This is a genomic window from Streptomyces sp. NPDC058086 (assembly GCF_042885015.1).
In the GTDB taxonomy this organism is placed as follows: Bacteria; Actinomycetota; Actinomycetes; order Streptomycetales; family Streptomycetaceae; genus Streptomyces.
Map to the genome: position 1 here is coordinate 1 of NZ_JBHVST010000052.1, position 54211 is coordinate 54211.

Sequence of the window (54211 nt, forward strand, 5' to 3'; positions counted from 1 at the left end):
GCTCCGGCACCAGCGGTGCCGGAGCTCCCGACAGCCGCGGCTGCGAGGCATTCTGGCGCGCGGTACGGCGCTGCTCGGCAGCCTTGATCGCTTTCCGGAAACGCTCCACTTCGCGCAGCTCGGCAGCGCGCCCGGCCCGACCGCCCGGACTCGCTGTCCTACGCCGGGCTTTCGCCTTCTTGTCCTTCGGGCCGCCGTGGTCTCCGCTTGTCAGCTGGACGCGCCTGGAAGAACCGTCCCGACGCTGCTGCCTATCGCCGCTGGTCACACACAGCACGGAAATCGACCACCGTCCCGCCTCGACATCCCCCTGACGACGTCGCCGAACACCTACTGCGTGGGCTGAACTTCGGTGGAGGCACAGGCATTGAGGTCCATGTGATCAACCAGTCAGAGATCGACCGGCCGTGCCAGGCGCTGCGACGGGCTCATGCCGGAGCGCGGAGCAAGAAAGCGGTGCGTCAGCGGAGCCTCTGGTGGCGCGACACACCGCGCGAAGAGGTCGGCAATCCGGGTCTTCCCGGCGCCCGGCGTTCAGTGATGCGCCGAGAGCCGCAACAGCACCGGGCATTCGACGAAGGAGCCGCCGATGCCACTCCCTTCAGTCCAAGGACGCCACTGGAGCCGGTGGGGCTGCGTGCTGCCCCGTTTCCTCGCCGTCGTCACCCTCGTCCTGGGCGCCGCACTGACCGGTCCCGCCCGCGCCGCTGTCACACTCGCACGCGTCGCCAACTTCGGCTCCAATCCCGGAGTGTTGAACATGTACGTGCGCCGGCCGGCGCCCCTTCCCGCGAGCCCGCACGTGGTCGTCGGGCTGCACGGGTGTACCCAGAGTGCCCAGGTCTACGCGGACAACTCCGGGCTGCCCCGACTCGCCGTACGGCGTCTCTGCCGAAGACCACCTCGGGCGACGAGTCTCGCCACGGACCTGCGGGTCGTTGTCACCTTGCTGTCGGCCGCTACTACGAGCGGTTCGCCGACCATGCCGTGTCGGTCGCCCGGCGAGTGGTCTACCTGGTCACCGGCGAGCTGACCACAGACGCGTCACTTATTCCGTGAACCCGGCCTACGGCGGCTCGGCCCCCTCCGCTCGGTGAACTGGCGCGACCTGGGGCATCCTGCCGACGGACTGGTCACCGGCCGTCAAAGGGGCTGGGTGAGGCGCCACAGGCGGCGGGGCAGGTCCCCTTCGTCGAAGGCGTGGACCTCGTCGAGTGTCCAGCCGTCGGCAAGCATGCCGACCAGGTCGCGGGGGGAGGGGGAGGGGGGAAGAAGCGCACCGCGAAGCCGCCATGCTCAAAGACGTCGTCGCCGTGGGCGGCGCCGGTGTCGTAGTGGGCGTCACCGGTGTGGCGGGCGGTGTCGAGGAAGGTCCCGCCAGGGGCGTACGGCAGGCCACTGTGACCGTCCGTGGAGGCTGGCCGGAGGGCGCGCCGGAGCGGAGAATGGTGCTGTTGCCCAGCTCGTCGGTTGGGTGGTGGTCGGATGGACAGGCTCGGCCGGGTCGCTCCGCGCGCTGGAAGCCGACCGACGCACCGTGTCTGGATTTGCTGCGGCGGGGCGACGTCGTAGCCTTCGCCCGCCAGTGCGTCCGCTGGGCCGAACCGCGCGAGTTCTGCGTGTGCGCGAGGCTGGCCGACGTCTGAGAGACGGGAATCAACTCGCGGAGGGCCCCGGACAGGACGTCTCGTGAGGGTCCATCTCTCGGCTCGGGCTTTCGGCCGTGAGGACTCGTGTGCGAGTGTCAGCAGGTCCTGGGCCTGGCCTCCGACGGTGTGCCGGTGCGGGAAGGCGGTGGCGCTCCATGTCGTACGTCGCAGTGAGCGCGCTGAGCCATCCCGGGCTGCTCCGCGGGCGGAACGAGGACAGCCTCGTCGTCGGACCGTGGACACTGTGCGCCACCGTGACCGAGAACCCGCAGACCCTGGTCTTCCCGCTGGGGACGCCCCTCGTAGTCGCCGTCGCCGACGGGCTCGGCGGACATCCCGGCGGCGACGTGGCCAGCGCCCTGGCTGCCCACCGGCTCGCGTCGATCGGTCCCACTCTGAGCAGCGAGGACGCCGTCCGCGACGCCTTGAACGCTTGCAACCGCGCCCTGTACCGGGCCGCCGGCGGCACCGGAAGTGAGCTGGCCACCATGGGGACGACCGTCGCCGGCGTCGTCGTACAGCCCGGCTCGCTGCTGACGTTCAACGTGGGGGACAGCCGGGTGTTCGCGGCCTCCCGCGACGGGCTGCGCCAGGTGAGCGTCGACGACAGCCCTCCGCTCGAACCCGGGGAGCGCACCACGTCCGTCGTCACCCAGTGCCTGGGTGGTACGCCCGGCTACCGCCCCATCAGTCCTCACGTGACGGCCGCATCGCTGTCGCCCGGCGACCGCTACCTCATCTGCACAGACGGCCTGACCGACCCGGTGACGACGGACGTGCTCGACGCGGTGATGCGGGAGCACGACGACAACCGGGCGGCCTTCGAACTGTGGAAGGCCGCCATCGCGGCGGGCGGGCCCGACAACATCACGCTGGCGGTCGTACGCATCGGAGACGAGTAGGGGAGGCCCCTGTCGCCCTTTCGACAAGGGGTCAGACAGGGAAGACGCCTAACGCGCCGGGACGGCGATACGCGGTGGGGCGGAAATCCGGTTTACGGTGACTATGGCGTGTTGTCCCAGTCGTACGGTCCGCCACCACGCCACTCGATCAGCTCCGGGTCGTCGATGACCCGGTCCTCGGCGGGCAGGCCCGCACGGTGCAGGAAGTCCAGCACGTCGAACAGGCTGTACGCGGTGCCCGTGGGCTTGCCGTGGATCATCACGCGCCGACCCCCGTCCGACTCCGGCGAAAGCACGACCACTGGGGGGCGTACGTCCATGTCACCAGCATGCGCCGGGACCGGCCGGCCCGCAGCTTCCGGTCGTCGTCGGACAGCGTGGTCGCAGCGATGCGTGTTGCGGACCGCGTTCACCGGAACACTCGACGCCACCACCTGGCACCCCCACCGGGCGCACACTGGACACAGAGAGCCCCTGCGTCATGAGTCGAACATGGAGGTGGGCCATGAGCACCCTCGAAGAACACGTCGACGTTGGAGTGCCGATCGACAAGGCTTGGGACGACCTCCACCGCGTGGAGAACTATCCGCGGTTCGTGGAAGGAGTGCGTGAGGTCCGTACGGAGGCGGGTGGTCGAGCGCGTCTGGACGTCGAGGCCGGCGGCCGGGCCCAGGTGTTCGAGGCCGAGATCTCCGATCGCAGGGGGGAACGCGTGATGGAGTGGCACACCACCAGCGCCCCCGAACTGGTGGGTTCCTTCTCGCTGCAGCCGATCAACGAGAACCGCACCCGGGTCCAGGCACGGCTTGAGTACGACCCTGACGCGATCAGGGAGACCTTCGGCGGGCTGAAGGGATTCGCCCAGGTGAACGCGATCGAACGGCTCGTTCGCAGCGATCTGGAGCATTTCAAGGAGTGCGTGGAACAAGGGGGTTGAGCGGTAGAGAAGGCGGGCGCTGGGGGCTGTCGAGGACGGCAGCCCCCGCTCGGAGTCGCCGCCGGCGGGCCGGGGCGCCGTAGCCGCTGCGCGCCGTTCCCTCGGAGCCCGCGGTGGGGCGGGGGATCTGACGGATATGGAATGAACCCGTTTGGAGTCGCATGCTCCGAACGCCGGTCAGGTCTCGATCACGGCATCGCAGTCGGAGCAGACCACGGATGTGTACTGCACGGGGTACCAGGGAGCGCCAGGGTGTTCGGAGGGCCTCCAGCAGGCCGTCTGCATGGCGAAGGTGTCCTTGCCGCAGAGGGTCCGCGGTCCCGTCGCGGAGGGCTCCCCCGGGGCGGAGGGCGCGGCGTGCAGCTTGCGGACGGGCCGTTCCTCACCAGCCGGTATCCCCAGGGAGGAGCGCTTGGCCCTTGGGTTGTCGAGCTCGTACACGACGACGATTTCGCCCATGCCTCCACAGTAGGCGGCCGGGCGGCCGACCTGCTCGCGGCCTCGAGTCGGGTGGCTATCCAGTCCCATCCACCGGTTCGAGCCTGGCCGCCTTGAACTCCACCATGATCTCGTCAGCCAGCCGCAACGCACCCAAGAACGCGGTGTAGGGCTTGATTCCCCAGGCGGATTGAGTGACGGTCGCCCAGCAGCGCAACAGCCTGTGCCATTCCCCTTCGCATCAGCTTCGGCGGCGTGATCGCCTTCATGTACGCCGACCTGTTGATCCTCCCGATCTCATTAGCCACCGGAAGTACTACGGCGCGCGCATGGCCGACTTTCTCCTGGTCACCTTCTTCGCCGCGATGGTTGTCGCCGGTTACGTCGTCGAGTTCGCCTTCGGCGGCCTGGGACTGATCCCCGACCAGGCCGACGCCAAGATCCCCGGGGAAGGGATCACCTGGAACTACACGACCTGGCTCGACACGTTCCTGCTGCCGGACCTGTGGGCGCAGGTGGCGCGCCTCGCGCCGCTGACCGGGCCGCCCCCGTCCCGGAGAGCGAGCAGCCCTTGTACCGATTCGAGCGCGACAAAGTTCGCTGCGGCCGGGCTCACGCCGACCGCCTCCGACGTCGTACGGCCGCCTCGGGTGGCCAAGCGCCCTCCAGATGGAGGCCAGGGCGATCGCGCTCACACCGGGCGGGGAGGGGCGGTTCTTCAGCGTCGAGACGGGTGATTTGTGTACACGCCGACGCGCTCATCGTCGTTCCCGGCGCGCATCACGTGGATCCGGCCGTATGGAGCCCGCTGATCTACAACTTCCGCCATGGCGGCAGCGCCCTGCCGTACGTGCAAAGCCCTGAGGTGTTCCAGCAGGAGCGGCTCCAGCGCGGCGAAGTCACTTTCCTCGACCTTCGGCCGCTTCGCGAGGGCCCGACATGCGCAGTGCCTCTCGGTCTCCCTCACACCAGGACCGGCGCCACCGTTCCCCCGACCGCTCACTGACCCGGAGCCGTTTGGCTATCACTGCGTTCCTCTCACCCCACGTAAAGCCATCGGCGGCGAGCAAGCGCACCCGCTCGCGCACGGCCTGACCCTGCGGAGTGAGGCCACCACCCTGCGCCGCTTCCCGAGCACACCGAGCTGGGTACAGACCTCACGGGCCCGTCACCACACCGCCGATCCACCGGCGCGGACCACCCCTGTGAGTGAACGCCTCTGCTGAGCTGGGGCGATAGGGTCATAACGGAAGGTCTGGGCAGTCTCGAGGGCCGGGTCTGGCGCAGTTGTCCTTGTCATCCAAGGGGCGCGGCTGCGCCCGGCACACGTCAGGGGGCCTCTTTGCCGTCAGAGACACAACGATGCGCTCTGACGCTCCCGGGCTCCGATCGCCGAGCGACACCCGGTGCGGCCACCAGCACCGACACGGCCAGGCTGACCTTCCTGAGCGACGCCGTGCGCGGTATCGGCACAACCCTGGATCTCAAGCGCCAGGCCGGCCAACTTGCCGGCCTGGCGGTGCCGGGGTTCGCCGACTTCGCTTCGGTTCATCTGTGCGATCAGGTCGTTGCGTCGGAAGATGACCTCGCGCCCCAGGGCCTGGAGGGTGCGGTGGTGATGCACCGCGTGGCGGCAGTCCACCATGAGGACCTGGACTGCCGGGAGGAACTCCGCCCGGGGAAGACCTTCGTCTACACGACCGGCACGGCCATGGCACGATTCCTTGCGGAGATCGAACCAGTCCTCATTCCCCATGTAGGAGATGAGGTCCTGCAGCAACTTCCGGCGGAGCTCGACAGCCCGGCCGCCCGGTTGGTGCTGAAGGGCTCCTCCGTCCTGCTGGTGCATCTGGTGGCGCACGGCGGGGCCCTCGGCTTCCTGGTGTTCGGGCGCAAACCCGACCGTCCCGCTTTCGTCGCCGCGGACCTGACAGCCTGTGAGGAGGTGGCCGAGCGGGCGGCCGTGGCCCTGCACAACGCCCGGATCCACAGCGACGAAGCGACGGCATCCGCGGTGCTGCAGCGCAGCCTGCTTCCCACGCCTCCTCCTCGCCTGCCAGGGGTGGAGATCGCCTACCGGTATCACCCCAGCAGTCGCACCACGCAGGTCGGAGGCGACTGGTTTGACGTGATCCCCCTGCCGGGCCACCGAGTCGGACTCGCCATCGGCGACGTGGCAGGTCACGGCCTGCACGCGGCGGTCGTCATGGGGCAACTGCGCACGGCGGTCAGAACTCTCGCCACTTTGGACCTGCCCCCCGGGCGGCTACTGGCCCAGCTCGACGCCTTCGCACAGCACCTGGGCCACACCCAGCTGGCCACCTGCCTGTACTGCGTCTACGACCCGACGACCGGCCGCTCCACCCTCGCCAGCGCCGGCCACCTTCCGCCAGTCCTCGTGGGGCCCGACGGCAGCAATGAACTGCTGAAGGTCCCCGTCGGCGCACCCATCGGAGTGGGCAGCGTCACCTTTGACACGCTGGAACTGCTCACGGACCCCGGCAGCCTCCTCCTGCTGTGCACCGACGGCCTGGTGGAGACCCGCGGGCAGGACATCGAGGAGGCACTCCACGCGCTCGGCCGCAGACTCACCGCCCAGCACTCGTCGCTGGAGGACACCTGTGAGGCACTGATGCGGCGCCAGCATCCCGAGGGCCACCACGACGACATCACGGTCCTCATGGCCCGCCTGAACGGGATTCCATGCGATTCTCTGCGGAAGTAGCTCTGGATGCCGGGGCGGGCCGCTCAATTTCGAGCCGTCCCAAGGCGCGTTTGTTCATCGTGGCTAACCTCGGGCTTTCACGCGTGCACCCGTCCGCCCCTTGATCAAATAAGCGGAGAGTGGTGCTGACCTGCGACGATGGGACTTTTCGGGGGCCCTGCCAGATGCACGGAAAGAAGCACCCTCCAGGTGAAGAGGCGTCCCGGGTCCTCTCCGTAGATCTTGTCGAGGGCGGCGGTTGCGCTTGCCCGGTGGGGGATTCGAGATGAGGTCGGGGTCTTCGGGGTCGCGCCATGCGGGGTCGAAGTCGACCCAGTCGGTGGCGTGCTGGCAGCGGTAGCCCTGGGCGGGCGGCTGCCAGGTGCTGGGGTCCTGGTCGGCCTTGCTGTGGTTGGAAGCGCGTGAGTTCGCAGGTTCACACCCTGACACACCGTCAGGAAACCACACACCCAACAACGTGACAGTCCCTCTGTGAGCGGTGCGCACCGCTGATGGCCCACACACGGAGCGTCAGCCGCCCGGCCCGCCCGCTTCGCCGTTCCGGGCAGGAGGAACCACACGGCACCCGCGTGCCTGCCGCCCGAGCGGGACGGCCGCAATGGGTCCCCCGGACGGAGGCCCCCTCGTCGTTACGGACGTCATTGAGCCGGTCGAGGGAGTCGAGGCGGTGGGCACGGCAAGGGTGTCATGAGCTGTCATCTGCTTTTGGGCTGATCGGAGCGTGGTTCACAGCGGGGACGGTCCTGCCGCCCGGGTCCCTCCTCGTATCGATGGCCTCCGCAAGGGAGAGTTACGGATATGTCCGTGTTTTGTAACGCGAATCATTTCGTCGACCTTGTGGCAGCGAGGGGGGACACGGTGTCGGGTCTCGGCACCGAACCGAGAATTCGGATGGCACGCCGGCCCCCACCAGGGTGGGTGTGCTCGAACGTGAGGGGACAGCTTCATGTCTGTTTCTCGTACCACGGTCCGCCTGATCGCCATCTGTATGGCGTCGGGCGCCCTCGTCGGGGCGACCGCCATGCCAGCCCTCGCCGACCAAGGCGGCCATGACCGCGACAGTGGGAGGAGTTACTCGCACCGCCACACTTCGGACGCCGTGAGGGGCGACCGCGGCCACGACCGTGACCGGGATCGCGGCTGGAACGGCGACCGCGGCCACGACCGTGACCGGGACCGTGGCTGGTACGGCGACCGCGGCCACGACCGTGACCGGGACCGTGGCTGGTACGGCGACCGCGACCGTGACCGCGATCGCTTCGGCGACCGGGACCGTGACCGGCGGCACGGCTGGTACGGCGACCAGCACCAGCATCACGACCGCTAGGGCGGCCGCCGCTAGCCCGCCATGGCGGGCGTGCTGGTGATGCGACGATTCGAGTGCACCCGGTGCCACCCGTCGTCAGGCCGGCCGCGGCCGTTACACCCCGCCGGGGGCCGAAGACCGTTCTTGCAGTCTTCGGCCCCCGGGTCACTCCCGGGCCACCAGCCGGGCGAGGGCATCCGAGCTGCGCAGACCGGTGCCCTCCATCGGCACGCACCCGGAAGAACCTCGCCGACAACCGCCGCAACCTCGCCGCCGCAGGGCTCACCGAGACCGGATGGCGCCTGGCGATGGGAGGCGGCTCGCTGGTTCCTGAGTGCGGACGGTGGGTGGTCGGACAAGCGGTTCGGGAACGAGCTCAACGGGAGCCGTTGGTCGTCGAGTCCGTCGCCCAGTTCCACCAGCGCGCTCCTTGGCGCGGATCAGAAGGCTGTGTGGGCGAACCAGCAGTCGAGTGCCGTGACCTCTCCTGAGATGTCGAAGGCGGTCTCCTGGTACGACCGCCGCCCGTAGAGCAGTAGGAGGAGGTCGGCCGACTGCCCCCGTACCGCCGTCTGCGCCTTGGATGGCGCGGCGCCGGCTCCGGCCCGCGTCAGCAGTCGGAAACCGTCCGGATCCAGCCGCACCCGCCACTCCTCGCCGGTTTCGCCGACGGAGTCCGCGCACTGGAAGGCGATGGTCTCGCCGTTGCCGCGCAGCTTCGCCACGGCTGGGGCGAAGAGGCCCGCGTAGGGCAGGTTGACGAGAAACTCGTCAACCCCGTCCGCCGCCAGCGCGGGGTCGATGTCCGACTTCCGGCCGACGGCACGCTCCGCGTCCACCCGGTGCACCAGCGTTTCGAACAGCATCCGGCGGGCCCAGAACCGCGCGTGTTGGTCCTCACCCCACGCCCACATCACCGCCTGGGGATCCGTGGCCCGCAGCACGGCGGCCACTTGGGGTACGCCCGCTGCCACCCAGTCGGCATACTCCTGCGCACGTTCCGGCAGCCCCAGCTCCACGTCGCGACTGTGTGGAGGCTCCTGCACCAGCCGGGTCAGCAGCGTGGAGAACCAGCGCTGCAGCGCTCCCACGTGCCGGGTGAGCTCGGCCAGCGTCCAGTTGGGGCAGGAGGGCACGGCGGTCGCGGGGTCTGCTCCTTTGACCACCTCGGCAAACTGCAGGGTCTCCCGCTCTATCGCCTGCCGGTAGGTGTCGTAGGGCAGAGGGTGCCCCGTCTGGCTCGTCGTCTCCATCTACTGCCGTCTTTCTGTCCCCAGCATGGATCTTGTCGTGATCAGTGTGGAGGCTGGAGTCCACTCGAAGGCAAATCCGAGGGGGCGCGTCCCACAGAGGACACTGACACGAAATATTGAGTCAGTGTGCTGGTCGGGTAGCTGGGATGGGCGCTGTCGCGTTGGCCATCCGGGTGGGAGGATCGTCTGGTTGATCATGGTGGAGGGGATCGTCCGTGGAGAGCGTGTCGCCTTCGTGTAGGGGGCACCGTTATGCGCCTCCCGGCTTCCTGGTCCGGATGCTTCGCCTGGGGATCCGCGGCGTTGGCCAGGTGTTGTTCAGGTCGGTGACCGCTGTTGCCAGACGGAGGTGAGCGCTGCGACGGGGTCGGTGTCGGCTGGTGCCGCGGGCCACCATTCGCCGTCGTCGTCCTGGAGGTAGGGGTACCAGCGGGCGTCGGGGCCCAGACGCAGCTGGATGCCCTGGCCGGGGAAGGTGAGGCGGTTGCGCCAGGCCCTGAGGGGGACAGGGGTGGTCGCCATCTCGGCGAGGGTCATGGTGAGGGCGGTGCGGGCGGCTGCCATCACCGCTGGGTCGGGGGTGTGGGGCTGTTCGGCGACGGTGAGGCCGGTGGGACCGCCGTGGCGCCAGGCGCGGACGAGGCGGGCGAACGCGGTCGGTTTGGCGCCGGCGTTCTGGATCAGGTTATGGAACCACTCGGGTCCGGGGCTGCTCGCGGCGATCCGTACGGCGTCCTGGTGCTGGGTCAGGTGCAGGCAAGTGGTGTCGCCGGACAACAGCTGCGTTGTGCGTGCCGCTGCGTCGGCCATGAGCCGTTCCAGGTCCGTGAGGGACAGGCCGCTGTCGGACGGTGGGGGGACCGGCAGTGCGGCGGCGTGGGGGGATGGTGCGGGGAGGCCGGGCAACTTGGGGGTGTGTTCGGCCCAGGCGGCGTAGGCGCTGGCGGCGGGGATGCCAGCCGGAGCTGTCGGGGTGTCCGTCGCCGGGCTCGCGGTGCGGCGTGCGCGCAGATGGGCGAGGACCTCCTCGCGGCTGCGACCGCGCAGCGCGAAGAGCACGAACGGGTCGGTGTCGATGGTCGCGGCGATGGCGTAGCACAGCGCGGCGGCGTGCTTGCAGGGGTATCCCCAGTCGGGGCAGGAACAGTCCGGGTCGAGTTCGGTGGGCTGCGGCAGCAGGGGGACGCCTGCCTGGTGGGCAGCGTCGACGAGTTGGGCGGGCATCTCGCCGTCGAGGAGCGCGGCGAGATGCCCGGCACGGGCCGCGACGGCATCCAGCAGTGTGTCCCACTGGGCGTCGGTGAGGACGGGCAGGTGGACCGAGGATCGGTAGGGGCGCGGCTGGCTGCCCTGGACAGAAGCCTTGATATGGCCGGGGGCGACGGTGGTCGGGCCGACCATGCCCTTGCGGGCGTAGGTGCGTCCGCGGGACAGACGCCCGGCGTCGAGGGTGGAGTCCTCCAGGGCGGTTACCCACGCCTGGCCCCACCAGGTTGCGGCGAGGGCATGCCTGCCACGGGCGGGCGCACGGCGCTGGCCGGGCAGCGAGGGGCTCATGACTGCCTCCCCAGGGCGACGAGTTCGGCGAGGTCGGCATCGGACAGTTCGGTCAGGGCGGCCTCGCCGGAGCCGACGACGGCGTCGGCGAGCGCGCGCTTGGATTCCAGCAGCTTGGCCACCTTGTCCTCCACGGTGCCCTCTGCGAGGAGCTTGTGGACCTGGACGGGTTTGTCCTGGCCGATGCGGTAGGCGCGGTCGGTGGCCTGGTCTTCGACGGCAGGGTTCCACCAGCGGTCGTAGTGCACGACGTGGGTGGCGCGGGTGAGGTTGAGGCCGGTGCCTGCCGCTTTCAGTGACAGCAGGAATACCGGTACTTCACCGTGCTGGAAGCGGTCCACCATGTCCTCGCGGTGCGCGACGGGGGTGCCGCCGTGCAGGAGGAGGGTGGGGATGCCGCGTTCGGCGAGGTGTTTCTCCAGGAGGGCCGCCATCTTCGTGTACTGGGTGAAGACCAGGACCGACTCGCCCTCGGCGGTGATCGTGTCGATCAGCTCGTCGAGCAGGTCCAGTTTGCCGCTGCGGCCACGCAGCGGCGTGGACTGGCGCAGGTACTGGGCCGGGTGGTTGCAGATCTGCTTGAGAGCGGTGAGCAGCTTCAGCACCAGGCCGCGCCGGGCGATGCCCTCGGACTCCTCGATCTTCGCCATGGTCTCGCGGACCACCGCCTTGTACAGGCTGGTCTGCTCGGCCGTCAGCGACACGACACGGTCGGTCTCGGTCTTGGCCGGCAGTTCGGGCGCGATCCCCGGGTCGGACTTCCTGCGGCGCAGCAGGAAGGGACGGACGAGACGGGACAGGCGCTCGGCGGCCTCGGGGTCCTCGCCCGTCTCGACCGGGCGGGCGTGCCGGTCGCGGAAGGTGGAGAGCGGGCCGAGGAGTCCGGGGGTGGTCCAGTCGAGCAGCGCCCACAGTTCGGAGAGGTTGTTCTCCACCGGGGTGCCGGTGAGGGCGACACGGGCGAGGGCGGGCAGGGCGCGCAGCTCGCGGGCGGTGACGGCGTAGGGGTTCTTGACGTGCTGGGCCTCGTCGGCGGCGAGAAGCGACCAAGCCGTCTCGGCGAGGGCTTCGCGGTCGCGGCGCAGCACCCCGTAGGTGACCAGGACGATTTCATCGCCGGCCAGGTCGTCGAGGTGGCGGCTGCCGCCGTGGTAGCGGCGCACGGGCGTGGACGGCGCGAACCTGGCCGCCTCGCGCTGCCAGTTGCCGAGCAGGGAGGCGGGGCACACGACAAGGGTGGGGCCCGCGGTGGCGGGGTCGGTCTGGCGGTGCAGATGCAGGGCGAGGAGGGTGATGGTCTTGCCCAGGCCCATGTCGTCGGCGAGGCAGCCGCCGAGGCCGAGTTCGCACATCTCGGCCAGCCAGCCAAGGCCCCGCTTCTGGTAGTCGCGCAACGTGGCCTTGAGCGCGGCCGGCTGCTCGGCGGAGGTACGGGATTCGGGATCGCGGATACGAGCGACGAGGTCGCCGAACTGGCCGACCGCCGCGCAGGGGACCGGCTCGCCCTCCCTTCCCACCTCGCCGGTCAGCGCGGCGCTCAGCGCCTCCATGGGGGTGAGCGGTTACATCCGGCGGCGCCTGGCGCGGGCCACCAGCTTCGGATCGGCGACCACCCACTGGTCACGCAGCCGGACGAGGGGGCGGCGGGCCTCGGCGAGGGCGTCCATCTCGGCGTCGGTGAGCGGCTCGCCGCCGAGCGAGATCTGCCAACGGAAGTCGAGGAGGGCGTCGGCGTCGAGAAGACCGCCGGCGCTGGAGCCGGGGGCGGTGCGCTGCCCGATCTCCCCGGTCGCGGTGAGTGCCTTGACCAGCTCGCGCGGCCAGTGCACGTCGATACCGGTCGCGCGCAGCGCGTCGGTCGCGTCGCCCAGCAGGTCGAAGGCCTCGTCGTCGGTCAGCCGGAGTTCGTCGGGGGCGGCGTCTTTCAGCAGCCGCTGCAGCGGGGGCCAGACACGGGCACCGCGGCGCAGCGCGAGCAGCGTCTCGGTCTCGGCACGCGGACCGAGCAGCCGCTCGACCTCGGCCGGCGCGCTCCACAGCCGTGCTGCTTGGACGAGGAGCGCCGGATCCGCCGCGGTGTGCAACTGCAGGACGGCCCTGAACTGCCGGCGCCGCCCCTCGGGCAGGTCGACGCGTAGCGAGACACCGACCTCGGCGGTGAGCGCAGCGGTGGTCTCTTCGGACCACTCGCGCAGGGCGGGCACGGCACGCACCTCACGCCAGGCGTACGGCAGTGCTCCCACGGCGAGTGGCGCGGCCGGGGTACGGACCAGGTCGTCGGCGACCGCGTCGCAGAACTGGCGTACCAGGGCCGCCGGTTCGGCGATCCGCAGCGGTGGCGGACCCGGTTCCGGCAGGCAGTGGGCGTGCGGCGGGAACGCGGCGGCCAGGGAGTCCAGCGTCTGCCGCTGGGCGACGGTGAAGGGGCCCGCCTGCCAGGTGTCGTAACCGGCAGGGGTGAGGGCCGGGTGAAGGCGGCCGTCGGCGAGCAGCCGCAGCGCGAACCGGGCGGCGGCCTGCCAGGCAGTGGCGGACGGATGTGACGGCCGCGCCCCCTCCAGGGCAGACACGGCGACAGTGACGGGCAGCGCGTAGCCCTCCACCCTGCGCCGTCTGACCGAGCGGCCGTGCGGCAGCACCAGTTCCACCGAGTCGGTTTCCACACTCGGACGCATGCCATCGTCCTCGGCGACCGCCCCGGCAGGCTGCCAGAGCAGCACACGCCCGAGACGGGCCGGCTCTCCGGGCAGGAACACCGCCGCCCAGCCCCCGTCGAGCAGCCCACGTGCCCAAGTGGCAGCCCCGGGGGCTGCCAGCGGCGGTGCGCTCAACGTGCCCGTGCCCGGTTCTCGTACGACGATCCGTGCCACGCTCTTCCGCTCCATCGCCATCCGGGGCGGTCCTCACCGCACACGCCCACCACCGGACTTCACCACGCACTGTCACCCACCGGCAAGTTCGGGCCATACCGTCACGGGTGGGGAGGAGGTTTTAACGGCCGCGGGCCCGTCGACGTCGGGCGGATGGGGACACGTTCGCCAAGTGGGCCGCCGCCGTCTCCGACACCCTGGCGCTCGGCCTGACCAACGAGGGCATCGGTATGGGCCTGCCGATCGTTGTCCTTCCCCACTTCAAGGACGCCCGCGCCGCATTCGGCCGTCGCCGGGCACTTCGACGTCCTGCATGAGGGGGCGTCACCGTGCTGCTCGGAGAGGGCGGCTTCACGCCGCACAAGCCGCGTAACGGCGACCTCGACGCGTACCCGTGGCAGGCTGCTCTCGATGGTCTCCCAGCCTGATCACCCGGGAAGGGTCCAAGGAGCTTTCCGAGGGCCCTTCCCGCGTGATCAGGTTTAGGCTGCGGCCCCGCTCTGAGCACGCTCAGCGGGACGGCTCGAACGGGCCGACAGCCAGAGTGCCGTCGCCCTCCAGGCGGACGTGGTGGGCGAGCTGGGCGAGGCGAGGACCTGCTCGGGGCTGAGGCCGGCCCCGGCTGCGACGGCGCGCAGGCGGCGGCTTGCGTCTGCGGGCAGCCACACCTTCGCCCGCAGTTCGTCCTTCGCCTCCTGCTGCGCCCGCACCCATGAGGCATGGCGGTCCAGAGCGCTCTGCCGCCGCGTCTCCCGCTCCTGTGCCCAGTTCCTCGACGGGACGGTCCTGCTCAGGGTCGAACGCCGTCCAGCCGCAGGCGTCCATCAGGGCCGCGATCCGCCCGCTATTGGGTGTGCTTGGCCGCCCACAAGTCCGCCAGTTCCTCCAGTTCCTCCGGGGCGGTCGCGTACGGCTCGCGGCCAAGGCTTCTGCCAGCTGTATGCGAACGAGGTCTGCGTCCAGGCGTCGGTCGGGTCGACGGCCGCCGCTGCTGCTGTCGCCGCTACGGCGAGCGGGGCGGGCGGCAGGGTGAGCGCGGCGCCGCCCGCCAGCAGGTCGGCCCCGGCTCGTAAGAGAGATCTCCTGTTCATCGCGTGTCCTTTCCGGTGGGGGAGTGGAGGTCGATCGCGTCGGCCATCGCCTGGAGGCCGCCGTCGTCGAAGTGCAGGTGGTCGCCGGAGTCGCAGGCCGGCCGGATCCGGTCGGGAGCGACGGGGTCGCGGACGGCGGCGTCGAAGTCCGCCACCGCGTCGAAGATGCCGCCGTACCGGGTCACGTCGTTGGCGGACTGCCGTACGGCGACGCGGGCCGCGGTCCAGCCGCCGTTTCCGCCGTACGGGGTGATCGTGCCGCCGACGACGCGGATGCCGCCGGCGTGGGCGCGCGAAACGATCTCACGGTACGCAGCCGCGCAGGCGGCGGGATCGGTCTGGTTGGGGCTGCCCTTGACGGCATTGGCCGTACGGCGTTCAGCACCACCTCGCCAGGTCGGCAGGCAATCCGCAGCCTCGCGCTGAAGCGCGTTGCGGCGAGTCCGCACGGATACTGGAAGAGAGGGCTGTGCGGGGCAGATGGGACGTGTGGTGATGCGGGCACCCGTAGATGATGTGGCCGGCGGTGCTGCCTGGGATGCGGGTGGCTGGCTGGGGGAGCTACGGGTCGCGGTCGTGGCCACGAACGTCGATGGGACGATCGTGCGCTGGGACCACGGGGCGCAGGCTCTGCTCGGGTATCCGTCGCGGGAGGTCGTGGGTCGGCCCATCGCCGATCTGCTGCACCCGGGCGCCGACCGCAGCCTCGGCCGGTCCTTGTGGGACAGCGCGACCGCCGACCGCGGGGTCATGGCCACGGTGACCGCCTGGCACCGCGACGGACATCCACTTGAGCTGGAGATCTGGGCGGCGCCCGTCCCGGCCCGCCACCGCGGCGGCACCACTGTGCTGGTCTTCGCTGCCGACGCTCACACCGCCCGTGGCATCCGCGGTTCCTCCGCGGTATGGGACGGGTTGTTCGTCCGCTCTCCCGTCGGCATTGCCGTCTTCGACACCCAACTGCGGTTCCTGCGCGTGAACCAGGCTCTCCAGGCCATGAACGGCCTGGAGGAGAATGCCCACATCGGACGCAGCGTAGTGGAGCTGCTGCACACGGTGAACGCGGCCGAGATGGAATCCGCGATGCGGCAGGTCATGGCCACCGGGAAGCCCGTCCTTGATTTTCGCCGCACGGGCCGCACCCACGCCGATCCCCGCCATGAGCGCGTCTGGTCGTGCTCCTACGTCAGGCTGGAGGACCCCGACGGCCGACCGATCGGGCTGACCGCCTCCCTGATCGACATCACCGCCCAACAACAGGACCAGCTCGAAGCAGAAGCAGGCAGGCGCCGCCTGGCCCTGGTGAATGAGGCGAGCGTCAAGATCGGGACCAGTCTGGACCTGGAACGCACGGCCCAGGAGCTCGCGGAAGTCGCCGCGCGCGACCTGGCGGACGCTGTCACCGTCGACGTCCTGGAAGCCCTCACCACCGGTGGAGACCTCGGCCCGGGCCTGGTCGGCGGCACCGCTCTGCGCCGCCTCGGGAAAGCTCCCCCGGCCGGCTCACGTATCGCGGACATCCTCGCCCCGCTCGGACGAACCCTGACCTTCCCTGCCGGAGCGCCCTACACACAGGTCCTCGCCGACCGCGAGACCTTCATGATTGCCCACCTGGACAAGAATGCCATCGCCCCAGCGGCCCGCCATACACCGGCGCCCGCACAACTTCTCGAGCACGGCGTGCACTCGTTCATGATGGTGCCGCTGATCGCCCGCGGCGTCGTGCTCGGCCTCGGCACCTTGTACCGGAGCCGGCCCGCCGGCCCGTTCACGGACGACGACGTGAGCCTCGCCGGCGAACTCGCGGCCCGCGCCGCCATCTGCGTGGACAACGCACGTCTCTACCGCCGTGAACACGACACCGCCCTCGTGCTCCAAAGAAGCCTGCTTCCCCAGCACATTCCCCAGCTCCCGGGGATGGAGATCGCCCACCGCTACCTGCCCGCCAGCGATGTCAACGAAGTCGGCGGCGACTGGTACGACGTAATCCGACTCGACGGCGGAAGGGCCGCGCTCACCATCGGCGACGTCATGGGACACGGCACCGCGGCCGCAGCCGTCATGGGACGGCTCTCCGTCAGCGTCCGCGCACTGGCGCGGCTCGACCTCGCACCCGAGAACCTGCTGCACCAGCTGGAAGCCGCACTGGAAGACCTCACCGAGCCGATGCTGGCCACCTTCCTCTACACCGTCATCGACCCCGCGAACGGCCGGTGCCAAATCACCCGCGCCGGGCACCCCCCGCCCGCCGCCGTCTCACCCGACGGCACCGCCCGCCTCCTCGACGTGCCACCCGGTGTCCCACTCGGTGTCGGCGGCACCCCCTTCACCACCACCGATGTCACCCTCCAGCCCGGCAGCACCCTCGTCCTGTACACCGACGGGCTCGTCGAGGCCCGCGGCAGCGACATCGACGAACGCCTCGCCGAACTCACCCACCTCCTCGAACAACCCGCCCCGACCCTGGACGAGCTGTGCGACCGCCTGCTCATCCACCTGACGCCCGCCTCCATCGACGACGACATCGCACTCCTCGCCGCCCGCCTCGGCCCCAGCACCGGTTGAACCCCGGCCGCGCACACAGGCCACCACTCCTTGTGCAGAATCTCGTGGCACAGGACAGATCGATCCCAGGTGAGGCAGAATCACCCGCTCGATCGACCTGCCCAACGGCTGGAACGACAAGTCCGCTGCCGGGACGACAGACGGTACTCGGAGTGACCGCCGAGGCCGTGCTGCTGCGCCCCGTTCGGGAGTCGGCCTCGCGCTCTGCCCAGCAGCACCCGGTACGAGTGGGCCCGCTTCCCCAACTTGGCGGGCACCGCAATCGCCCCGGTCAGCCCTCCTGGGAGGGTGAAACCCGCCCGTGCATCCTGAACGAGCGCTACCGCTTCGAGGAATTCCGGGTCGGGGGGTCCAGATGCTTTTCCAGGAAGGTGATCTCCGCCGTGACGGCCTGTTCGTGCGACTCGAGGAACGGGGCGTAATGACGGCCCGTCAGGTGAAGGACAGTTCGCCCAGCTCACCGGCCTCGGCTGGACGCGCGCGGGCGTCTGCCCGGCGTGCCTGCCGCCGCCCGCTCGCGCGCAGGGCTGGAGCGCCGCGCCACCGCCTCCAAGGCGGTCCGCACCACTCTGGTCTCGCTGGCCGGCCTGGTCGGTAAGCCCATCAAACCCCACTTAAATATGAATTCTCTCGGAAATTCAGACATAGCGAACCATGATGGCGTGAGGTGGGTCACCTATCTATTGCTGACACCTGGAACTTCGGCTTAACGTCCCCGAAATCCGTTTGAACGGACCGCGTAACTGGCCGGTTGCCGCTGGCGGCGGCCTTCGAGTGCAGGCTCCGAGTGGAGCCCTCTCCGTGCGGCGGGGCGCGTTTCCCGGCCTGGATCCGACTGCGCACACCCCGTGCGCCGTAAGGAGTCGTAGCATGCTTCCTTTCGTATGCCGCAGCACGGGAGTGACCCTTCTGGGCCGGGCCGGGCGGTCGGCTTCCCGTGGGAGCCTGCTCCCGGTCCGCGCGATCACCGGAGCCGTCTTCGGCGCCGCCGTGGAGGTGGCCGCGATCATCGCGGCGCTGGCCCTGTACCCGTCCGGCATGGGCGAGGAACGCCACACGGTCCGATCCCGCCTGGGGCCGCCGCCAGACGGCACTGTGCCTTTTCCTGTCATCTCCGCAGACAGCCCAGTTCTGCTGGTACACGGGATGAGCAGTAACCGGGCGATCTTCCACGTCTTGAGACGCGGCCTGCGGCAAGCGGGCTTTCGCCGGGTGGCCGAGCTGAACTACTGCTGGCTGAGCAACGACGTCCGCAGCGCCGCGCGGTTGCTGGCGGACGAGGTGGAGCGGGTTTGCGAGGCCAGCGGGCACGAGCGCGTCCATGTGATCGGCCACAGCCTCGGAGGCGTGGTCGCCCGCTACTACGTGCAGCGCATGGGCGGTGACGCCCGTGTACACACGCTGGTCACTCTGGGCGCCCCGCACCACGGCACGCTGGCCGCGATGGTGCCGCTGCCGCATCAGACGATCCGGCAGCTCCGGCCCGGCAGCGACGTGCTCGTGGAGCTCGCCGGGCCCGCTCCCGGTTGCGGAACCCGCTTCGTTGCGTTCCACAGTGACCTCGACGAGCTGATCGTCCCCACCGCCAACGCCAGGCTTGACCACCCCGACCTTCAGGTCAGCAACGTCCCCGTGCGGGCTGTCGGTCACGTCTCGCTGCCCCTGCACGGCAGGGTCGTCGGCGAGGTCTGCCGCGTGCTCCGCGATGCGCATGTCGCCGAGCCTCGGGCCGCAGCTTGAGCCGGAGCAGCCCTGCGAGGGGACCGTCCCGGTGCCGGGCCCAAGGCGGCGATGGGAGCGGTCTGCCCCAGCCGTCGGACGGGGCACGGCGCGGACCGGTCGGTGGCGAGGGGTGCGACGGCGTCTGGGGCGGTGTGTTTCCGGGCCTCGGAGACCACACCAGGGACGTATGCCGCTGGCCCACCGGGGTCACCGATTCTGGGCATCTCTGAAGGACCGACTTCTGGGCCACGCAGGAGAAGCGACGTCGTTGGCGGCCACACGCCGTCGCCTCCGGTGGGCGAGGAGTGCTCCAGGGCTGGAATCTCGCTCCGAATTTCCCCGAAGAGAAGAGGGGGAGGCGATCCAGACGGCATCTCAACTGGCGTTCGGGCACGTTGTTGAGTTCTCAAGTCGGTAATTTGGTCCTACGTATTCCATTTTTCCACACCCCCCAGAAATGATATTTGCTTAACAAGAGGTAGCGATCAAAAGGAGGCGACCGTTGGCAGGGCGGTTGGCTGCCCGTCGATGAGCGCCGTATGGACTGTGTCCTGGTCGGCGGGGTACCCGGTCCGGGCAGCGACCGCCGTTCCGGCCATCCCCACCACCGCAGGAAACGCTGCGGTGGTGGGGAATCCGCTGCGGTGGTGGGGAATCCGGTCGGCACGCGCAACGTTTCCCCAAGAGGGCCCACAGAGGCCGGGACAAGCGGGGGCCTACGCAGGGAGGTGAACGGCCACGGGCATTCCTTTCGGGCCGCACCTGTCGGTGCCGGGGCTGCCGCCGGTGCGCGGCGTCGGTGTCGAGGCAAGCAGGGCTGCCATGCGCTTGGTCCGGCTCCCGCTCGACATGGCCGCGGAGAGCGTCGGGCAGCTGACGGGCCAGTTCAGTCGTTCCAAGTCCCGGCGGTCGACGGGCCGGGATGAACAGCTGCTGACCGATTCGGGGATCCCGGTGCTGTTGGTGCATGGGCTGGCCGACCGGGCATCGATCGTCTCGCCGCTGCAGCGCGAGCTGCGCGGCTGCGGCGTGGGCCCCCTTTCCCTGGCCAGCTATAACGTACTCACCCCGGACATCCGCACCGCGGCCCGGGTGCTGGGCCAGCAGGTGGAGCTGGCGTCTGCCCAAAGCTCGGGGCTGCCCGTGGTCCTGATCGGGTACAGCCTGGGTGGGCTGATCGCCCGCTACTACGTGCAGCGGCTCGCTGGGGACGCGTACGTGCCGCTGGTGATCACGCTGGCCACGCCGCACGGCGGGACCGCAACGGTCCTGCTGGCCCCGCCCCATCCACTACTGCGCCAGCTACGGCCGGGAAGCGAGCTGCTGACCGAGCTCGCCGAGCCTGCCGCGGGATGCCGTACTCGCTTCGTGGCCTTCTACAGTGACATGGACGAGGCCGTCATCCCTGCCGCCAAGGGCTGCATCGACCATCCCGACCTCAAGGCCCGCAACGTGCTCGTGCCTGGTGTTGGCCACCTGACGCTGCCCCTCTACCAGCCGGTCGTCGAGCAGGTGCGCTCGCTGCTGACCGCGATCCAGCAGGCGACCTTCGGCGCATGACCGTCCTGCCCGGCAACACCCCGCAGCGTGGCGGCCCGGTCACCCGCGGCACTGCCACCGGCCCCCGTGACAGCAGGGATGAAACGGGGGAGGCTGGCAGATAGCCGGTAAGAACGTCAGCACGAATGCGGACGGACGATATGGCCTTTTCGCCCAGCCCCCAAAGCGGGTCGACGGTACGCCCGTATCGCCCCGAGGACGAACCGGGAGTGCGAGAGCTGATTGATGCCGACCGGCTGCCGGGACAGCCGCACTGCACCCCGGAGAAGCTGGCCGCGGCGCGGCGCGGTCTTGTCCCCCCGGCCGGCTGGGCAGTACCGACCCGGCCGCGGATCAGCGTTCTGGCCGATGCCGAGGACAATCCTCGCGGCATCATCGGGTACCTGTCCTGGACCGATGTGCACAGCGGCCTCATCTGCTGGGTACACGCCCAGGAGGAACCCCCTGCCCTGCGTGCCTTGCTCAGCCATGCCCTGGCCGACCTTGCCCCCTGCCCGCAGACCGACGCATTCGTCGGCGCTCCGCCAGGTCCCCTGGGGCCGGGCGGCCTACCCCGCACCCGCCGCGGCGCCACCCACGACGCCCTGCTGCAGACCGGCTTCACCGGCCGCCGCCAGGGCTGCTACCTCCACTGCGCCCTACCGGCAGAGCCCCCGCCGACCAAGCTGGTCGCCGATGTGTTCCCCTGCGACTTCCCCCCGGGCCACCGACTGATCATCCGTGAGGCCGCGGAGCCGGTCGCCGAAGCCCTGGTCAGCGTCGGACCCGATCGCACCGCGACCGTGTACTGGATCGAGACCCAGCACACGCGCCGCCACTGTGGCCTGGGCCGCAAGCTGCTCGGTCAGGCACTGGCCCTGCTGGCCGAGCAAGGCGCCACCGAAGTCGCTCTGGTCGTCGATGACGCCTCGCAGCCCTGCCCTGACGGCCAGGCCGCCCACCGGCTGTTCGAGTCCTTCGGCTTCACGCTCGTCGACCAGCTGTGGACCTACCAGCACCGACGCCCCCGGGTCCCGCGGACTGCCGCGTGATCCCAGGGGCGTGACGCCCGGTGCTCAAAAGGGACGTGGCGCCAGGCAACCCCGCCCAGCACGGGCCGGTCAGGCCGGTCCGGCGTGGACTCGTTCGGCGGCGGCGAGGATGGTGGAGCGTGCCTGATGGCGACGCTCGTATTCCAGCACCCGCCGAGTGAGACCCTCCTCGGCGTCACCTAGCCGCTTGCGGATCTCGCCCGCATTCATGCTGTCGTAACCGAGCCAGGGCTCGGGCCCGAGCAGGTCCGCGACCCTGCTCAGGACCGCGGATCTGCCGGCGTGGGCACGCTCATAGGCGCCGACCGTGGCCAGATCCGTCTGGGACAGGTGCGGGAGCCGGCCGAGGATCATCCTGGTGCTGAGCCGACGGTAGTCGGAGATCGGCAGCTCGTCCTCCGTGATGAGGGCTCCCTCCGGCGCACCCTGGAGCCGGTCCACGCCAGGCATGCGTTCGGCCGTCTCCCGAAGCCAGCTGCTCCAGTCGCGGACCGCCTGGGCGGCACCGGCGGTGCCCAGGCCCTCAGCGGTCTCGGCGGCCAGCACTGCCGCCTCGGCGCGCTGCTCGAGGCTGCTGCCGAGTTCTTCCAGCGCCTCCTCGTCGTCACGGCGGATGGAGCCCAGCAGCTCCGAGGTGGCGGCGTCCGCGGCCTCCTCGGCGATACGCTCGGCGGCCCGGCAGATGGCCACGGCGAACGCGGTGACCGCGTACTCATCCTCGGCGTTCTTCAATAGCTGGTGCTCCGTCGCCTTTCCCGGGCCCCGCGACACGGCGTTCGGGACGGCCATTGCCGCATCGAAGGGCAGCCGGACGGCCTGCCCGGTGAGGTGCCAGGCATTCCCGATAACGGTCTGCATCAGCCCGCGGGGCTGCAGCGTACCCAGACGTTCGTCGATGCGGTACACATGGCCCCGGGAGTCCCCGACGCGGCGCTCCAGGACCTCCCGGTACTCCCCGGCGGGCGTGACCATGAGGTGCGCTTTGCAACGGTCAGCCAGCGCGGCCTGGGCCTCGCGGACCTCGCGCAGGGCCGGAACGAGCATGTCTGTGGCTATGGCCATCACGTTTCCTTACGGCTAGTGCGATGCTCGGCAAGAATTGGCCGACGAACGGCCGCGCCCCCCTTCCACCGTCTCCCGAAACGGCCGCTCTCGCATCTTCCCGCCAGGCACGTGCTATTGAGGCAGTTGCCCAGCTGCCCCCCGGCTCCACGCAACTCGGGACAGTCCGTCGGCTCCACCCAACTCGGGGCAGTCCGGGGACTCCACGAAACCGGGGGCGGCTCAGGTCACCGACCAGCGTGATCGACGAGGGCACGCTCACATCCGCCTGGGTGTCGGCGCTGCCCTGGTCCGCCCGTGGGCGGCAGGTTCTTGCGCGACCTCGCGTCAGCGGAGGGTCGCACCTGCGCTCAGGGCTCCCACACCTCCGGCCCGCCTTCATGCCACTCGATCAATTCCGACTCGATGACATCCAACTCGTCCCAGCCGGTCAGGCCGGCGTTCTGCAGCAACACCGTGAGGTCGTGAAGGTTGTGTGCGGTGCCCATGAGCCGGTCGTCGACACGCACCTGGCGGCCACCGGCCGCAGACGGCGGACAGACAATCACGCGGTGCTCGGACATGACACCAGCCTCACCCGCAGCGGGCAGACCCGCATCCCGGTCGACTCTCGGGCACTGGTAGAAATGAAGAACGAACGTGCGCTGGTCCTCGGTGGTGGCGGAGTGGCCGGTATCCCCTGGGCGAGGGGCGTGCTGGCCGGTCTCGCCGACGCCGGGGTCGATGTCACCGACGCGGACTTCCTGTTCGGCACCTCGGCCGGGTCTGTGGTAGCTGCACAGATCAGCAGCGGCGTGGAGAGGCCGACGCTTTTCCAGACCCGGGTGGACGTCGCGTTCCAGCGGGAGGAGCTGACACCACAGGGGGGCGCTCGCTGAGGTCTTCGAGTTCGGCGCGAAGGAGGACGCCGAGGTCACCGACCCGATGGAACGCCTGCGTCGGATAGGTGAGATGGCGCCGGCGCCGAGACCGTCACCGAGGCCGACCGGCGCCCGGTCATCGAGGCCCGGATGCCGTCCCACAGCTGGCCGGAGCGCAATCTGTCCGTGGTCGCCGTGATCGCCGCCACCGGCGCGACCCCGGTGGACTCCAGAAGCTCGCTTCCCGCGCCGCCGGGAGCTGCATGTCCAACAGCTTCACTGCATGTCCAACAGCTTCACCGGCGACACCGCCGTCTTGATGGCCGACGGCACCCGCAAACCGATCAAGGACGTCAGGATTGGCGACACCGTCCTCGCCACCGATCCCCAGACGGATGAAGCCGGGCCACGCACAGTCACCGCTCTCACCAAGGGCAGCGGCGACAAACAACTCGTCGACGTCACCATCGATACCGACGGACCCACCGGAACCAAGACCGGAAAGATCACCGCTACAGAGTCGGCTGCATCACTCAGGCCCTCGGTGCCGGTGACCTGGTCCGCGGCAGCCGAAGCCTGGCTATGGTGCACAAACCATTCGGCCACGCGCGCAACAGAGGACTCCTTCCCGGGTGCCCCGCCTGCCGGCGACTCATGGACCGGCTCAACATCATCGATACATACGGAGGCGGGTGAGACGATATGGGAACCGTTCTCAAAGGCCTGCAACGCGTCCAGTGGGGCGACTTGGGCGCCGCTCGAGGAGCAACAACTCGCGACATTCCCGCCCTGTTGTCCAAGGCAGCATGGTCCGACGAGGAAACCGCGAGCATGGCGGTGGACGAACTCGCCGACCTCATCTGTGAATTCGGCTTCGTCGTACAAGAGGCGACCGCGCCCACGGTTCCGTTCCTGGTCGAACTGGCAGACGCTCCCGACGTGGCGTGCAAGGCTGACGTGCTCGCACTCTTGCTCAAAGTCTTCAACGGACGCCAGTGGAGTGCCGCCGCAGAGGCGGCCCCTGCAAAGTATGACAGTAACTACACAGAGCAGGTCGGGTGGGAAGCGGCATCGCAGCAGGCGGTGCGGGCCGGACAACCTACATTCAAGGAACTGGCCAGGTCGACGACCCTCAGCTTGCAGAAGCCGCTGCCGAACTCCTGCAGGCCATCGCAGCAGAGGCGGCACAGTGAACGGTTACCAGCTGCGACGCAAGATCACGTGCGCATGCCTGCCACCGACCTCACCTGGAAAATACATAGACAGCACAACGCGGATGCTGGGCAAGGCCGCCCTGTGACGATCAGAAGCAGGCGGGGAATCCTGCGAGCTTCGGCTGCCGCTGCCATCGGAATGTGGCCTCACCGCCGTCGGCGCTGCTGCCCTGCGCAGCGGGTCTCCGCAGCGAGCCCAAACGGCAGCCACTCTGCGCGGAGCAGCGCCTTTGCCGTACGCACAGATCATCGCCCTGGACCTAGGAGCCGTTGTCAACGATCCAGAACACTCGTCCGGCACTGGCGTAGGGTTCGTGGCTCATGACCTGGGTGACCAGGTTCATGAACGGGTCGATGCCGGCCCTGGGTTCGGTGCGGCCGAACACCTTCGCGCGGTGGACGTCGTAGGCGGCCAGGTAGGCCAGGGCACCGCCGCGTCCGTAGATGTGATTCACCCGCATCGCCCGGGCCCGGCCCGGTGGCAGGGTGCGGTGGCAGCGGCAGCGGGCCTGGATGGAGGTCTTCTCGTCCGCGTTGATGACGTACTCGTCCGGTCCGAGTGGGTGGCCTTGCCAGCTGCGGGCCTACAGGCCCAGGATGCGCTCGGCCTTGGGGCGGAAGTCCCAGTCGGTGATGAAGATCCAAGATTGTTGCTGCGCACGCCAGTACGTGACCCCGATGGCTCCGCACCCAACCTCCCACCTGCAGCGATGACTTTGCGAGCCCCACAAGCGTGACAGCCGTGGCGGCGTGAAAGGCGGGGACAGCTCATCCCTGCCCCTTTCACGAACACCTCGCTGCCTACGTCCTGCGGCGCCGACACCAACTGGTGCCGCTCTGCGTGGGGTGGGCGCAGGTCTCAGTACCGGAATGAACGAGCCCCCGTCAGTGACCACGCGCGCGCGAACCGGCCGGCTCGCACTGTCAGGAGGTCGACTCCGCCGACGAAGGCACCGTCCGCCCTGGTTTCGGCCGTCCAGAGGAACGCCACGTGCCCTCGCGCGGGGTCGACGACGGGCTGCCGGTGGATCGTGAAGGCGGGCGGGTCGTCGGTTTCGGCCTGTCGCTCGATCAGGTCAGCCAGCTCGGAGGGGCCGTGCGCGTCGCCGACCTTGCCGGCCCCCGAGAACAGGGCGAAGTCGCCCGTCACCACCTCCATGGCCAGTTCGGCCCGGCCGTTGCGAAGCTGCATCCAGCGGTGGCACAGGTCCTCGATCGTGGCAGGGTCAGTACGGTCGGCGGCCTCGGGTCCTGGATCGGGCTGCTCACAACGCCGCTCCGCCACGAACGTCCAGTTCTCTCGGATGCGGTCGTCCTGGAGAATGTTGACGTCGATGCCGGTCAGTACCTGGCCGTCAGCCTTCCTCACGTCCCACAGGTAGGCGAACCGGTCACCGGCGTCGACGAATACCCGCGGGCTGAATAGGTTCACATGCCGAGCGCGGTACCCGACAACGAATCGTTCCTGCTCGTCCGGGCCGACCACCGTGTCCAGGCCAGCGCCTTGAGCCGACCACTGCACGCAATCGTCGGACATCAGCTCGTGCGCCAAGGAGGGGTCCTCGTTCCACATACGGCACCAAATGATCATGCGCTTCTCGTTGTCCATGACGAACAGCATCACAACAGCTCGCGACACCGTCCTGTCGGTGTTCCAGGTCACCAAGCGAACGGTTCGGCGTCCAGGCGCTTCAGCTCGGCCCGCCAGTGCGGCTCCCGGGACGCCACCTGTTCGCCCGACCGCTCCAGCGAGGTGATCCGGTCGAGCTGGAAGCCTCGGACCGCTGACCGCAGCCGGCACCACGCCGCCAGATACCAGCCGCTCGGCCCCCACAACAGCCCCAACGGCTCGACGTCGCGCGTTGTCACCGCGCCGGCCCGGTCGGCGTAGGTGAGGTGCAGGACACGCTTGTCGACCATCGCTTCGACGATGACCTCGCTCATCACGCCGTTCCCGCCAGGCGCGTGGTCCCCGACCCGGTATACCAGCCGCGCGAGCGCTTCCTCCCGCTGTCGCACGTCGGTGGGCAGCACCGCCAGCACCTTCTGACCGGCGCGGTGTGCGGCTGCCGCGAACGGTGTGGACGCCGCCGTCCGAAGCGCGACGCTGATGGCGAGGGCCTCTGCGGCGCTGAGCGTCACGGGCGGTAGCGTACGGTCCCGGTCCAGGCTGTATCCCCCGGCCCGACCGGCGTTACTGCGGATCGGCAGGCCGGACTGCCTCAACGCCTCAAGATCCCGCTCTACGGTGCGCACGCTGACCTCGAACCGCCGCGCCAGCCACGGAGCGCTGCGTGGCCGCGGCGCCACCGCTCGGAGTTCCTCGACCAGCGCGTACAAGCGATCGGTGCGGTTCACAGCCCCAGCCTAAGTGGTCAACTCCGGAAGTCCTTCGCGGTTGATCAGGCTGCCAGGGCGACGGAGGATTCCTCTTGTCGGTCGGCGGGTGTGTGTCGGTCGAGCCGGGCCACCAGATCGTTCAGGTCGTCCTGCACGCGGCACGGGGGCACTCCATTGGCCGCCGAGCTGACCGCACGCCGGGATCACCTTCGACGGGGCCTGACCATCCCATCCGCGGAGTTGACCCCGGAGTCAACCCCCGAAGAGCTTCGAAACGAGACCACTAAGTGTCCGATGTGCCTTGGTCATTGCAACACCCCTCAGGGTCCGGTATTGCTGTCAGCCGGAGGTCGATGGCGCGGGCGGTGCGGTGGGCGACCTGCGTCGTAACGGGCATCACAGAATGGACGGCGGTTCGGGGCGTGGTAGCGGGAAGGTTGGCTCGGGCTCAAGGCTGCCCCGGGGCGTGAGCAGCTTGCGGAAGTTGAGGGCGGGCGGCCGATGCGGGCCGCAGAGTGGGGCAAGGCGGCACTGAACTGCAGGGCGCGGGCCCCGGCAGGCACACCGGTGAGCACAGGCGCAAGGGCGGCCGCGGCCAGCACACGGCGCCGGGACGCGGTGAGCCGGGAGCGGGTGTCCTGCTGTCGCTCGTCAGCCATGCCATATGCCTCCTGGCGCCATGTAAGCACAGGAGACCGCGTGGACCGCTGATCGGCACAGCCACATCCCCCAGGTGGGCTAACTGGCTGCCGCCACGGTCCGCCGGCCGTACGTACGGGTCAGCCCTGGCAACTGCTCGACGAACGTACGCCGTGCGCACCAGGCGTCCAGGCAGAAGAACCTGCGGACTCGCAGGCAGAGGACCACCCGCCGCCCCGCGCTCGACACGTCAGCAGGAAACCGCAGGTAGGAACTGTGTATTCGGCTCGACCACCTTCCACAGACCGGACACGCAGCCTCAGCCGCCGTACTGCGTGCCTCGATCTGTACCGCCTCGTCATTCACTTCCACGGACAGCACAGTCATATCCGCGATCGACGGGAACAGCAGCTCCTCCAGCCGGAGCGTCGTCGTCTCCTCCACGGCCGTGAACTGTCAGCCAGACCACAGCGAGGGCTGATCATTTTGAGGCAACTTCCCGGCGCCCGATCCAGCAGCAGCTGTCACTCACCGTGCGCGCTTCACGGAAGTTGAGCCAGAACCGGTTCTCGTGAACAAAGCCAGAACGGGCGAAGTGACGCATATCACGATCGGGCTTTCGGCGTCACATTCAACAGGTGCAGGGCCTCTCAGTTCCGTCAGGGTTCCTGAAGACCTGCGCCGACCAAGCGAGTCTTGGCCTGGCGCGAAGGTCATGTACATGAAGGGCTTCACCAACTCATGCGTCGTATCCCCACGTTAGGCATCTCTGTCCTTGCCGCGGTGGCCCTGGCGGCCGCTGCCGCCGGCGCCGCTTCGACCAGTGCACAGGCCGCGTCTGCCAAGCCCGTGGCAGCGCCTACCGGGTCCGCCACGTTGCCGTTCAGCTTCGCGGACAAGCCCGCGAGCTCGGCGCCCAAGTCGCAACCCGCCCAGCAGGTCACCCCGAACTTCATCACCGACGCCATAGTGTTCGAGAATCTCAACAACTCTCGCACCAACTGGGTCCCCTGCCTGGACGCCGATTCCGGCCATATCGGCAGCAACGGGGACCTGGTTCACGTCTGGGGCTGCAACTCCACCAGCTATCAGCACTGGAAATTCCGTGCGGTCTCCGGAAACCCCTACTGGTACACCGTCTACAACGTGGCAGGGAACAAGTGCCTGGACGCCGACTCCGCTGGCGGCGGCCAGAACGGAAACCGGATACAGCTCTGGTCATGCAACGGCACGGTCTACCAGCAGTGGTATGTGTGGAGCCCCAACGGCGGTGACACGATCTACCTGCAAAACGGAAACGGACTCCGCTACCTTGACGCCGCCACCGAGACAGCAGGAGAGAACAACGGACGTGTCCAACTCTGGGACTGGAACGGCGGCCGCGCCGACGAGCAGTGGAGCACGCCCGAGCCGTAACAACGGCCAACACAACGAGCCGGGTTGCCGGTAGGTGATCAGACAGCAGGCCAGTTTGAGGAAGGCTTCGCGCGCGTCGGCCCGGCGTTCCCAGCGCATGCGCAGGCGTCGGAAGCCGTGAAGCCACGCGGCGGCCGCGCGGCGAGGTGCCTGCTGAATGGGCCCTTTTCCGCGCGGCCTCTGACGGCCGCACCCACGACGTCACCGCCGCCCGCCACGGCCACATCACCTCCCACCTGCGCGCCGTGGGCCTCGCCGCGTTCGCCGACCTCGGTTTCCTCGGCCTGGACGACGATGTGGACAACCCGGTCGTGATCACCGGCTACCGCGCCGCCCGCAGCCGTCAGCTGAGCGCCGCGCAGAAGGAAGCGAACAAGCTCATCGCTCGCGAACGCGCGGCAAACGAGCACGGCTTCGCCGACGCCCGTGGACTGATGGCGTACGCCGGGTCCTCGCCCATTACCCGCGCCTCCGGCAAGAAGGCGAGTATCACCCGCTGCTGGGTGAAGAACGACCGGCGCAACCACGCCGGATACCTGTGGGCCTTCGCGGCTCCGAACGGGTCACCCGGTGCCAAGGCCCACTACCGCCGGCGCCGCGACGAACACGGTGACTGGCACGCAGCCGCCCGCCACCGCGACCCCCGTGCACTGGTGTCCGCCATCACCGGCTACCGGAGCACCGGCAGGCCGTTGGCCCCACTCCGCCTCAAGAGCCGTGCGGGCGCCAGAGGAGACATGCAGGCGATAGGGCGTAGCGGGCGTGCCCGTGCGTCCGCGTGCACCGCGACAGCACCGGAGCGTGGGGCGTTCTTCCCGTGCTGGGGGTGGGGCTGCATCAACTCCCGCCCGCGGGCGCGGTCGGGCTGGCGGTAGGCGGCGATCATCCGCTGGCAGATGCCCCAGGTCGCCTCGACCTCGACATGCTGGTCGCCATCGCCTGTGGTGAACAGGGCCTGGATCGGCTGGTGCTGCTTGTCGGTGAGCAGGTCCGCGCCGGTGTGCAGGACTCGGCGGGCCGCGTAGAGCGGGTCGCCGGCGCGGCCTCGGTGGCCGTGCAGGTCCTGCTGGACCCGGCGCCGGCACCGGGTCCAGAGCGTCACCGGCCAGGCGCACGACGTGGAAGGGGTCCATCACCGCTGTCGCGTGAGGCGGCTCTTCGGCGGTGGCAGTCTTGAACCCGGTGAACCCGTCCATGGCGACTACTTCCACGGCCTGGCGCCAGGTCGGCTCCTGCTGCGAGAGCCATTCCTTGAACGCCTGTTTCGATCGTCCTTCGACCAAGTTCAGCAGCCGGGAGGGGCCGGTTCCGTCCCGGACCGGGGTGAGGTCGATGATCACGGTCACGAACTTGTCGCCGCGACGGGTGTGCCGCCACACGTGCTCGTCCACGCCGATCACCCGCACCCCGTCGAACCGGTGCGGGTCATCGATCAGGACCCGCTTGGCCTCGGCCAGGACCGCATCGTTGGCGGTGTTCCAGGACACCGTGAGCCCTTCGGCCACGCGGGCGACGGTGAGGTGCTGCACCACAATTCCTTCCAGCGCCCACCGCAGCCCGCGGCGGGACAGCTTCGCCCTCGGTTCGGCCGCCCGAGACGTGTCCTGGCGCCACACGTGCCCGCAGCCGCCGCAGCGATAGCGGCGCACCGTGACCAGCGGAGTCGTCGGACGCCAGCCCAGCGGCTCGTGCGTGAGCCGGCGTACGACGGTGTCTCGGGTCGAGCCCTCACATCCGCAACGGCGGCACCAGCGATCCGGCTCCACGACCCGGCAGGCCAAGACGGCACGGTCGGGTTCGAGCCGTTGCCCGACGACTTCAAGACCGAGCTCGTCGAGGCGGCAGAGCGTGGTCAGGTCAGGGCGAACAAAGGTAGCGTCACGCACGTCGAGGTCTTCCGGATGAGCGGCGTAGGAACCTTCACCCTCGGAAGACCTCGCCCCCTACCCGGCAGCGACGCGCCGCCAGCAACATCCTCAACTGCGAAGAGCTAAGAGACTGTGCCGTAAAAGTGATCACCCTGGGTAAACAAACGTCGCCCGGATTCTCGAGCCTCGGGCGCAACTGCGGTCTTCGGGGACCGGTGATCGTCCGGTGGCGTTGGGCGTATCAGGCGCGGTCGTGGAGAGTGACCTGGTAGCCGTCGGGGTCGGCGAAGGTGAATGTCCGGCCGAAGGGGCCGTCGATCGGTGCGGAGACGATGGTGTGACCGTCGGCGACGAGAGCATCGTGAATGGCCTGGACGTCTGTGGCGTGGAGCCAGATCGCGGCACCGATGCCGGGCTGAGCAACGGATGCGAGATCGGTGCCGGGAACGACGTCGCGGAGTGCGAACGCGATCGGCTTCGTCTCGAAGACGACGGCGTGCGGAGGTCCGGCCTGCGAGCGGACGAGGCCGAGGTACTGCTCGTAGAACGCCTGCGAAGCGTCGAGGTCGCGCGCTTGGAGCGAGATGAAGTCGGGGCCGGTGGCGGGCATGATGATGCTCCTTCATTCGTGTCAGTTTTCTGACACGAGCCAATCTATGTCAGAATTCTGACATGAATCAAGACGGTGTCGACCTGGAGACGTCTCTGGGCTACCTGCTGAAAGAGGCGTCGAGCGTCCTCCGCGCAGCCATGGAGGAGGTGCTGCGGCCGCTCGGGATGAGCGTGACGCACTACTCCTGCCTCGAGCTGCTGGCTCAACGACCGGGCTTGTCGAACTCCGAGCTCGCGCGGGGCGCATTCGTGACACGGCAATCGATGAACGTGCTGCTCCAGGCCCTGGAACGAGAGGGCTACGTGACCAGGCCTGCGGAGGCCCCCGTCGGGAAGGTTCTTCCCACGCGGCTCACGCCTCGCGGCCGACGGAGCCTCGAGAAGGCGACCGTAGCGGTCCGGTCCGTCGAGGTCAGAATGCTGGCCGGCCTGACCGAGACCGAGCAGTCAGGCGCACTCCGGATCCTGCAGAGCATGATCCATTCCCTGCGCGATGGCAGCGACGGTGCATAGCTCGTTCCCCGGCGCACGTCTCGCCTCGCCTCGACAGGAGTGCAGCCAAGCGTGAAAATCCATGCAGACGACCTCGAAAACCGACAGACCCCGACTACACCCTCTTCTGTGATGAGCCGGATATCAGGGGGGGTCGGTAATGGTCGTCCATCGCGTAACCGGTGACTTCCTTTGTGCAGCAGCCGATGACCATTGCGAGGTACAGCCAGCCTTCTCCGGTCGCGATGTAGGTGATGTCGCCGACGAGCATTTCGCCAGGTGTGTCAGCGGTGAAGTCGCGGGGGACGAGGTCCGGCACCTGGCCAGCCGTGGCCTGGGTGAGGCTGAACCTCTTTCGGCCGTGGCTGGCAGGGCTCAAGTCCCAGCTCGCGCATGAGCCGGCGGACCAGTTCCAGGCCCGCGGTGACGCTCCAGCGGTGCAGCTGGGCCTGGATGCGCCGGTGCCCATAGGTGCCGTCGGACATGTCGAAGGCTTTCTCGATGAGGAGTTTCAGTTCCTCGCGCCGATGGGCCGTCGCGGATTCCGGGCGGGATCGCCAGTCGTAGTAGCCGGATCTGGAGACGCCGAGTCGTCCGCACATGAACTCGACGCTGTATGCGTACTCCGTACTGTCGAGCCGAATCTCGTCGATGAACTCGTACTTGCCTGCTAGCGGGGATCCTTCGCGAAGTACGCTGCCGTGGGCGTGGCGGTGGGAGATGCTGCCGCGGGGAGCCGAAGGGTGCTGTCAGGTGAGGAATTGCGGGATCAGATCGTGTTGGCGGCTGACGCGCACGCCGGTTTGGTCGAGTTCGAAGTTGACCTGCCAGATCTGGCTCTATCAGGAATGACATGACACCCCCTTCAGCTCACTCGCGTCGTAGGCCCCTGGCGTCAGATCCTGACTCATGCCCTGGTGGCCGCGATCGGTGGACTCATTGGCAGGACCTGTGGATAAGTTGAATTACTCATTCCGAGTCGGCCTGAAGTCATTGGGGCGTCGCGCCGAACTCGCGTACTGTGCCGGGGAGGTGCCTATGGATGCGGTGAAGTCTCGGGTGAAGTGTGCTTGATCGGCGTAGCCGAGTTCGGCGGCGAGAGCGGACCAGTCCTGCGGGTCCGTGGCCGCGCGTGCGGCGGCTTCCTGAATGCGGGCTCGCTGGATCACCCACTTGGGTCCGATGCCGACGTACTCGGCGAACAGTCTCTGCAGTTGGCGCGCGCTCATGTCGGCGATCGCGGCGAGCTGGGACACCCGTAGAACAGAAGGGTCGGCGCTGATCGTCTCGACCAGCCTGGCGGCTTTGTCGATGGTGGGGTCAGGAGTGGGCCGGAAGCCGCGCACGAGCGCGGCTGCCAGTTCGAGCGCGGTGGGCACGAGGGGTTCGGCGATGATGGCGTCTGCTGCTGCCCGCGCTGCCGGGCCGAAGATCTCTTCGATTTCCAGGACTCGGTCGGTAAGGGTGGACACCGGGGCGGTGAGGAACGGGCGGAAGCCGCCGGGCCGGAATCGCAGGCCAAGTACCCGGCCGGTGCCAGAGATCTCTCGGGTGAACGTGTCGCTGACGATGCCTGTGATCTGGGCCTGCCCGCCGGTGGTGAAGGTGAGGTGGACCACCGGGTAGGTGAGGACTTGCTGCCGGTGTGGTGCGGTCAGGTCCCAGTGGAGGATCCAGTAACTGTCCACGAATGGGGTCAGATCCGCCGGAGCCGGCTCGTGGGCGAGCTGGAACCGCTCAGCCGCAGTGTGCGGGTCGAGGATGGCCCGCTGTCGCGTTTGTTCAATACCCGTCATCGCCGTCCTGTCTACCGTGTCTGATGGCAAGTGGGGAAGGGATGGCATGGAGACGAGATCTTTGATGGCCCGGGCCTCGGAAGCGGCGGTGGACATCGTGCGCGGGATAGGGCCGGACGAGTTCGGCGGAAGCACACCGTGCTTGGAGATGAAGGTCGGGGCACTCCTGAATCACCTGATCTTCTTCACCGGCGTGCGGGGGCACGCCGCGGGCCTGAAGCAGCCTCCTCAGGCCCGGCCGGATGAGGTGGCGCAGGGGCATGACTTCATCGCGGAGCCGGACTGGGCTGAGGTGTATGCCGTCCGGTCGGCGGCGGCCGCCGCCGTCTGGAGCGATCCGCAGGCGTGGGTCGGCGAGACGGCGCTGACTGGGAGCGGGCGGATGCCGGCCCGCTTCATCGGTCGGATCGTGCTGGGCGAGTGGCTGCTGCACGGCTGGGACCTGGCGGTGGCGACCGGGCAGAAGCTGAACGTGGACGAGGAACTCGCGGCGGCGCTGTACGAGGACATTGCCGACAAGGCCGAGATGGCCAGGCAGTACGGGGTGTTCGGCCCCGAAGTCGGCGTGCCTACGACCGCGCCGCTGTTTGACCGCGCTCTGGGACTGGCGGGCCGCGACCCGTCGTGGAATCGGCGAGCCTGACCCGCATGCGAACGGGCGTGTGGTCCGTTGCCGTACCAGGGATCGGATCGGAGCTTTGGTGTGGGCGGTTGACTTGCTCTCCCTGCTTCAGCAGGGAGAGCAAGTCAACCCGGTTTCTTCGTCACGACATGGATCGCAGCGGGGGGTAGTTCGTCGTGATCCCCGGCGGCTGGAGCAGGGGCGGGAGTTCGGGGCCGGGGTCCTCGGTGACGACGACGCCGGCGGGCCAGCGGGTGTGATCGCGCCGCTCCGACCGCCCGGGCGCATGACGCAGCACGCAAGTACTTCCTCGACCTCAACCGGACCGTGTGGTAAGGCTTGCCCGACAGCGAGAGCGTGCGTGACCACCTGGAGGACAACAGGCTGGCCATTCTCGACGCGGCCCGAGCAGTCATGGGATAGCCCACTGCGGACCCCGAAGCTCCTTTACGGGACACCCCAGTTGCCCGGTTGCGGCTTCGACAGCTTCTGTTTCTGGCAGCTGACCACTGCCTCCGCCACTGCCTTGGCCTCGGGTCTGGCTGCGCGGCGCAGGGCGGCGGGATCCGGGCCATGCCCGGACAGTGGCCACGCAGGGGCGGACTGTCACCATCTGTACCCTCTCCCGTACAGTCCGTTCTGCCAGTGCTCCGTTACGGCCAAGCCCAACGGTTGACCAGGAGAAGAAACATGGACACCGAAGCCAGTCTCGGCTCCCTTCCGTACGTTCCCGGAACGGGGCGGCCGGTCCCCGAAGCCGAGCCTGAAGTTGTGGAGCGGTGGCGATCGGGCGGAGGTGAACTGGTCGAGCTGCTGTCCCAGGTGCGCGAGCGGTTCGGCGGCATCGCCGCGTTCCGCCTCGGGCCGGCCCCCACTGTTCTTGTCACCGACCCGCAGGCGGTCCAGCACGTACTCGCCCGGCACCCGGAGCGGTACGTCAAGCGCTCCCACCGCGCCCGTGTGCTGATCGGCGGCGGCGTCCTCGCCGCCACCGGTGAGGCGTGGAAGCGCCAACGCCGCTTGCTGCAGTCCCAGTTCACCGGTACCGGGATGCGCCGCTACGAACAGCGGATCACCGAGGCTGCCTGGACCACCGCCGGGCGCTGGGACGGCTACGCCCGTACCGGGCAGACCTTCGATGTCGGGCAGGAGATGCGCCGCTTCGCCCTGGACGCCATCTGGCGCTCTCTTACCGGGCACCCTCTCGACGACGGGACCGAGCGCGAACTGGCCGCCGTGGCAGCCGTGGCGACCGCCCTTCCGACTCTGCCCGCTGACGTCATCGACGCCCAGGACGCCGTGGCCGCCGATCTCGCCCGGATCGATGCAGTCGCCCGGCACGCCATCGAGGCCGCCCGCAGCGGGGCGGCCGGCCCCGACGGCCCGGGCCTGCTGCACGTCCTGACCGACGCCGCCGCTGAGCGCCCCGAGTACACCGACCAGCTGATCCGCGACGAACTGGTCACGTTGCTCGTGGCCGGGCACGAGACCACCGCCACCACCCTGACCTGGCTCTACCTGCTCCTCGACCGGTACCCCGCTGCCCGCGAGCAGGCTCTCGCCGCCGGCGGCGAAGGCTCAGCTGGGCGCCGCCAGGCCATCCAGGCTCTGGTCCACGAGACGCTCCGGCTCTACCCGTCCGCCTGGATCCTGCCCCGCCACGCCGCCGAGAATGACACCCTTGCCGGCTACGCCGTCGAGGCGGGCACCGACATCCTGATCTGCCCATACCTCACGCACCGCGATCCCGAACTGTGGTCAGACCCGGAGCACTTCGACCCCCGGCGCTTCATCATCCCGGACGGCCGACCTACCCACCCGGGCGCCTACTTCCCCTTCGGCATGGGGCCCCGCGCCTGCCTCGGACTGCAATTCGCGCTCCGCGAATCGACCGTCCTGCTTGAACACCTGCTGCCGGTCTACACCCTGGCCTTCTCCTCCACTCCCGCGAAGGCGGTGTACGGCATCACCGTCCGCCCCGACGGCCCCACCCCCGCAACCTTGGTACCGCCACTCAGCTGAAGCGGAACGGTACGCAGGACGGGCAGCGCATACTCAGAGGAGATTGAAAGAGCCCAGCGAGGACCGGTACTACGCATAGTCATTGACAAGGGAGTTGCGGATCCTAGATGCGCACTGAGGTCTTCTCGGCAACGTGATGGTTGCGGTGTGTGACGGGTTGCGGGTGCCCGCTCGCGGCCTAGTTCTGCGGTGCCAGGGTGCGTAGGACGTCGAACTCGTTCCCCTCGGGGTCTGCCATGACCACCCAGTTTCGGTCTGAGCCCTGGCCTACATCCGTCGTAGTGGCGCCGAGGCCGAGCAATCTGGTCACCTCGTCCTCGGTGCTGCCGTCGATCGGGCTGACGTCGAGGTGAAGCCGGTTCTTCACGGTCTTGCCCTCGGGCACCTGGATGAACTGCAGGGTGGGCGGCATCTGGCGGGCCCGAACATCCTCGATGGTCGGCACCCAGGAGCCGATCTCTACCTTGCCCTCGTTCCGGTCGATCACCTTGAAGTCCAGGACCTCGCACCAGAAGGCCGCGAGCCTCTCCGGATCGTGGCAGTCAACGGTCAACTCGGTGAACCTACTTGTCATGACTCTCCCAGATAGTGCGGACGGGGCTCAGAGTATGCCGCCCGTCCGACAGATTCGAGATCTTCCTGACTAGGGACATCAGACGGGCTTGACCCGGCATCAGATACGCGAGACGCCGATGTGGTTGTCGCGGGCGAGTTGAGTCAGCCGGGCACCGTCCAGGAACCAGCGCAGGATCAACACGCTCTGTTTGAACGGCCCCAGGGCGCGGGTTCCCTTGCGGGTCCCGAGACGCTCGCGGCGTTCGAGCAGCCGCTTCGCGAGGGCCTCAGCAGTGGCCCGGCTGACATCGAGCACGCCGGTGTAGGTGACACTGGTCAACGCGTGAAGCCTCTCGGTACCCGGAACCTGTTCTTCGCAGATCTGCTCCTACCAGGGTCCACCGCACTGGAGCGCGCGGCCGTGGCCGGCTTTACACACCTCAACCTCGACGGCACCGTCATCCGTACCGATCGCGTCGCCGCCCCCGGCCCGAACAAGGCCGGCCTGTGGTGGTCGGGCAATCACCGGACAAGCACAAGCACCACGGCGGCAACGTCCAGGCTATTTCCGCCCCCGACGGCTGGCCGCTCTGGGTCTCGCCGGTCCGGCCCGGCTGCGAGCACGACACCACCTGCGCCCGTACCCACGGCCTGATCGCCGCCCTGACTCGGCTCGCCGACACCCTGGACATCCCCACCCTGACCGACCTCGGCTACCAGAACGCCGGGGCCGGCCTCCGCCACCCGGTCAAGAAACCCAAGGGCGGCGAACCTACCGACGACGCGAAGGCGTTCAACTCCGTCATCCGAGGCGTCCACGGCGTGGCCGAACGCGCCAACGCCCTGCTCAAGGTGACCTTCAAGGCTCTGCGCAGGGTCAGTCTCGACCCCAAGGCGATCACCCGGATCACCCGCGCCGCCCTCGTCCTGCTCCAGATGGAGCACGGTCGCACCAGCTGACGAAGGTCACGAACCGTCACGAGACGTTACCGAGAAGGACTCACTGTCGCACCCGAGCCGTTGAGCAGTTCGTTGATGAGTTGTTCGGTTTCGATCTCCAGTGAGCAGTCCAAGGCCCGGTTGACCTGTTGGATGCGGGTGATGGCGGTGTGGAGGCCTTGTCGGTTTCCGGCGGTGGCCTCGATTCGCATCCAGTCCCGGTAGAGCAGCTCTGCTGTGTCGTCGGCGTCGAGGCCGGTCGCGATGGCCTGACGGGCCGTGCTGAGGTCGTGGTGCGGACCCGTGGGGGTGCGGTAGGTGGCCACGGTGTGTGTCACGTCGATGTTCCGGGTGATCATCTCCTGTTGGTAGGGCTCGGCCCAGGGCAGGGGTCTGCCTCCGAACGGCCGGCCCCGCACCAGAGCGAGTGGCCTTTCCAGGTCGGGCAGGCCGGCCGGGCCCAGGGGCAGGGCGTGCTCGGCGAGTTGAAGGAAGCGAGTCCAGTCGCAGCGCACGCCGGGGGAGAGCCGGTAGGGGTCCTCGCCGGACTTGCGGCGGGGAACGTAGGGGTGGCCGGCGGGATCGCTGTCCAGGGAGCGGCGCAGTTCCTGCAGCCGGGCGTTGAGGGTGCTCGCCGACCAGGGGCTGACGGGGTCCATGCCAGCGCACAGGATGTCCGCGCTGCGTCCGGGCCGGAAGTACAGCAGCGCGGCGAGCTGGGCGATCCGTGGACCGTGTCCGGTGCTGTCCACGCCCGTCACGTCGACCAGGCCCAGGACCCGGATCTCCGGCGCGCACAGGTCGCGCGCCTCGCTCTCCTCAACCTCCTGCGCCATGCCCTCCTGGCCGGAGTTCTCGCCCCTGTCCGTCTCCGGGAACGCTGTGGTGGGATCCGTCGTTGTTTCCGTGCCGGGGTCTCCCTCAGCAGGGTCTTCCTCGGCCTCGACTGGCGCCTCGGCGGTGGGCAGCGGGCGCAGTCCGGCCGGGTCGGTGGAGGCGGCGAGCAGGGCCGGGAAGACCTCGGCGCTCACATCCGCTGCCCGCGAGGGGCGCGTAGCAGCCTCCGTCGTGGGCTCCCTAGCCGGAGCCGCGCGACTTCTGAACGGGGCTGTTGGACGTGGAGGTCCCTCCCTCGATCATCTGAGGGGACCGGCAGCCGATCGGTTGTTTGAACGCGGTGCGACCCAGTCCCTGAGGGCGTGAGGGCACGAAGACGCAGCAGGGCCCCGGACGGGTGGCCGTCCGGGGCCCTGAGGTGGGTGGCTCGAACACGGCGGGCCGGGCGGTCTGCCGTCGTCTACCCGGCCCGGTGTGGGTCGGAGGTGTCCGGCACCGTGTCGTTTGTGCAGCCGGCGCTGAGGGTTCGTCGGGGGTTCGGCGGCGCTGTGGGGGTGGGCTCTGAGGATTCCGCGGGTTCGCAACTCGCCGAGGTCTGGGAGGTGGATGCCGGGCAGTGTGTCGAGAAGGTCGGCCTGGGCGGCGCGGATGTTCTGTGCGGAAGCGTCGGGGCCGGTGCCAAGGGTGCGGCGGGTGGTCACGGTGATCATCGTAAGGGCGGCCCTTGGCCGGAGGGGAGCGGGAAGCCTTGCGCCGTACGGTGGGCACGTCGTCAGGCTCACTTGGGCAACGGGCCGTCCGGCAGGTGGTTACGGACCCTTCCGCCCCGCCGGGGATCGGCAACGCCGAGGCCGGCTGGGGTGGTTGGCGCTCCTGGTTCCTTCCCGTACGCGGCGATCCACTCGCGGTGGGCGCGCAGCAGTGCACTTTGCCGCTCGGCGGCAGGCTGCCGGCGCGGATATCGGCGACCTGGCCCTGGAGAAACGAACTGGCCACAGCCTTCCACCGCCTCGCCGTACTGCCCCGTCCCACCGGCTGACCGGCAAACCCCGCCCGCCACGACCCGAAGGACCCTGGAGAACCCGACCACCGCGCCGGGACTCCGCCATGCCCGAGCACCGAAATCACGTCGGCCACGCGGCAGTTACCCCTCGGCGACGCCTCATCACCCCAACAGAAACGGCGAGGGTAAGAGTCTCGATCAACGACGGCACCGCACACCCACCCTTGCTCAGCACCCGCACGCCTCACGGCGGGCTCGACCCCGGCGACGGTAGAAGCCGACGCGACCGGCCACATCCCAAACCCCTGCGAATCACTCCAACGAGGCACCCTCACAAGATCTGCACCCATTGACGTTCGTCCCTCCCGGGCCTGCACCGCGTTCACCGTTTCAGGGAGCGGGCAGGACGGGACACCGTCCGTTCAGCGGCGCGGCGTCGGAGGCTGCAGACCGAAGGCCGCAGTGTTCAGCCAGCGCCGCATGGCCTGTGCGATCGGCCGCTCGACGAACCGGTGCACGAGGTACGCCAGGACGATCAATGCGCTCACCGTGACCCCGACCAGGGCCCAGGGGGCGACCCGGTCGCCGTAGTAGTGCGCGATGGTCATGCCGATGGTGTCGTGCAGCAGATACAGCGGGAAGGTCATAGTGCCGGCGACGGTCAGGCCGCGCCAGCGGATCCAGCGGGTCCAGCCGAGTGCGATGGCGGCGATCAGCAGGAAGAACACCGTGGTCACCACGATCAGCCAGCCGCGCCAAGGTGCCCAGGTGGCCCAGTTGTTGCGGCCGCCGCCGGGTGCCAGCAGGAAGTGCAGCGCCAGCAGCCACGACATGGCGACGATCCCCCACAGCAGCGGTGTCGGCCGGTAGCGGTGCATGAGGTAGAAGGCCATGCCCGCGATGAAGTACGGGGCGGACGTCGGGTTGACCATCAGTGAGAGCAACGGGATCTGGGCGCCGGGCGCCAGCACCGCGGCGACCGTCCACAACCCGCAGAAAATCACGACCCGTTGGTAGCTGAGGCCCTTCCACACCACGACCGAGAAGGTGAGGTAGAAGCAGAGTTCCGGCCAGAGCGTCCAGTAGACCGAGTCCAGGTTGTCCACGCCGAGCGGGGTCTGCAACATCGTGAAGTTCGCGAAGAGCAGCCGCGGGTTGGGGTGCCCGAACGGGCTGTTGGTCAGGTAGATGACGCACGCCGACACCACGATCGCGATCCAGTACATCGGGTACAGGCGGGTGACGCGCGAGATGAAGAAGTCGCGCGGGGTGCGCCCCCATGCGCTCATGCAGATGACGAACCCGCTGATCAGGAAGAACAGGTCGACGCCGAGCCGGCCGTAGGCGAAGTACCCATGCGCTTCGGGGAACGTGCTCCGATACGGGCGGCCCCAGATCGTGATCATCGACCAGGGGGTCTGGCCGACGAAGTGGAACAGCACCACCGCCAGCGCCGCCAGGAACCGCAGGCCGTCCAGCGCGGCGAGCCGGTCCCTGCGGACGGCCGGCCTGGCTACGATCACCCGCCCCGCAGGCGCCGCCCGCGGGAGCGACACATTGGGTGCGACCGCCCCCTCGTTCTCACGCCTCGTGGCCACGTCGACCCGTCCCCTGTGCTCCGCCTGGGTCATGCATCCCCGTTCCAGTGTTGTTCTTTGCTGTCAGGACCCTATGAACCCCGATGACATGACCAACGGGCAGACGAAATGGTTGCCGAGCACACGATGTGGGCCACGAGGCGCTCTGTTTGTATCCCCGGTTCAGCCGGGAGGAACTTGGAGGGAGGTTCTTGGGCCTGATGACTTACCTGGATCCGAAGGGTGAAGGGGACAACAGCATGTCAGGAAACCAGTGACCGGGCTCAGTTGTCGGAGACGGTGTGCTGGGAAGCCCGCGCGATATGGCGAAGACTGGATTGTTTGAAGCCCAATCTCCAGCAGATGTAAGTTCTCATCCGCCGGAAGGACAGCTGAAACCGGCGCCGCACCCTGCGCGGGGTTCGATCGTGCCCCCGTGCACCTCCGGGGTGCGGAGCGATGCCCAGCGAGGGCATTCAAGGAGATGAGTGGGACGCCCGTGTCGCGCTAGAACGTACAGACAGGGACGAACGTGGGATCGCCTGCGGGACGCGAGTCCTATGGCGACGGAGGCCCCGTAGTAGTCGCCGGAGTCACGACCGGCCAGGGAGGACGGGAAAGCCGTTCACAGGGCGAAGGGGGCCAGGTGACTCGGACACACCAGACCCGGGAGGTATGCGAAATGCAGATCGCCGCAACGGCGCTGTGTGTCCTGCGCGAGCAGCCTGAATCGCTCACGCTGTAGTCACTGGAGAGCCGGATGACGGGAAACCGTCACGTCCGGTTCGGCGGGAGGCCGCGCGGAAAAGGACCTGCCACGGCAGACCCCTCACCGCGCGGCCGACCCATCCTCCTGTTGCGGGACGCGTGACGGCCCGTCCGGTCGACCTCATCAAGACCGAAGCAGAACAGCGCGCGCGGACATCCACATCATCGTCGACCTGATCCACGTGCTCGAATATCTGTGGCGAGCAGCCTGGTGCCTGCACGACACCGGCGACGCCTCCGCCGAAGCATGGGTCGCCCGCCACGCCCGCGCCCTCCTGGCCGGTGGCGTCCAGCAGACCGCCGCCGCGCTCAAAGCGGCCGCCCGAGCCGCAAGACTGCGCGGCACCAAGCGCAAGGGCATCGACGACGCCGTGAACTACCTGACCCGCAAGGCCGAACACCTGCGCTACGACACCGCTCTGGGACGCAGTTAGCCGATCGCCACCGGCATCATCGAGAGAGCATGCCGCCACCTGGCCAAAGACCGTCTGGACATCACCGGCACCCGTTGGGGCCTCTCCGGCGCCGAAGCCGTACTCAAGCTGATCGGGGCCTCTTCAGTGTCGCCGTGCTTGGCGAGCAACTCCAAGAGCAGCTGGTAGCCGGCCGCGTCGTTGGTGATGTGTCGCTTGGCCAATAACTGGCCGGCGTCGTCGACCAAGGCGACGTCGTGGGTGCGTTACGCCCAGTCGGTACCGCAGCAGATCAAGGCCTTCCTCCTCAGAGTGCAGGTGTGAGTGATCACCGAGGTGGTGTTGACGAGCGAGGGCATCGACCCCCACCTCTCTGGCCAAAGGCCTTGAAGGCCCAGATCCGGGGAGGTATCCGCTCGGTGCCCGCACACGTCAACACCCATCACGTGGTGGTTGGTGGCGGTCACGAAGGCGACGGGCGTCGCCGCTCTACGTTGAGGCATCGACGCCTGGGAAGTTTTGGGCATCCGCCCAGCGTCCACGCGGCCGCCACCACCATGAACACCAGGACCGCGCACGCTGTCTAAAGCGAGGCGTTGTCCGCCCGGCAGCCACGAGGTGTCGCGGTCCGGCACTCGAACGCCCCCAGGAACTACCGCTCCTTCGGAACGCCCTTGACAAGGGATTAGGGAAGTTTGACCAGCCGGGGTGCTGGTGTGCCAGGGGTAGGGGTTGTGGGCTCGCGGAGGCCTGCGCTTTGGCCCGGCCTTGAGGGGGCCTGTTGCCGTCGCGGGCGGGTCTCAAGTCTCCGTTCGTCGGGTTGACCCGTGGTGGTCGCAGCGACGATGGAATATCGCGCGGTACTCCCTCGGCCGCTGGCCCGTATGTCTGGCAAAGATGCCGCTGAACGCCCCAGGGTCGCCGTACCCGACGTCGGCGGCGATGCTCGCGACGGTCCTGTCGGTCGTCTCCAGCAGGTGTCTGGCTCGACGCACCCGGACCGTCTGCAGGTACGCGAGTGGCGTCTCGCCGGCTTCGTCGCCGAAGCGGCGGAGCATGGTTCTCGTGCTTACGTGGAACTCCTTGGCGAGGGTGGGCAGGTCATAGCGAGCACGGAGGTTCTGGTCGAGCCACCGCTTGACGCTGAGCGAGAACTCCCTGCCCACAGTGGGTATGAGCCCCGGGTCGACGTAGGGAGCCTGCGTGGAACGCGCATCATCAACAAGCGCGATACGCGCGGTGCTACGGGCGACGCGGGGGCCGTCGTGCTCGCGGATGAACTGCAGGGCGAAGTCGTACATGGCACTGAAGGCCGCTGTGGTCGTCACCCCCCGGTCGGTCACGACCAAGCTCTCCGGGCGGAGGCGCACGTCGGCGTACCGGCGGGCGAACCGATCCGCGAACAACCAGGACGTGGTCGCTTGGCGCCCGTCGAGGAGCCCGGCTTCAGCGACCAGGAAGGCGCCCACGCAGATCGATACGACAGCGGTCCCCGAGGCCGCCTGCGATCGAATCGACGCTGCTTCCGGTCTCAGGTTTGCGAGTGTCGCGTCGAGATCGAGCGTGGGCGAAAGCTCGAATCCCGGCACGATCAGGACGTCCACCGGGCGAACCGCCGAGACGTCGAGGACCGAGCCGCCGGCCGCGATCACACGACGCCGGGGCGAGATGACCGACGCCTCGTAGGCCGGCTGAACCGACCCTTGCGCCGCGGCGACGTGAGTTGCCATTGCCAGGAGGTCAGGGACGCCGAATACCTCCGACGCGAAGCAGCCGGGGTAGGCCAGCACACCAACGCGCAGCGGACTCATGCGGCCCCTCCGGCACCTTGAACGGGTGGCGATATTACCGTGATACGTGGCGATGCCGCCGCTTCTCAGAAGGGCGGCCGCTCGTCATCATCTCGGTCATGACAATCATGCGAGGACAGAGCGACCCCTTGGACGACTTCTCACGGAGAGCCGTCAGCGTCGATGACGTCGACAAGACCGTGTACGTTGCCGGGTCAGGACCGGCAGTCATCCTCATGCCCGAGATGCCGGGTATCAGCCCCGACGTCGCGCGGTTCGCGCGGTGGGTGCGTGATGCCGGCTTCTCCGTGTACCTGCCCTCTCTTTTCGGCGTCGACGGTGCCTATCCGCTCGCCGAGGCAGGCGAGACCGTCGTTCGACGCGCCTGCGTCAGCGCCGAGTTCCGAGCCTTCGCCGGTGGCGGCACCAGCCCCGTCGTCACATGGCTGCGCGGCCTCGCCCGCCTGGCGCACGCCGAGCGTGGCGGGCCTGGCGTCGGCGCCGTCGGTCTGTGTTTTACCGGCAACTTCGCCTTGACCATGGCGCTCGAACCGGCTGTCATCGCACCCGTGGTCAACCATCCGTCGCTTCCGCTGGACGATCCCGGCGGTCTGGAGATCAGCGCCGAAGACGCTGCTGCCGTGGCTGAACGCGTAGCGCGAGAGGGATTGAAGGTTCTCGCCTACCGCTTCGACAACGACAGGTGGTGCACTGGTCAGCGGTTCGCGGCTTACCGAGCGCTGCTCGGGGACGCATTCGACGGCCGCGTACTCAAAGCCGAGACGGCGAACACGAACCCTCCGCCCTTCTTCCGTGACGTCGTCGGTTGCGCCCACAGCGTCGTCACGGCACACCTCGTCGACCAGGACGGTCACCCCACCATGCAGGCCCGGAACGAGATCATCGCCTTCCTGGCCGAGCGGCTCGGGATGTGGGCTGAATGAGCCCTTGGCACTCCGGCACCTGGCGATGCGACAGAGCGCCGCCGCTTCCCGATGCGATCTGGTCGTCGACCTGGGGCACTCGTGACCGCCCCTCGGCGACCACGAGTGACACAGGCCACTCAGATTTCGATGACACACGCTCAATCTTCAGTGGCACAGGACAAGAGTGAGCGCAAAGGAGGACGCGATGCCTAGTGACCTGGAGCGGCTCGCTTTCCTCGGCGTCGACCCGGCCAGCCTGGACCCCGCCCCGTCGCACCCAGTGCGCGCCGACTGGCTTGCCCGTATCGAAATGCTCTCGCCCGACCGGCGCCGCTGCTGCTTCTGTAGGGCGCTCGCGGTCGCTACCCGCGTCGTCGACCTCGCCGAACTCGGCTTGCGCTGGCACGACCAGTGCCGGGACTGCATGATCGCCGGAATCCGCCTGAACTGGGCGGCGGGCAGACCCATACAGGGCCGCTACCGGGTCACCCTGTGGGCCGGAGACCGCCCGACTCTGGAGGCTGGTGGGACGAGCTGGCCACAGCGGAGGACAAGACCACGAGGTGGATTGGCGTCTACGGGAGCCGGGAAGGAGCCCGCGTCACCTTGGACGACGAAGCGGCGGGCACCCGGTTGACGAGCTGGCCAGAGGAGCCGTAGCTGTGATGTCCAGGGTTAGCCTCGCCGTTTCGGTTGAGATGATGCCGGAAGCCGGGAGGAAATACGAAAGTGCCTTCTGAGCTGGGACGATGAACCTTGTCGAGGGGGTTCTGTCGGTCCAAGCAGAAGGCTTTTTCTACGTGCAGGGTATCGGTTCTCGTCCCAAGCTCCATGTCTCCACCGACGGTTCGGGGGTGGTCGGGCACGCGGGCGCACGTTTGCTGGCGGATCTTGCCGATGTCACCGGTCTGACCACCGCCTACCTTCTTCTTGGCATCGATGCTGATCACCGGCTGACCGCCGGACTGGTGCTCCTTGACCTGTTCGTGGATGTAGCGGAACTGAGCGTCTCGATCGGGGTGTTGCTTGCCCTCCAAGGTTTTGGCGCCGGCCTGCAGACTGAAGCCCTGCTCCTTCAGCAGCCGGCCGACAGTTGGATTGGAGCGGAGACCGGGTGCCCTTGCCTGGTCAGCTCCTCGGCCAGGTTGCGCAGAGACTTGGTGGTCCAGCGCAGGGGCGACATCGGATCACCCCGCTCGTCCGGTTCCACCAGCCTCAGCGACGCCGGAACCAGGGAAGGATCTTGTTCCTCGGTGGGCTTGCGGCCCCCCCCCCGGGCGCCGGACGCAGCCGTCCTGCAGCGGATCCTCACCGGCCTCCAGCTCGAACACACCGTTGCGGACCGTGGTCTCGCTCACCCCGGCCACCCGCGCCAGGGCCCGTACCCCGCCGTGTCCGAGCAGTCGCGCCTCCTGCCCCAACATCAGACGTCGCTGACGCTCGTTCAGATGCGGCAACACGACCTGGAACCGCAGCGCGAGCTGATCCATTACCTCAAGCGGTACCACGACGTCACCATCAGCAAGTCCGGAAGCCCGTGCGGGAAGTAACTGCCCTGCCGCAGCTTGGGGATGGCCAGCTCGACCGTGCCGGCCCTCGTGTCCCACTCGCGCGGGCGGTAGCCGTTGCGCTGGTTGACTCTCTCTTCGCTGACCTGCCCGTTCTCGGCATCGCAGAGAGCATCGGCCCACGTATGACCGCCAGCCGCCGCTTGGCCTCGCGGTCGAGCGGAGGGTTGGACTTTCCCCGCCGGCTGGTACAAGGCCGCACACGCGCTGGGGCGTGCGCGCCCCGAGGGCGGCGAATGCGGGAATCATGGACGTGTGTCTCTCTGGCGCGGGCGGTCCCGCCCGCGGTTCTCAGGCCTCGGCGGCCATCTGCGGTGCCCGGGCGCCCAGCAGGGACAGGGCGTTCGTCCACAGGGTGTCGGCCAGGGACGTGTTGTTGTAGAGCTTGGCGAAGAGCACCTGACCCTCGAGCTGGGCGACGATCGACCGGGCGGTCTGACGGGTGTCGCTGACGACGACCTCGCCGCGTTCGCGGGCCTCGCCGATGAGGGAGTCGACCATGTCGACTTGGGCGTCGAAGATGTCCTGCAGGCGTGCGCGGATGGCCTCGGTCTGGTTGCTCATCTCCAGGGTGAGGTTCCCGAACATGCAGCCCGAGACGGTTCCGCAGTTCTGCTGGCCGGTCCGCTGGGCCGCCTCCGTTAGTTCGAACAGTCGGCGCAGCCGCTCCAGCGGCTCCGCGTCGCTGTTCAGCACGCCGGTCCACCCGCGGCGCTCGACCGCCCAGTGCTGGTCGATCACGGCCAGCGCGAGCGCCTCCTTGGACTCGAAGAAGTGATAAAAACTGCCCTTGGGCACTCCGGCCGCCTTGCAGATCTCGGCCACGCCCAACGCCGAATAACCGTGGAGCTCGATGAGCGACTCCGCGGCACTGATGATTTTTTCCTTGGCATCACTGGTGCGTCCCATGAAGGCAGTATACGACCGCTCGACTATCCTATACTAGACCGGTCGGTTAGGATTCAGAACTCCGCACTGCGGCCGCTCTGCCGGACGGAACCGCGACAGCCCCCGGCGGCCCGCCGCCGTGCCAGCGGACAGAGCCGGGCCCTGCCGACTCCCTTCACGGCGCCGCCTTCGCCTCCGGCGCACCCCATCCCCAGGAGGGCTGATCACCATGAGTGAAGATGCATCGAACCACCCCATGCACGAGGTGCTGGGCCGCTGGAAGGCCGCCTTCGACGGCCACCGGCCGGCCGCCATGGCCGACCTGTTCACCCCCGACGCCCTCTTCCAGGGATTCGGGCCTGTGGTCGTCTCCGGCCGGGAGGCCGTACGTGCCTACTACGAGGCCGTATCGGCCGAGCGTAGCGCCCACGTCGCGGACGTCCAGGGCTACCGGATCGGTGAGGGCGTGGCCGGCGGCTTCGCCGACATCACATTCCGCGACCCGGACGGCTGGGCGGTGTCCGTGCACCTGTCGCTGGTCCTCCTGCGTGACGGCGACGGCTGGCGGATCCGCCAGTACCACGTCTCCCGGGTCGCCGCCGACGACTGACGGGCCCACGCCGCTCAAGCGCCCCAGCAGCACCACAGATTGGAGAGGTCATGAAGGAGTTCCTGGTCGAGCTCACCACCGTCGTTCCCGAGGGCACCCTGCAGGCCGAGGTCGACCGCCGGCGTGCCGACGAAGCCGTCCGGGCGGGGGAGCTGGCCGCCGCCGGTCACCTGGTAAGGCTGTGGCGCCCGGTGGGCGAACTGCGCAGCATCGGCTTGTGGCGCGCCGCGGACGAGCAGGAGCTGTACGAGAAGGTGCTCGGCACCCTGCCGCTGTGGCCCTGGATGGTCTCGGTGGTAACCGCCGTGCAGCCGCACCCCAACGATCCGGGCCCGGCAGACCACGTCGCCTGACCTGCGCGCTCGGGCGCGCGTCCCCGGGCAGATGCGCAGGGTCGGCACCGTAGTGAGACGGCACTCTTCGGGCGTGTATCCGCCCTGGCCGTTCACGGCCTGCACTTCGGCGTAGGGATGGGCGTTCGGGATCAGCGTGACGATCCCGGGAGGCGTCTTCGGGCAGCGTGCGGCTGGCGCCTTGCCGAGCCGGGTGCCGTGCGTGTCGACGAACGAGACGCCTGGGTGCCGGGTCAGGGTGCAGGGAGCCGTGCCGGTGTTCTCGAAGACGAACTGGAAACCGATGTGGCCCGCACCGCTGTCGAAGTTCGCCGTGGTGATGTGCGGCCGGCCGGTGGCACATTCCTGGGATACCGGCCGTACCCCCTCCCGAGCCTTTCGATGTGGACGATCCGGCACTGCCCGCCGACGTGCCCGGTCCGCGGTCGTGCCGCCGCCGGACTGCGCGGCCGGTGCCGTGCCGCCGGAGCCGCACGCGGCCAGCGGCAGGCATGCAGATTGACGAGTACTAGACCGGTCGTCTATGTTCGCAACCGCTCGCAGCCAACTGCTCCAAGCACCTACACAACGAATCGGAGAGCCCTGTGGCCACCCCCGTGAAGCTCGTAATCGTCTACTACTCCTCGACCGGCACCATCGCCGAGGTCGCCAAGGAACTGTGCGACGCCGGTCTCAAGGCCGGCGCCGAGGTCCGGCTGCTCAAGGTCGCCGAACTGGCCCCGCAGGCCGCCATCGACTCCAACCCGGCCTGGGCAGCCAACCACGCCGCCACCGCGGACGTCCCCGTCGCGACCCCCGCCGACGTCGAGTGGGCCGACGCCGTGATCTTCGGTACTCCGACCCGCTTCGGCAACGTCTCCTCGCAGCTGAAGCAATTCATCGACACCCTGGGCGGCCTGTGGGCCGAGGGCAAGCTGGCCAACAAGGTCTACAGCGGCTTCGTCTCCACAGCGACCGCGCACGCGGGCCAGGAGTCCACCCTGCTCGCGCTCTACAACTCGGTCCACCACTTCGGCGGCATCATCGCGTCGCCCGGGTTCACCGACCCGACCAAGTTCGTGGACGGCAACCCGTACGGCACCTCGCACGTGGACGGCCAGCTCAACAACCCCGTCGACGACGTCACCCGCACCGCCGCCCGGATCCAGGCCGAGCGCGTCGTGCAGATCGCCGCACAGCTCAAGTCCGCCTGACCGCCCCGGCGACACTCTGGAGTACCCGGCCCCGCCTGCCCGCGCCGCGGCAGTAGGGGCCGGGTGCATTTCGTCATCCGGTACGGCGGACGGACCGGGCCTTCTTGCCTCTCTCCGATTCCGGGCGGAGATCCGGGCGCAGGTGCGGGGTGGCGTCCAGGGGGCGGAGGCTGATGTCCCCGAGCTGGTCCATGCGTTCCGCTCCCAGGACGTCCACGACCAGCGACCGCACGGTTTCCACATGGCCGGGGCGCTGGCCACCAGCGAGTAGGTGGGCCTGGACGTCTTCGCCATCGGCGAGCACCACAACCGGCCGTTCATCCCCGCGTCCCCCACGACGATCCTCGGTCATGTCGCCGCCCGGACGAAGAAGATCACGCTGTCCATGTCCACGACGCTGATCACCACTAACGACCCGGTGCGGATCGCCTAGGAGTACGCGATGCTCCAGCACGTCGCCGACGGCCGGGTGGACCTGCGGGTCGGGTTGGTCGTAGGTCGGCGGTGGTAGGAGTCAACTGCTCTGCTGGGGGCTGGAGATGACTGCTCGCCGTACGTGTCCGCCTGCGCCGGGTCCGTTGGAGGAGTACGCCGCCCGGTTCGACGACCTCTTCTTCAGCCTGGCCCAGCGGCGGGGGTTTCGCGAGTACCTGACCGGGCTCCTGGCGCCGCGGGAGCGGAACAAGACCATCACCTGCCTGGCAGGGGCGGAACCGGTGGCAGGTGCGCGGATGCCGGGGGTGCAGCGGCTGCAGTTCTTCCTGTCCGAGTCCCCCTGGGAGGCCGAGCAGGTCAACGACCGGCGGCTCGAGCTGCTGCGCGAACAGTCGGCGACGGCTCCGCACGACGGCGGGGTCATCGTGATCGACCGACGGCGTGGAGTGGGACGCGCCCGACACCCCCGCCAACGCCGCGGCCTTCGGCTCCTCCGGCGGCAGCGCCGTTCCTGCGGCCTTCCCGAAGGTACGGGTGCTGACGCTGGCCGAGTGCGGCTGGCACGCGTCCCTGGCCGCGGCGATCGGACCGAGCACCGGCAAGCACAGCGGAGCGCAGACCCTGGCCATGGAGCTGTTCCCCCGCCTGGAGCCGGGGATGCTGCTGTTGGCCGACCGTGGCTTCTACGGTTTCGACCAGTCGTGCACCGTGGCGGAATCCGGCGCGGACGTTTTGTGGCGGATGTCCGACGGGCCGACCCTGTCCAAGGTCGCCGACCCTGCCCGACGGTTCTTACCTGTCGCTGGTCTTCGACCCGAAGCTGAAAGCCGCAGTGCGCGGGCAGCTGCTTCAAGCCGCCTGGATTGAGGCTGACCTCGATCCGGACCGGGCCCGGCTGGTGCGGGTGGTGGCCGACGTTCCGACCGTGGCATGGACGCCGGCCGGGAGCTGCTCCGCCTGATCACCACCATCCTCGATCCTGTCTCCGCACCGGCCATGGACCTGGCCTCCTCCTACGCCGACCGGTGGGAGCAGGAGGGAGCGAACGCGGAACTGCAGCCGCAGCTGCGCGGGCCGGGAAAGATCCTGGGGTAAAGATCCTGGGGTCGAAGAGTCCGCAGTTGGTCGAGCAGGAGATCTACGGCTACCTGCTGGTCCACTACGCGATCTCGGTGCTGGTCTGCCAGGCCGCGACCGAGGCCGACACAGACCCGGTCCGGGTCAAATTCACCCGGACCGTGCGGATCGTCCGCCGTCAGGTCGCCGACCCGGCGGGCTTTCCCCCTGAACGCCTGGCCGCCACCCTCGCCGAGGTCGGTACCGACATCACCACCCGCCGCAACTTCCATCCCCGCCGTCGGTACCGAAGTTGCCCCCGCGTGGTCAAACGCGCCCGACACAACAGCTACCGGGTCAAACGCTCTGGCGACACAGGCGCCCGTCACGCCGGTCCGCCGACCATCCGCCTGGTCAACCTGCACGAACCCGCCGCCCAACAAGCCTGATCAACTTACGTTACGTGGCATTGACCCGAGGGGGACCTGTCCCAGGCCGATCCACATAGTGAAGGCGAAAAGGAGGCCTCCGCGATCGACCGACCGCTCGACCGATGCGAAGAAGCGTTCAATCAACTCCGCACGGACGCGGCTTTGCATGGCCCCGCAGTTGAAGAACGGCACTACAACGCCCGCGTCCGTAAGCGATGTAAAGCGAAGCGCCACCGGAAGCGCAGTGGTGTGTCGCAAACCCGCTCTCACCATGCGGGAGCGAATCGCTCGTCCGGCCGCTGGATCATTGTCCTCCGGGAAGAATTCGGCTATATCCTCGTCGAGGTGGTCGAACCCATTTGCGACGGAGGAGGACCAGTCGGTGTCGATCACGCAGACGCGCCCCCGAGGGCGCGTCACCCGGATCAACTCCTTGATCGCGGCGTCAGGTTCCCTCACGTGTTGCAGTACACGCTCGCAGCGCACACCGTCGAAATGACCGTCCGGGAAATCAAGTGAGGTGATGTCGCCGACTGCATAGCCCACCGGCCCGGCGCTGCTCCGAGACCGTGCAACGGCAATTCACTTCCTCGGACAGGTCGATCGCGGCAACCGACCCTTCTTCTCCCACACGCGCTCCCAGCTGCCGTGCGACCTCACCGATGCCGCACCCAGCGTCGAGCAACCGCTCACCCTCCGCGGGAGCGAACATCTCAAAGGCGGCAGTCCGGGCTCGTTGTATCTCGTGATGAGCGGCTCTCCGCGAAGCGGTGGTGCTCGGCCGGCTCCTCCTGCGCTGTGTCGTGGTGGTTCATGCGGCCTGCTCCTGCCGCTCGACCAGGACGCCGTTCTCGAACTTGGCGCCCGCGCGAACCAGGGCGGCGAGGTGGGCGCCGGTGATCGCGCGCCAGCGGGTCTGAGCCGACTCGACGAGCCTTTTGGTCGGCCGACTAGTGAAGGCCGTGGTGTGGCCGCCAGACAAAGGAAGCATATGCTCCTATTTCTCTGGCGGCAGGAGTGATTGCCGATTCAGCCGGTTTGTGGATCATTGCCACTGTATGTCTGAACAGGCACTTTATGGTGCGCGCATATACTCTTATCGTCGGTGAGGAAGCTCTGGAGGAGATGATGGTCGCTACACCGACGGATCCCGGCGATTCGTGCAACAACCTGGCTCTGCGTAAGGCGGCCCGGTATCTCGGCGCGACGTACGACAAGGCTCTGGCTTCGGTGGGTCTTCGTGCGACGCAGTTCAGCATCCTGCAGAAGCTCAGTGCTCACGGAGAAATGACGATCACCAGCCTCGCTGAGATGATCGCCATGGACCGTACGACGATGGCCTCGAACCTCAAGCCGCTCGCGCGGGAGGGCCTGGTGACCGTCGAGCCGTCGGCGGCCGACCGCCGCGCACGGATCGTTACGATCACGCCAGAGGGGGTCTCCCGGATGAAGGCGGCGCTGCCGCTGTGGCGGGAGATGCAGGACCGGTTCGAGGAGAGCTTCGGAGCCGACGATGCAGCCCGGTTGCGCGCAGCCCTCGAAGCCGTCCTCCAGACCGGCTTCACGCCCTGGGCCGAGTGAGGCACGACTTCTGCACCGCTGCCGAGAGGGTGGGAGAGCGTAGCCCCGGTTGCCGGGCAGTCACCGGATTCCCATCCACCGACCGGCCTCCAGCGCGCCGCATCAGGCGCTTGCATGGACAGCGCAGGAGCGTTCCGGCTCAAGTTTCCGGGATGGGCACCTCCACCGAGACTGTCTTGCCCCGGCCGTTCGGGGAGCTGTTCCACAGTCCGGCCAGAGCCTCCACGACGAGGAGACCGCAGCCGTGCTCGGCCTCCGGGTTCTCCTCTTCGCAGAGCGCCAGGGGCGAAGGAACCGGCGGGTGGCTGTCGCAGTTCCGCACCTCCAGCCCGACGTGATCCGCGAAGGCCCGCGGCCGGACGTCGACGTCACTGCCCGCGTGGATGAGCGCGTTGGTCACGACCTCGGAGACGATGAGCTGAAGAGCGTCCGACATCTCCGCCGGCCCCCAGGCGCTCATCCGATCGTCCACGAAGCTGCGTTGCTGCCTTGACCCCCCGCAGGTTGCGACGCTGGATCTGCAGGTTCGACGTCCGCGGCGCGCCCTCGCCGACGGCACCTTCATAGCGGGCCGGCAGCAGTAACGCGTCGTCGCGGCGCTGCTGGGGGCTTGAGACATCGGTGATGAGGTAGTCGGCCAGCTGCTCGAGATCGGCCCCGGCCTCGCGGCTGCCGGAGCTGAGCAGCGCCTGTGCACCGGATCCCGGGTCGGCCCCGCGCAGTTGGCCCATGACGGCCG

Annotated in this window: 53 protein-coding genes and 13 pseudogenes (1 of these 66 cut by a window edge); 32 read left to right on the forward strand and 34 right to left on the reverse strand. The window is 68.6% G+C overall.

Features of this window, described 5'->3' with window-relative positions:
• Window positions 1–951: 951 nt before the first annotated feature.
• The 3 genes and pseudogenes from ACFVWD_RS32730 to ACFVWD_RS32740 form a co-directional block, all read left to right on the forward strand.
• Window positions 952–1059, forward strand: a pseudogene (locus ACFVWD_RS32730) (phosphate transport system regulatory protein PhoU); the annotation flags it as partial.
• Between the two features lie 233 nt (window positions 1060–1292).
• Window positions 1293–1646, forward strand: coding sequence for a hypothetical protein (locus ACFVWD_RS32735; RefSeq protein ID WP_389601352.1), 354 nt, complete (start codon window positions 1293–1295; stop codon window positions 1644–1646).
• A gap of 158 nt (window positions 1647–1804) precedes the next feature.
• Window positions 1805–2551 carry a PP2C family protein-serine/threonine phosphatase gene (locus ACFVWD_RS32740; protein WP_389601354.1) on the forward strand — a complete coding sequence of 249 codons (747 nt, stop codon included), beginning with the start codon at window positions 1805–1807 and terminating at the stop codon, window positions 2549–2551.
• A gap of 101 nt (window positions 2552–2652) precedes the next feature.
• Here ACFVWD_RS32740 and ACFVWD_RS32745 read toward each other — a convergent pair whose 3' ends face one another.
• Window positions 2653–2871 (reverse strand): hypothetical protein, encoded by a 219-nt coding sequence (locus ACFVWD_RS32745; RefSeq protein WP_389601356.1) that lies wholly within the window; start codon window positions 2869–2871, stop codon window positions 2653–2655.
• A gap of 185 nt (window positions 2872–3056) precedes the next feature.
• On the opposite strand from ACFVWD_RS32745, the gene ACFVWD_RS32750 reads away from it, so the two are divergent.
• Window positions 3057–3488, forward strand: a complete 432-nt coding sequence (locus ACFVWD_RS32750) for an SRPBCC family protein (protein ID WP_389601357.1) — start codon at window positions 3057–3059, stop codon at window positions 3486–3488.
• Window positions 3489–3665: 177 nt separating this feature from the next.
• Here ACFVWD_RS32750 and ACFVWD_RS32755 read toward each other — a convergent pair whose 3' ends face one another.
• Window positions 3666–3947, reverse strand: coding sequence for a hypothetical protein (locus ACFVWD_RS32755; protein WP_389601359.1), 282 nt, complete (start codon window positions 3945–3947; stop codon window positions 3666–3668).
• A gap of 476 nt (window positions 3948–4423) precedes the next feature.
• On the opposite strand from ACFVWD_RS32755, the pseudogene ACFVWD_RS32760 reads away from it, so the two are divergent.
• The 3 genes and pseudogenes from ACFVWD_RS32760 to ACFVWD_RS32770 form a co-directional block, all read left to right on the forward strand.
• Window positions 4424–4755: pseudogene (locus ACFVWD_RS32760) on the forward strand (flavin reductase family protein); the annotation flags it as partial.
• Between the two features lie 789 nt (window positions 4756–5544).
• Window positions 5545–6651: a PP2C family protein-serine/threonine phosphatase gene (locus ACFVWD_RS32765; RefSeq protein WP_389601465.1), complete on the forward strand. Its 1107-nt coding sequence runs from the start codon at window positions 5545–5547 to the stop codon at window positions 6649–6651.
• A 946-nt stretch (window positions 6652–7597) separates the two neighbouring features.
• Window positions 7598–7978 (forward strand): hypothetical protein, encoded by a 381-nt coding sequence (locus tag ACFVWD_RS32770; protein ID WP_389601361.1) that lies wholly within the window; start codon window positions 7598–7600, stop codon window positions 7976–7978.
• A 419-nt stretch (window positions 7979–8397) separates the two neighbouring features.
• Here the strand turns inward: ACFVWD_RS32770 and ACFVWD_RS32775 are convergent, their stop codons facing one another.
• From ACFVWD_RS32775 to ACFVWD_RS32795, 5 genes and pseudogenes are all read right to left on the reverse strand, one after another.
• Window positions 8398–9210 carry a maleylpyruvate isomerase family mycothiol-dependent enzyme gene (locus ACFVWD_RS32775; protein ID WP_389601363.1) on the reverse strand — a complete coding sequence of 271 codons (813 nt, stop codon included), beginning with the start codon at window positions 9208–9210 and terminating at the stop codon, window positions 8398–8400.
• 318 nt (window positions 9211–9528) lie between these two features.
• On the reverse strand, window positions 9529–10767 hold the full coding sequence (locus ACFVWD_RS32780) for an SWIM zinc finger family protein (protein WP_389601365.1): 1239 nt from the start codon (window positions 10765–10767) through the stop codon (window positions 9529–9531).
• Window positions 10764–13652 (reverse strand): annotated as a pseudogene (locus tag ACFVWD_RS32785) (DEAD/DEAH box helicase). Before ACFVWD_RS32785 ends, ACFVWD_RS32780 begins: the two are co-directional and overlap by 4 nt.
• 467 nt (window positions 13653–14119) lie before the next feature.
• The gene (locus ACFVWD_RS32790; protein ID WP_389601367.1) at window positions 14120–14347 is read right to left on the reverse strand and encodes a hypothetical protein; all 228 of its coding nucleotides are present in this window, start codon (window positions 14345–14347) and stop codon (window positions 14120–14122) included.
• Window positions 14348–14724: 377 nt separating this feature from the next.
• A complete protein-coding gene (locus ACFVWD_RS32795) occupies window positions 14725–15177 on the reverse strand; it encodes a hypothetical protein (RefSeq protein ID WP_389601368.1) in 453 nt (150 codons plus the stop codon).
• Window positions 15178–15223: 46 nt separating this feature from the next.
• On the opposite strand from ACFVWD_RS32795, the gene ACFVWD_RS32800 reads away from it, so the two are divergent.
• The 4 genes from ACFVWD_RS32800 (at window position 15224) to ACFVWD_RS32815 (ending at window position 21606) form a co-directional block, all read left to right on the forward strand.
• Window positions 15224–17293 carry a SpoIIE family protein phosphatase gene (locus tag ACFVWD_RS32800; RefSeq protein WP_389601370.1) on the forward strand — a complete coding sequence of 690 codons (2070 nt, stop codon included), beginning with the start codon at window positions 15224–15226 and terminating at the stop codon, window positions 17291–17293.
• Window positions 17294–18163: 870 nt separating this feature from the next.
• A complete protein-coding gene (locus ACFVWD_RS32805; RefSeq protein ID WP_389601372.1) occupies window positions 18164–19033 on the forward strand; it encodes an esterase/lipase family protein in 870 nt (289 codons plus the stop codon).
• An 804-nt stretch (window positions 19034–19837) separates the two neighbouring features.
• On the forward strand, window positions 19838–20575 hold the full coding sequence (locus ACFVWD_RS32810; protein WP_389601374.1) for an esterase/lipase family protein: 738 nt from the start codon (window positions 19838–19840) through the stop codon (window positions 20573–20575).
• Window positions 20576–20784: 209 nt separating this feature from the next.
• Window positions 20785–21606, forward strand: coding sequence for a GNAT family N-acetyltransferase (locus ACFVWD_RS32815; protein WP_389601376.1), 822 nt, complete (start codon window positions 20785–20787; stop codon window positions 21604–21606).
• Between the two features lie 69 nt (window positions 21607–21675).
• Here ACFVWD_RS32815 and ACFVWD_RS32820 read toward each other — a convergent pair whose 3' ends face one another.
• Together ACFVWD_RS32820 and ACFVWD_RS32825 are read right to left on the reverse strand one after the other, a co-directional pair.
• The gene (locus ACFVWD_RS32820; RefSeq protein WP_389601378.1) at window positions 21676–22668 is read right to left on the reverse strand and encodes a hypothetical protein; all 993 of its coding nucleotides are present in this window, start codon (window positions 22666–22668) and stop codon (window positions 21676–21678) included.
• Between the two features lie 350 nt (window positions 22669–23018).
• Window positions 23019–23231, reverse strand: coding sequence for a hypothetical protein (locus ACFVWD_RS32825; protein WP_389601380.1), 213 nt, complete (start codon window positions 23229–23231; stop codon window positions 23019–23021).
• Between the two features lie 63 nt (window positions 23232–23294).
• On the opposite strand from ACFVWD_RS32825, the gene ACFVWD_RS32830 reads away from it, so the two are divergent.
• Together ACFVWD_RS32830 and ACFVWD_RS32835 are read left to right on the forward strand one after the other, a co-directional pair.
• Window positions 23295–23546: a patatin-like phospholipase family protein gene (locus ACFVWD_RS32830; RefSeq protein WP_389601382.1), complete on the forward strand. Its 252-nt coding sequence runs from the start codon at window positions 23295–23297 to the stop codon at window positions 23544–23546.
• 301 nt (window positions 23547–23847) lie between these two features.
• Window positions 23848–24828, forward strand: a complete 981-nt coding sequence (locus ACFVWD_RS32835) for a hypothetical protein (RefSeq protein ID WP_389601467.1) — start codon at window positions 23848–23850, stop codon at window positions 24826–24828.
• A 174-nt stretch (window positions 24829–25002) separates the two neighbouring features.
• Here ACFVWD_RS32835 and ACFVWD_RS32840 read toward each other — a convergent pair whose 3' ends face one another.
• The 4 genes from ACFVWD_RS32840 to ACFVWD_RS32855 form a co-directional block, all read right to left on the reverse strand.
• Complete coding sequence (locus tag ACFVWD_RS32840) at window positions 25003–25197, reverse strand: hypothetical protein (protein ID WP_389601384.1); 195 nt, start codon at window positions 25195–25197, stop codon at window positions 25003–25005.
• Between the two features lie 404 nt (window positions 25198–25601).
• Complete coding sequence (locus ACFVWD_RS32845) at window positions 25602–26351, reverse strand: hypothetical protein (protein ID WP_389601386.1); 750 nt, start codon at window positions 26349–26351, stop codon at window positions 25602–25604.
• A gap of 50 nt (window positions 26352–26401) precedes the next feature.
• On the reverse strand, window positions 26402–27100 hold the full coding sequence (locus ACFVWD_RS32850; RefSeq protein ID WP_389601388.1) for a helix-turn-helix transcriptional regulator: 699 nt from the start codon (window positions 27098–27100) through the stop codon (window positions 26402–26404).
• 720 nt (window positions 27101–27820) lie between these two features.
• On the reverse strand, window positions 27821–28108 hold the full coding sequence (locus ACFVWD_RS32855; RefSeq protein WP_389601469.1) for a transposase family protein: 288 nt from the start codon (window positions 28106–28108) through the stop codon (window positions 27821–27823).
• Window positions 28109–28570: 462 nt separating this feature from the next.
• Here ACFVWD_RS32855 and ACFVWD_RS32860 point away from each other — a divergent pair, with 462 nt between their 5' ends.
• Window positions 28571–29137: an RICIN domain-containing protein gene (locus ACFVWD_RS32860; protein ID WP_389601390.1), complete on the forward strand. Its 567-nt coding sequence runs from the start codon at window positions 28571–28573 to the stop codon at window positions 29135–29137.
• Between the two features lie 24 nt (window positions 29138–29161).
• Here the strand turns inward: ACFVWD_RS32860 and ACFVWD_RS32865 are convergent.
• Window positions 29162–29266: pseudogene (locus tag ACFVWD_RS32865) on the reverse strand (IS5/IS1182 family transposase); the annotation flags it as partial.
• Window positions 29267–29550: 284 nt separating this feature from the next.
• Between ACFVWD_RS32865 and ACFVWD_RS32870 the strand changes: the two are divergent.
• A pseudogene (locus tag ACFVWD_RS32870) lies at window positions 29551–29769 on the forward strand (IS110 family transposase); the annotation flags it as partial.
• Between the two features lie 203 nt (window positions 29770–29972).
• Here the strand turns inward: ACFVWD_RS32870 and ACFVWD_RS32875 are convergent.
• Both ACFVWD_RS32875 and ACFVWD_RS32880 read right to left on the reverse strand, forming a co-directional pair.
• A pseudogene (locus ACFVWD_RS32875) lies at window positions 29973–31023 on the reverse strand (ISL3 family transposase); the annotation flags it as partial.
• A gap of 223 nt (window positions 31024–31246) precedes the next feature.
• Window positions 31247–31615 (reverse strand): VOC family protein, encoded by a 369-nt coding sequence (locus tag ACFVWD_RS32880; RefSeq protein WP_020549970.1) that lies wholly within the window; start codon window positions 31613–31615, stop codon window positions 31247–31249.
• A 62-nt stretch (window positions 31616–31677) separates the two neighbouring features.
• Between ACFVWD_RS32880 and ACFVWD_RS32885 the strand changes: the two genes are divergently transcribed.
• A complete protein-coding gene (locus ACFVWD_RS32885) occupies window positions 31678–32130 on the forward strand; it encodes a MarR family winged helix-turn-helix transcriptional regulator (RefSeq protein ID WP_389601391.1) in 453 nt (150 codons plus the stop codon).
• A 263-nt stretch (window positions 32131–32393) separates the two neighbouring features.
• Here the strand turns inward: ACFVWD_RS32885 and ACFVWD_RS32890 are convergent, their stop codons facing one another.
• On the reverse strand, window positions 32394–32711 hold the full coding sequence (locus ACFVWD_RS32890; protein ID WP_389601393.1) for an IS3 family transposase: 318 nt from the start codon (window positions 32709–32711) through the stop codon (window positions 32394–32396).
• A 363-nt stretch (window positions 32712–33074) separates the two neighbouring features.
• The gene (locus tag ACFVWD_RS32895) at window positions 33075–34001 is read right to left on the reverse strand and encodes a DUF6597 domain-containing transcriptional factor (RefSeq protein WP_389601395.1); all 927 of its coding nucleotides are present in this window, start codon (window positions 33999–34001) and stop codon (window positions 33075–33077) included.
• Between ACFVWD_RS32895 and ACFVWD_RS32900 the strand changes: the two genes are divergently transcribed.
• The gene (locus tag ACFVWD_RS32900) at window positions 33994–34548 is read left to right on the forward strand and encodes a TIGR03086 family metal-binding protein (RefSeq protein ID WP_389601396.1); all 555 of its coding nucleotides are present in this window, start codon (window positions 33994–33996) and stop codon (window positions 34546–34548) included. The two genes, ACFVWD_RS32895 and ACFVWD_RS32900, sit on opposite strands and share 8 nt — an antisense overlap.
• Window positions 34549–34669: 121 nt before the next feature.
• Here ACFVWD_RS32900 and ACFVWD_RS32905 read toward each other — a convergent pair whose 3' ends face one another.
• A complete protein-coding gene (locus ACFVWD_RS32905) occupies window positions 34670–34825 on the reverse strand; it encodes a hypothetical protein (RefSeq protein ID WP_389601398.1) in 156 nt (51 codons plus the stop codon).
• A gap of 392 nt (window positions 34826–35217) precedes the next feature.
• On the opposite strand from ACFVWD_RS32905, the gene ACFVWD_RS32910 reads away from it, so the two are divergent.
• Window positions 35218–36549 carry a cytochrome P450 gene (locus ACFVWD_RS32910; RefSeq protein WP_389601399.1) on the forward strand — a complete coding sequence of 444 codons (1332 nt, stop codon included), beginning with the start codon at window positions 35218–35220 and terminating at the stop codon, window positions 36547–36549.
• Between the two features lie 178 nt (window positions 36550–36727).
• Here the strand turns inward: ACFVWD_RS32910 and ACFVWD_RS32915 are convergent, their stop codons facing one another.
• Complete coding sequence (locus tag ACFVWD_RS32915) at window positions 36728–37123, reverse strand: VOC family protein (protein ID WP_389601401.1); 396 nt, start codon at window positions 37121–37123, stop codon at window positions 36728–36730.
• A gap of 108 nt (window positions 37124–37231) precedes the next feature.
• Window positions 37232–37444: pseudogene (locus ACFVWD_RS32920) on the reverse strand (IS5/IS1182 family transposase); the annotation flags it as partial.
• Between the two features lie 57 nt (window positions 37445–37501).
• Here ACFVWD_RS32920 and ACFVWD_RS32925 point away from each other — a divergent pair.
• Window positions 37502–38064: pseudogene (locus ACFVWD_RS32925) on the forward strand (transposase family protein); the annotation flags it as partial.
• A 26-nt stretch (window positions 38065–38090) separates the two neighbouring features.
• On the opposite strand, the gene ACFVWD_RS32930 reads toward ACFVWD_RS32925, so the two are convergent.
• On the reverse strand, window positions 38091–39074 hold the full coding sequence (locus ACFVWD_RS32930) for a bacterial transcriptional activator domain-containing protein (RefSeq protein ID WP_389601403.1): 984 nt from the start codon (window positions 39072–39074) through the stop codon (window positions 38091–38093).
• A 611-nt stretch (window positions 39075–39685) separates the two neighbouring features.
• On the opposite strand from ACFVWD_RS32930, the gene ACFVWD_RS32935 reads away from it, so the two are divergent.
• Window positions 39686–39919 (forward strand): hypothetical protein, encoded by a 234-nt coding sequence (locus tag ACFVWD_RS32935; protein ID WP_389601405.1) that lies wholly within the window; start codon window positions 39686–39688, stop codon window positions 39917–39919.
• Between the two features lie 386 nt (window positions 39920–40305).
• On the opposite strand, the gene ACFVWD_RS32940 is transcribed toward ACFVWD_RS32935, so the two are convergent.
• Window positions 40306–41481: an acyltransferase family protein gene (locus ACFVWD_RS32940; protein ID WP_389601407.1), complete on the reverse strand. Its 1176-nt coding sequence runs from the start codon at window positions 41479–41481 to the stop codon at window positions 40306–40308.
• A gap of 929 nt (window positions 41482–42410) precedes the next feature.
• On the opposite strand from ACFVWD_RS32940, the gene ACFVWD_RS32945 reads away from it, so the two are divergent.
• On the forward strand, window positions 42411–42662 hold the full coding sequence (locus tag ACFVWD_RS32945) for a hypothetical protein (RefSeq protein WP_389601475.1): 252 nt from the start codon (window positions 42411–42413) through the stop codon (window positions 42660–42662).
• On the opposite strand, the gene ACFVWD_RS32950 is transcribed toward ACFVWD_RS32945, so the two are convergent.
• Together ACFVWD_RS32950 and ACFVWD_RS32955 are read right to left on the reverse strand one after the other, a co-directional pair.
• Window positions 42659–42889, reverse strand: coding sequence for a hypothetical protein (locus ACFVWD_RS32950; protein ID WP_389601477.1), 231 nt, complete (start codon window positions 42887–42889; stop codon window positions 42659–42661). The genes ACFVWD_RS32945 and ACFVWD_RS32950 overlap by 4 nt on opposite strands.
• A gap of 552 nt (window positions 42890–43441) precedes the next feature.
• Entirely contained in the window at window positions 43442–44452 is a 1011-nt protein-coding gene (locus tag ACFVWD_RS32955; RefSeq protein ID WP_389601408.1) for a GlxA family transcriptional regulator, read from the reverse strand.
• A 107-nt stretch (window positions 44453–44559) separates the two neighbouring features.
• Here ACFVWD_RS32955 and ACFVWD_RS32960 point away from each other — a divergent pair, with 107 nt between their 5' ends.
• Together ACFVWD_RS32960 and ACFVWD_RS32965 are read left to right on the forward strand one after the other, a co-directional pair.
• Complete coding sequence (locus tag ACFVWD_RS32960) at window positions 44560–45375, forward strand: dienelactone hydrolase family protein (protein ID WP_389601470.1); 816 nt, start codon at window positions 44560–44562, stop codon at window positions 45373–45375.
• Window positions 45376–45562: 187 nt separating this feature from the next.
• Window positions 45563–45994, forward strand: a complete 432-nt coding sequence (locus ACFVWD_RS32965) for a hypothetical protein (RefSeq protein ID WP_389601479.1) — start codon at window positions 45563–45565, stop codon at window positions 45992–45994.
• 253 nt (window positions 45995–46247) lie between these two features.
• On the opposite strand, the pseudogene ACFVWD_RS32970 reads toward ACFVWD_RS32965, so the two are convergent.
• From ACFVWD_RS32970 to ACFVWD_RS32980, 3 genes and pseudogenes are all read right to left on the reverse strand, one after another.
• Window positions 46248–46847, reverse strand: a pseudogene (locus ACFVWD_RS32970) (ISAzo13 family transposase); the annotation flags it as partial.
• A 50-nt stretch (window positions 46848–46897) separates the two neighbouring features.
• A pseudogene (locus ACFVWD_RS32975) lies at window positions 46898–47002 on the reverse strand (transposase); the annotation flags it as partial.
• Window positions 47003–47216: 214 nt separating this feature from the next.
• Entirely contained in the window at window positions 47217–47834 is a 618-nt protein-coding gene (locus tag ACFVWD_RS32980) for a TetR/AcrR family transcriptional regulator (RefSeq protein WP_389601409.1), read from the reverse strand.
• A gap of 208 nt (window positions 47835–48042) precedes the next feature.
• On the opposite strand from ACFVWD_RS32980, the gene ACFVWD_RS32985 reads away from it, so the two are divergent.
• Together ACFVWD_RS32985 and ACFVWD_RS32990 are read left to right on the forward strand one after the other, a co-directional pair.
• On the forward strand, window positions 48043–48423 hold the full coding sequence (locus tag ACFVWD_RS32985; RefSeq protein WP_389601411.1) for a YybH family protein: 381 nt from the start codon (window positions 48043–48045) through the stop codon (window positions 48421–48423).
• A gap of 50 nt (window positions 48424–48473) precedes the next feature.
• Window positions 48474–48776 (forward strand): muconolactone Delta-isomerase family protein, encoded by a 303-nt coding sequence (locus ACFVWD_RS32990; RefSeq protein ID WP_389601413.1) that lies wholly within the window; start codon window positions 48474–48476, stop codon window positions 48774–48776.
• Window positions 48777–48797: 21 nt separating this feature from the next.
• Here the strand turns inward: ACFVWD_RS32990 and ACFVWD_RS32995 are convergent.
• Window positions 48798–49175: pseudogene (locus ACFVWD_RS32995) on the reverse strand (DUF4232 domain-containing protein); the annotation flags it as partial.
• Between the two features lie 185 nt (window positions 49176–49360).
• Between ACFVWD_RS32995 and wrbA the strand changes: the two are divergent.
• The gene (gene wrbA / locus ACFVWD_RS33000; RefSeq protein WP_389601414.1) at window positions 49361–49969 is read left to right on the forward strand and encodes an NAD(P)H:quinone oxidoreductase; all 609 of its coding nucleotides are present in this window, start codon (window positions 49361–49363) and stop codon (window positions 49967–49969) included.
• 73 nt (window positions 49970–50042) lie between these two features.
• On the opposite strand, the gene ACFVWD_RS33005 is transcribed toward wrbA, so the two are convergent.
• The gene (locus ACFVWD_RS33005) at window positions 50043–50201 is read right to left on the reverse strand and encodes a hypothetical protein (protein ID WP_389601416.1); all 159 of its coding nucleotides are present in this window, start codon (window positions 50199–50201) and stop codon (window positions 50043–50045) included.
• Window positions 50202–50240: 39 nt separating this feature from the next.
• Between ACFVWD_RS33005 and ACFVWD_RS33010 the strand changes: the two are divergent.
• The 5 genes and pseudogenes from ACFVWD_RS33010 to ACFVWD_RS33030 all read left to right on the forward strand — a co-directional run.
• A pseudogene (locus ACFVWD_RS33010) lies at window positions 50241–50399 on the forward strand (LLM class flavin-dependent oxidoreductase); the annotation flags it as partial.
• Between the two features lie 109 nt (window positions 50400–50508).
• Window positions 50509–50826 (forward strand): annotated as a pseudogene (locus ACFVWD_RS33015) (transposase); the annotation flags it as partial.
• Between the two features lie 19 nt (window positions 50827–50845).
• On the forward strand, window positions 50846–51271 hold the full coding sequence (locus ACFVWD_RS33020; RefSeq protein ID WP_389601481.1) for a hypothetical protein: 426 nt from the start codon (window positions 50846–50848) through the stop codon (window positions 51269–51271).
• 63 nt (window positions 51272–51334) lie between these two features.
• Window positions 51335–51499 carry a hypothetical protein gene (locus ACFVWD_RS33025; RefSeq protein ID WP_389601418.1) on the forward strand — a complete coding sequence of 55 codons (165 nt, stop codon included), beginning with the start codon at window positions 51335–51337 and terminating at the stop codon, window positions 51497–51499.
• 26 nt (window positions 51500–51525) lie between these two features.
• Window positions 51526–51909: a hypothetical protein gene (locus ACFVWD_RS33030; RefSeq protein WP_389601419.1), complete on the forward strand. Its 384-nt coding sequence runs from the start codon at window positions 51526–51528 to the stop codon at window positions 51907–51909.
• Here ACFVWD_RS33030 and ACFVWD_RS33035 read toward each other — a convergent pair whose 3' ends face one another.
• Together ACFVWD_RS33035 and ACFVWD_RS33040 are read right to left on the reverse strand one after the other, a co-directional pair.
• A complete protein-coding gene (locus ACFVWD_RS33035; RefSeq protein ID WP_389601472.1) occupies window positions 51910–52473 on the reverse strand; it encodes a methyltransferase domain-containing protein in 564 nt (187 codons plus the stop codon).
• A gap of 229 nt (window positions 52474–52702) precedes the next feature.
• The gene (locus tag ACFVWD_RS33040) at window positions 52703–52882 is read right to left on the reverse strand and encodes a hypothetical protein (RefSeq protein WP_389601420.1); all 180 of its coding nucleotides are present in this window, start codon (window positions 52880–52882) and stop codon (window positions 52703–52705) included.
• A 26-nt stretch (window positions 52883–52908) separates the two neighbouring features.
• Here ACFVWD_RS33040 and ACFVWD_RS33045 point away from each other — a divergent pair, with 26 nt between their 5' ends.
• On the forward strand, window positions 52909–53472 hold the full coding sequence (locus tag ACFVWD_RS33045) for a MarR family winged helix-turn-helix transcriptional regulator (RefSeq protein ID WP_389601422.1): 564 nt from the start codon (window positions 52909–52911) through the stop codon (window positions 53470–53472).
• A 139-nt stretch (window positions 53473–53611) separates the two neighbouring features.
• Here the strand turns inward: ACFVWD_RS33045 and ACFVWD_RS33050 are convergent, their stop codons facing one another.
• Together ACFVWD_RS33050 and ACFVWD_RS33055 are read right to left on the reverse strand one after the other, a co-directional pair.
• Window positions 53612–53872, reverse strand: coding sequence for an ATP-binding protein (locus ACFVWD_RS33050; protein ID WP_389601423.1), 261 nt, complete (start codon window positions 53870–53872; stop codon window positions 53612–53614).
• On the reverse strand, window positions 53841–54211 hold the 3' portion of the coding sequence (locus tag ACFVWD_RS33055) for a hypothetical protein (protein ID WP_389601425.1). It continues 91 nt past the right edge of the window; 371 of the gene's 462 nt are visible here — the last part of the coding sequence; the start codon falls outside the window, past its right edge; its stop codon occupies window positions 53841–53843. The genes ACFVWD_RS33050 and ACFVWD_RS33055 overlap by 32 nt, the downstream gene beginning before the upstream one ends.

Coding starts and splice junctions, on each gene's coding strand:
- ACFVWD_RS32735 (WP_389601352.1), top strand. CDS start 1,293: ATGCTCAAAGACGTCGTCGCCGTGGGCGGCGCCGGTGTCGTAGTGGGC.
- ACFVWD_RS32740 (WP_389601354.1), top strand. CDS start 1,805: ATGTCGTACGTCGCAGTGAGCGCGCTGAGCCATCCCGGGCTGCTCCGC.
- ACFVWD_RS32745 (WP_389601356.1), bottom strand. CDS start 2,871: ATGGACGTACGCCCCCCAGTGGTCGTGCTTTCGCCGGAGTCGGACGGG.
- ACFVWD_RS32750 (WP_389601357.1), top strand. CDS start 3,057: ATGAGCACCCTCGAAGAACACGTCGACGTTGGAGTGCCGATCGACAAG.
- ACFVWD_RS32755 (WP_389601359.1), bottom strand. CDS start 3,947: ATGGGCGAAATCGTCGTCGTGTACGAGCTCGACAACCCAAGGGCCAAG.
- ACFVWD_RS32765 (WP_389601465.1), top strand. CDS start 5,545: ATGCACCGCGTGGCGGCAGTCCACCATGAGGACCTGGACTGCCGGGAG.
- ACFVWD_RS32770 (WP_389601361.1), top strand. CDS start 7,598: ATGTCTGTTTCTCGTACCACGGTCCGCCTGATCGCCATCTGTATGGCG.
- ACFVWD_RS32775 (WP_389601363.1), bottom strand. CDS start 9,210: ATGGAGACGACGAGCCAGACGGGGCACCCTCTGCCCTACGACACCTAC.
- ACFVWD_RS32780 (WP_389601365.1), bottom strand. CDS start 10,767: ATGAGCCCCTCGCTGCCCGGCCAGCGCCGTGCGCCCGCCCGTGGCAGG.
- ACFVWD_RS32800 (WP_389601370.1), top strand. CDS start 15,224: ATGCGGGCACCCGTAGATGATGTGGCCGGCGGTGCTGCCTGGGATGCG.
- ACFVWD_RS32805 (WP_389601372.1), top strand. CDS start 18,164: ATGCTTCCTTTCGTATGCCGCAGCACGGGAGTGACCCTTCTGGGCCGG.
- ACFVWD_RS32810 (WP_389601374.1), top strand. CDS start 19,838: ATGCGCTTGGTCCGGCTCCCGCTCGACATGGCCGCGGAGAGCGTCGGG.
- ACFVWD_RS32820 (WP_389601378.1), bottom strand. CDS start 22,668: ATGGCCATAGCCACAGACATGCTCGTTCCGGCCCTGCGCGAGGTCCGC.
- ACFVWD_RS32825 (WP_389601380.1), bottom strand. CDS start 23,231: ATGTCCGAGCACCGCGTGATTGTCTGTCCGCCGTCTGCGGCCGGTGGC.
- ACFVWD_RS32830 (WP_389601382.1), top strand. CDS start 23,295: ATGAAGAACGAACGTGCGCTGGTCCTCGGTGGTGGCGGAGTGGCCGGT.
- ACFVWD_RS32835 (WP_389601467.1), top strand. CDS start 23,848: ATGGCCGACGGCACCCGCAAACCGATCAAGGACGTCAGGATTGGCGAC.
- ACFVWD_RS32845 (WP_389601386.1), bottom strand. CDS start 26,351: ATGGACAACGAGAAGCGCATGATCATTTGGTGCCGTATGTGGAACGAG.
- ACFVWD_RS32855 (WP_389601469.1), bottom strand. CDS start 28,108: ATGACTGTGCTGTCCGTGGAAGTGAATGACGAGGCGGTACAGATCGAG.
- ACFVWD_RS32880 (WP_020549970.1), bottom strand. CDS start 31,615: ATGCCCGCCACCGGCCCCGACTTCATCTCGCTCCAAGCGCGCGACCTC.
- ACFVWD_RS32885 (WP_389601391.1), top strand. CDS start 31,678: ATGAATCAAGACGGTGTCGACCTGGAGACGTCTCTGGGCTACCTGCTG.
- ACFVWD_RS32890 (WP_389601393.1), bottom strand. CDS start 32,711: ATGTGCGGACGACTCGGCGTCTCCAGATCCGGCTACTACGACTGGCGA.
- ACFVWD_RS32895 (WP_389601395.1), bottom strand. CDS start 34,001: ATGTCCACCGCCGCTTCCGAGGCCCGGGCCATCAAAGATCTCGTCTCC.
- ACFVWD_RS32910 (WP_389601399.1), top strand. CDS start 35,218: ATGGACACCGAAGCCAGTCTCGGCTCCCTTCCGTACGTTCCCGGAACG.
- ACFVWD_RS32915 (WP_389601401.1), bottom strand. CDS start 37,123: ATGACAAGTAGGTTCACCGAGTTGACCGTTGACTGCCACGATCCGGAG.
- ACFVWD_RS32955 (WP_389601408.1), bottom strand. CDS start 44,452: ATGAGTCCGCTGCGCGTTGGTGTGCTGGCCTACCCCGGCTGCTTCGCG.
- ACFVWD_RS32960 (WP_389601470.1), top strand. CDS start 44,560: ATGCGAGGACAGAGCGACCCCTTGGACGACTTCTCACGGAGAGCCGTC.
- ACFVWD_RS32965 (WP_389601479.1), top strand. CDS start 45,563: ATGCCTAGTGACCTGGAGCGGCTCGCTTTCCTCGGCGTCGACCCGGCC.
- ACFVWD_RS32980 (WP_389601409.1), bottom strand. CDS start 47,834: ATGGGACGCACCAGTGATGCCAAGGAAAAAATCATCAGTGCCGCGGAG.
- ACFVWD_RS32985 (WP_389601411.1), top strand. CDS start 48,043: ATGAGTGAAGATGCATCGAACCACCCCATGCACGAGGTGCTGGGCCGC.
- ACFVWD_RS32990 (WP_389601413.1), top strand. CDS start 48,474: ATGAAGGAGTTCCTGGTCGAGCTCACCACCGTCGTTCCCGAGGGCACC.
- ACFVWD_RS33025 (WP_389601418.1), top strand. CDS start 51,335: ATGGACGCCGGCCGGGAGCTGCTCCGCCTGATCACCACCATCCTCGAT.
- ACFVWD_RS33040 (WP_389601420.1), bottom strand. CDS start 52,882: ATGCTTCCTTTGTCTGGCGGCCACACCACGGCCTTCACTAGTCGGCCG.